This is a genomic window from Streptomyces sp. NPDC093795 (genome assembly GCF_044764665.1).
Classification (GTDB): Bacteria; Actinomycetota; Actinomycetes; order Streptomycetales; family Streptomycetaceae; genus Streptomyces.
In genome coordinates this window covers 115,343-171,829 of record NZ_JBIWIO010000007.1, presented here as the reverse complement: position 1 = coordinate 171,829, position 56,487 = coordinate 115,343, and the positions used below count along the sequence as shown (strand labels likewise).

At 72.0% G+C, this 56,487-nt stretch carries 54 protein-coding genes and 2 tRNA genes (2 of these 56 only partly in view); 45 read left to right on the top strand and 11 right to left on the bottom strand.

The window, feature by feature from the left end:
- Positions 1–97, top strand: partial view of a GNAT family N-acetyltransferase gene (locus tag ACIRB7_RS20405; RefSeq protein ID WP_403600354.1) — the end only. It extends 743 nt beyond the left edge of the window; 97 of the gene's 840 nt are visible here — the last part of the coding sequence; its start codon lies off the left edge, out of view; the stop codon is at positions 95–97.
- Between the two features lie 12 nt (positions 98–109).
- Here the strand turns inward: ACIRB7_RS20405 and ACIRB7_RS20400 are convergent, their stop codons facing one another.
- Entirely contained in the window at positions 110–625 is a 516-nt protein-coding gene (locus ACIRB7_RS20400; RefSeq protein WP_403600351.1) for a DsbA family protein, read from the bottom strand.
- Between the two features lie 148 nt (positions 626–773).
- Between ACIRB7_RS20400 and ACIRB7_RS20395 the strand changes: the two genes are divergently transcribed.
- Both ACIRB7_RS20395 and ACIRB7_RS20390 read left to right on the top strand, forming a co-directional pair.
- Positions 774–1,205: a hypothetical protein gene (locus ACIRB7_RS20395; RefSeq protein WP_403600348.1), complete on the top strand. Its 432-nt coding sequence runs from the start codon at positions 774–776 to the stop codon at positions 1,203–1,205.
- Between the two features lie 109 nt (positions 1,206–1,314).
- Complete coding sequence (locus ACIRB7_RS20390) at positions 1,315–1,479, top strand: hypothetical protein (protein WP_403600345.1); 165 nt, start codon at positions 1,315–1,317, stop codon at positions 1,477–1,479.
- An 85-nt stretch (positions 1,480–1,564) separates the two neighbouring features.
- Here the strand turns inward: ACIRB7_RS20390 and ACIRB7_RS20385 are convergent, their stop codons facing one another.
- On the bottom strand, positions 1,565–2,122 hold the full coding sequence (locus ACIRB7_RS20385) for a CGNR zinc finger domain-containing protein (RefSeq protein WP_403600342.1): 558 nt from the start codon (positions 2,120–2,122) through the stop codon (positions 1,565–1,567).
- Positions 2,123–2,314: 192 nt separating this feature from the next.
- Entirely contained in the window at positions 2,315–2,728 is a 414-nt protein-coding gene (locus tag ACIRB7_RS20380; protein ID WP_015032345.1) for an SsgA family sporulation/cell division regulator, read from the bottom strand.
- 190 nt (positions 2,729–2,918) lie between these two features.
- Here ACIRB7_RS20380 and ACIRB7_RS20375 point away from each other — a divergent pair, with 190 nt between their 5' ends.
- Both ACIRB7_RS20375 and ACIRB7_RS20370 read left to right on the top strand, forming a co-directional pair.
- Positions 2,919–3,341: a TIGR02611 family protein gene (locus tag ACIRB7_RS20375; protein WP_403600339.1), complete on the top strand. Its 423-nt coding sequence runs from the start codon at positions 2,919–2,921 to the stop codon at positions 3,339–3,341.
- A gap of 54 nt (positions 3,342–3,395) precedes the next feature.
- Positions 3,396–3,470, top strand: a tRNA-Val gene (locus ACIRB7_RS20370).
- 49 nt (positions 3,471–3,519) lie between these two features.
- On the opposite strand, the gene ACIRB7_RS20365 is transcribed toward ACIRB7_RS20370, so the two are convergent.
- Positions 3,520–6,309 (bottom strand): SCO7613 C-terminal domain-containing membrane protein, encoded by a 2,790-nt coding sequence (locus ACIRB7_RS20365; RefSeq protein WP_403600336.1) that lies wholly within the window; start codon positions 6,307–6,309, stop codon positions 3,520–3,522.
- Positions 6,310–6,400: 91 nt separating this feature from the next.
- Here ACIRB7_RS20365 and ACIRB7_RS20360 point away from each other — a divergent pair, with 91 nt between their 5' ends.
- Together ACIRB7_RS20360 and ACIRB7_RS20355 are read left to right on the top strand one after the other, a co-directional pair.
- A complete protein-coding gene (locus ACIRB7_RS20360; protein ID WP_403600333.1) occupies positions 6,401–6,847 on the top strand; it encodes an SRPBCC family protein in 447 nt (148 codons plus the stop codon).
- Between the two features lie 39 nt (positions 6,848–6,886).
- A tRNA-Val gene (locus tag ACIRB7_RS20355) sits at positions 6,887–6,958 on the top strand.
- Positions 6,959–7,006: 48 nt separating this feature from the next.
- Here the strand turns inward: ACIRB7_RS20355 and ACIRB7_RS20350 are convergent.
- Positions 7,007–7,735, bottom strand: coding sequence for a 3'-5' exonuclease (locus ACIRB7_RS20350; RefSeq protein WP_403600330.1), 729 nt, complete (start codon positions 7,733–7,735; stop codon positions 7,007–7,009).
- Positions 7,736–7,856: 121 nt separating this feature from the next.
- On the opposite strand from ACIRB7_RS20350, the gene ACIRB7_RS20345 reads away from it, so the two are divergent.
- The 3 genes from ACIRB7_RS20345 to thrS all read left to right on the top strand — a co-directional run bounded on the left by ACIRB7_RS20345 (position 7,857) and on the right by thrS (position 11,915).
- Entirely contained in the window at positions 7,857–8,432 is a 576-nt protein-coding gene (locus ACIRB7_RS20345; protein WP_403600328.1) for a DUF4365 domain-containing protein, read from the top strand.
- The gene (locus ACIRB7_RS20340; RefSeq protein ID WP_403600325.1) at positions 8,432–9,793 is read left to right on the top strand and encodes a hypothetical protein; all 1,362 of its coding nucleotides are present in this window, start codon (positions 8,432–8,434) and stop codon (positions 9,791–9,793) included. Before ACIRB7_RS20345 ends, ACIRB7_RS20340 begins: the two co-directional genes overlap by 1 nt.
- A 145-nt stretch (positions 9,794–9,938) precedes the next feature.
- Positions 9,939–11,915, top strand: coding sequence for a threonine--tRNA ligase (thrS, locus tag ACIRB7_RS20335; protein WP_351216256.1), 1,977 nt, complete (start codon positions 9,939–9,941; stop codon positions 11,913–11,915).
- Between the two features lie 13 nt (positions 11,916–11,928).
- Here the strand turns inward: thrS and ACIRB7_RS20330 are convergent, their stop codons facing one another.
- Positions 11,929–12,618 carry a potassium channel family protein gene (locus ACIRB7_RS20330; RefSeq protein WP_403600322.1) on the bottom strand — a complete coding sequence of 230 codons (690 nt, stop codon included), beginning with the start codon at positions 12,616–12,618 and terminating at the stop codon, positions 11,929–11,931.
- A gap of 65 nt (positions 12,619–12,683) precedes the next feature.
- Here ACIRB7_RS20330 and ACIRB7_RS20325 point away from each other — a divergent pair, with 65 nt between their 5' ends.
- Complete coding sequence (locus tag ACIRB7_RS20325; RefSeq protein ID WP_403600319.1) at positions 12,684–13,247, top strand: HIT family protein; 564 nt, start codon at positions 12,684–12,686, stop codon at positions 13,245–13,247.
- A 66-nt stretch (positions 13,248–13,313) separates the two neighbouring features.
- Here ACIRB7_RS20325 and ACIRB7_RS20320 read toward each other — a convergent pair whose 3' ends face one another.
- Both ACIRB7_RS20320 and ACIRB7_RS20315 read right to left on the bottom strand, forming a co-directional pair.
- The gene (locus ACIRB7_RS20320; RefSeq protein WP_403600316.1) at positions 13,314–14,972 is read right to left on the bottom strand and encodes a hypothetical protein; all 1,659 of its coding nucleotides are present in this window, start codon (positions 14,970–14,972) and stop codon (positions 13,314–13,316) included.
- 175 nt (positions 14,973–15,147) lie between these two features.
- On the bottom strand, positions 15,148–17,364 hold the full coding sequence (locus ACIRB7_RS20315; RefSeq protein ID WP_403600314.1) for an elongation factor G-like protein EF-G2: 2,217 nt from the start codon (positions 17,362–17,364) through the stop codon (positions 15,148–15,150).
- Between the two features lie 334 nt (positions 17,365–17,698).
- Here ACIRB7_RS20315 and pgsA point away from each other — a divergent pair, with 334 nt between their 5' ends.
- From pgsA to ACIRB7_RS20235, 16 genes are all read left to right on the top strand, one after another.
- A complete protein-coding gene (pgsA, locus tag ACIRB7_RS20310) occupies positions 17,699–18,361 on the top strand; it encodes a phosphatidylinositol phosphate synthase (protein ID WP_403600311.1) in 663 nt (220 codons plus the stop codon).
- A 5-nt stretch (positions 18,362–18,366) separates the two neighbouring features.
- Positions 18,367–19,278 (top strand): phosphatidylinositol mannoside acyltransferase, encoded by a 912-nt coding sequence (locus tag ACIRB7_RS20305; RefSeq protein ID WP_403601025.1) that lies wholly within the window; start codon positions 18,367–18,369, stop codon positions 19,276–19,278.
- A complete protein-coding gene (locus ACIRB7_RS20300) occupies positions 19,275–20,426 on the top strand; it encodes a glycosyltransferase family 4 protein (protein WP_403600308.1) in 1,152 nt (383 codons plus the stop codon). The genes ACIRB7_RS20305 and ACIRB7_RS20300 overlap by 4 nt, the downstream gene beginning before the upstream one ends.
- A 523-nt stretch (positions 20,427–20,949) precedes the next feature.
- Positions 20,950–21,492, top strand: a complete 543-nt coding sequence (locus ACIRB7_RS20295; protein ID WP_403600305.1) for a hypothetical protein — start codon at positions 20,950–20,952, stop codon at positions 21,490–21,492.
- A gap of 116 nt (positions 21,493–21,608) precedes the next feature.
- Positions 21,609–22,523: a pyridoxal 5'-phosphate synthase lyase subunit PdxS gene (pdxS, locus tag ACIRB7_RS20290; RefSeq protein WP_030204560.1), complete on the top strand. Its 915-nt coding sequence runs from the start codon at positions 21,609–21,611 to the stop codon at positions 22,521–22,523.
- A 6-nt stretch (positions 22,524–22,529) separates the two neighbouring features.
- Positions 22,530–23,123 (top strand): pyridoxal 5'-phosphate synthase glutaminase subunit PdxT, encoded by a 594-nt coding sequence (gene pdxT / locus ACIRB7_RS20285; protein WP_403600302.1) that lies wholly within the window; start codon positions 22,530–22,532, stop codon positions 23,121–23,123.
- A gap of 62 nt (positions 23,124–23,185) precedes the next feature.
- Entirely contained in the window at positions 23,186–23,938 is a 753-nt protein-coding gene (locus ACIRB7_RS20280) for a YebC/PmpR family DNA-binding transcriptional regulator (protein WP_403600299.1), read from the top strand.
- A 129-nt stretch (positions 23,939–24,067) separates the two neighbouring features.
- A complete protein-coding gene (ruvC, locus tag ACIRB7_RS20275) occupies positions 24,068–24,631 on the top strand; it encodes a crossover junction endodeoxyribonuclease RuvC (RefSeq protein ID WP_351216230.1) in 564 nt (187 codons plus the stop codon).
- On the top strand, positions 24,628–25,260 hold the full coding sequence (gene ruvA, locus ACIRB7_RS20270) for a Holliday junction branch migration protein RuvA (protein ID WP_351216228.1): 633 nt from the start codon (positions 24,628–24,630) through the stop codon (positions 25,258–25,260). The genes ruvC and ruvA overlap by 4 nt, the downstream gene beginning before the upstream one ends.
- 38 nt (positions 25,261–25,298) lie before the next feature.
- Positions 25,299–26,387, top strand: a complete 1,089-nt coding sequence (gene ruvB / locus ACIRB7_RS20265; RefSeq protein ID WP_403600296.1) for a Holliday junction branch migration DNA helicase RuvB — start codon at positions 25,299–25,301, stop codon at positions 26,385–26,387.
- Positions 26,388–26,552: 165 nt separating this feature from the next.
- Entirely contained in the window at positions 26,553–27,032 is a 480-nt protein-coding gene (gene yajC / locus ACIRB7_RS20260) for a preprotein translocase subunit YajC (protein WP_403600294.1), read from the top strand.
- A gap of 144 nt (positions 27,033–27,176) precedes the next feature.
- Positions 27,177–28,964 carry a protein translocase subunit SecD gene (gene secD / locus ACIRB7_RS20255; RefSeq protein ID WP_403600291.1) on the top strand — a complete coding sequence of 596 codons (1,788 nt, stop codon included), beginning with the start codon at positions 27,177–27,179 and terminating at the stop codon, positions 28,962–28,964.
- A gap of 1 nt (position 28,965) precedes the next feature.
- Complete coding sequence (gene secF, locus ACIRB7_RS20250; protein WP_403600288.1) at positions 28,966–30,039, top strand: protein translocase subunit SecF; 1,074 nt, start codon at positions 28,966–28,968, stop codon at positions 30,037–30,039.
- Positions 30,036–30,587 carry an adenine phosphoribosyltransferase gene (locus ACIRB7_RS20245; protein ID WP_403600285.1) on the top strand — a complete coding sequence of 184 codons (552 nt, stop codon included), beginning with the start codon at positions 30,036–30,038 and terminating at the stop codon, positions 30,585–30,587. The genes secF and ACIRB7_RS20245 overlap by 4 nt, the downstream gene beginning before the upstream one ends.
- A 120-nt stretch (positions 30,588–30,707) precedes the next feature.
- Entirely contained in the window at positions 30,708–31,130 is a 423-nt protein-coding gene (locus tag ACIRB7_RS20240) for a hypothetical protein (protein ID WP_403600282.1), read from the top strand.
- A gap of 158 nt (positions 31,131–31,288) precedes the next feature.
- Positions 31,289–33,769, top strand: a complete 2,481-nt coding sequence (locus ACIRB7_RS20235; RefSeq protein WP_403600278.1) for a RelA/SpoT family protein — start codon at positions 31,289–31,291, stop codon at positions 33,767–33,769.
- 86 nt (positions 33,770–33,855) lie between these two features.
- On the opposite strand, the gene ACIRB7_RS20230 is transcribed toward ACIRB7_RS20235, so the two are convergent.
- Both ACIRB7_RS20230 and ACIRB7_RS20225 read right to left on the bottom strand, forming a co-directional pair.
- Positions 33,856–35,085 (bottom strand): DUF349 domain-containing protein, encoded by a 1,230-nt coding sequence (locus tag ACIRB7_RS20230; protein WP_403600275.1) that lies wholly within the window; start codon positions 35,083–35,085, stop codon positions 33,856–33,858.
- A 200-nt stretch (positions 35,086–35,285) separates the two neighbouring features.
- Positions 35,286–36,083 carry a peptidylprolyl isomerase gene (locus ACIRB7_RS20225; protein ID WP_403600272.1) on the bottom strand — a complete coding sequence of 266 codons (798 nt, stop codon included), beginning with the start codon at positions 36,081–36,083 and terminating at the stop codon, positions 35,286–35,288.
- Positions 36,084–36,247: 164 nt separating this feature from the next.
- Between ACIRB7_RS20225 and ACIRB7_RS20220 the strand changes: the two genes are divergently transcribed.
- The 5 genes from ACIRB7_RS20220 to rpsD all read left to right on the top strand — a co-directional run bounded on the left by ACIRB7_RS20220 (position 36,248) and on the right by rpsD (position 41,383).
- Complete coding sequence (locus tag ACIRB7_RS20220) at positions 36,248–36,955, top strand: MBL fold metallo-hydrolase (RefSeq protein WP_403600270.1); 708 nt, start codon at positions 36,248–36,250, stop codon at positions 36,953–36,955.
- Between the two features lie 10 nt (positions 36,956–36,965).
- Positions 36,966–38,228 (top strand): histidine--tRNA ligase, encoded by a 1,263-nt coding sequence (gene hisS / locus ACIRB7_RS20215; RefSeq protein ID WP_403600267.1) that lies wholly within the window; start codon positions 36,966–36,968, stop codon positions 38,226–38,228.
- A 160-nt stretch (positions 38,229–38,388) separates the two neighbouring features.
- Positions 38,389–39,015 (top strand): vitamin K epoxide reductase family protein, encoded by a 627-nt coding sequence (locus ACIRB7_RS20210; protein WP_403600264.1) that lies wholly within the window; start codon positions 38,389–38,391, stop codon positions 39,013–39,015.
- Positions 39,016–39,057: 42 nt separating this feature from the next.
- Positions 39,058–40,410 (top strand): replication-associated recombination protein A, encoded by a 1,353-nt coding sequence (locus tag ACIRB7_RS20205; RefSeq protein WP_403600261.1) that lies wholly within the window; start codon positions 39,058–39,060, stop codon positions 40,408–40,410.
- A 358-nt stretch (positions 40,411–40,768) separates the two neighbouring features.
- A complete protein-coding gene (rpsD, locus tag ACIRB7_RS20200; protein WP_024758279.1) occupies positions 40,769–41,383 on the top strand; it encodes a 30S ribosomal protein S4 in 615 nt (204 codons plus the stop codon).
- Between the two features lie 10 nt (positions 41,384–41,393).
- On the opposite strand, the gene ACIRB7_RS20195 is transcribed toward rpsD, so the two are convergent.
- The gene (locus tag ACIRB7_RS20195) at positions 41,394–43,688 is read right to left on the bottom strand and encodes an ATP-binding protein (protein WP_403600259.1); all 2,295 of its coding nucleotides are present in this window, start codon (positions 43,686–43,688) and stop codon (positions 41,394–41,396) included.
- A 158-nt stretch (positions 43,689–43,846) separates the two neighbouring features.
- On the opposite strand from ACIRB7_RS20195, the gene ACIRB7_RS20190 reads away from it, so the two are divergent.
- From ACIRB7_RS20190 to ACIRB7_RS20130, 13 genes are all read left to right on the top strand, one after another.
- Positions 43,847–44,284, top strand: coding sequence for a DUF948 domain-containing protein (locus tag ACIRB7_RS20190; RefSeq protein ID WP_403600256.1), 438 nt, complete (start codon positions 43,847–43,849; stop codon positions 44,282–44,284).
- Between the two features lie 6 nt (positions 44,285–44,290).
- Positions 44,291–44,638: a DUF6167 family protein gene (locus tag ACIRB7_RS20185; RefSeq protein WP_403600253.1), complete on the top strand. Its 348-nt coding sequence runs from the start codon at positions 44,291–44,293 to the stop codon at positions 44,636–44,638.
- Entirely contained in the window at positions 44,638–47,307 is a 2,670-nt protein-coding gene (gene alaS, locus ACIRB7_RS20180) for an alanine--tRNA ligase (RefSeq protein ID WP_403600251.1), read from the top strand. Before ACIRB7_RS20185 ends, alaS begins: the two co-directional genes overlap by 1 nt.
- 2 nt (positions 47,308–47,309) lie before the next feature.
- Positions 47,310–47,774 (top strand): Holliday junction resolvase RuvX, encoded by a 465-nt coding sequence (ruvX, locus tag ACIRB7_RS20175; RefSeq protein ID WP_030204525.1) that lies wholly within the window; start codon positions 47,310–47,312, stop codon positions 47,772–47,774.
- A 102-nt stretch (positions 47,775–47,876) separates the two neighbouring features.
- The gene (mltG, locus tag ACIRB7_RS20170; protein ID WP_403600248.1) at positions 47,877–49,637 is read left to right on the top strand and encodes an endolytic transglycosylase MltG; all 1,761 of its coding nucleotides are present in this window, start codon (positions 47,877–47,879) and stop codon (positions 49,635–49,637) included.
- On the top strand, positions 49,618–50,460 hold the full coding sequence (locus ACIRB7_RS20165) for a shikimate dehydrogenase (RefSeq protein ID WP_403600245.1): 843 nt from the start codon (positions 49,618–49,620) through the stop codon (positions 50,458–50,460). The genes mltG and ACIRB7_RS20165 overlap by 20 nt, the downstream gene beginning before the upstream one ends.
- Positions 50,461–50,513: 53 nt before the next feature.
- Complete coding sequence (locus ACIRB7_RS20160; protein WP_403600241.1) at positions 50,514–50,741, top strand: hypothetical protein; 228 nt, start codon at positions 50,514–50,516, stop codon at positions 50,739–50,741.
- Between the two features lie 114 nt (positions 50,742–50,855).
- On the top strand, positions 50,856–52,040 hold the full coding sequence (aroC, locus tag ACIRB7_RS20155; RefSeq protein ID WP_403600238.1) for a chorismate synthase: 1,185 nt from the start codon (positions 50,856–50,858) through the stop codon (positions 52,038–52,040).
- Positions 52,037–52,558 carry a shikimate kinase gene (locus ACIRB7_RS20150; protein WP_403600235.1) on the top strand — a complete coding sequence of 174 codons (522 nt, stop codon included), beginning with the start codon at positions 52,037–52,039 and terminating at the stop codon, positions 52,556–52,558. The genes aroC and ACIRB7_RS20150 overlap by 4 nt, the downstream gene beginning before the upstream one ends.
- Complete coding sequence (gene aroB, locus ACIRB7_RS20145) at positions 52,555–53,652, top strand: 3-dehydroquinate synthase (RefSeq protein WP_403600232.1); 1,098 nt, start codon at positions 52,555–52,557, stop codon at positions 53,650–53,652. Before ACIRB7_RS20150 ends, aroB begins: the two co-directional genes overlap by 4 nt.
- Positions 53,649–54,095: a type II 3-dehydroquinate dehydratase gene (aroQ, locus tag ACIRB7_RS20140; RefSeq protein ID WP_403600229.1), complete on the top strand. Its 447-nt coding sequence runs from the start codon at positions 53,649–53,651 to the stop codon at positions 54,093–54,095. Before aroB ends, aroQ begins: the two co-directional genes overlap by 4 nt.
- A 452-nt stretch (positions 54,096–54,547) precedes the next feature.
- A complete protein-coding gene (locus ACIRB7_RS20135) occupies positions 54,548–55,426 on the top strand; it encodes an AAA family ATPase (RefSeq protein ID WP_403600226.1) in 879 nt (292 codons plus the stop codon).
- Positions 55,427–55,493: 67 nt separating this feature from the next.
- A protein-coding gene (locus ACIRB7_RS20130) for an aminopeptidase P family protein (protein ID WP_403600223.1) crosses the window boundary here: on the top strand, positions 55,494–56,487 show its 5' portion. Its footprint extends 119 nt past the window's final position; 994 of the gene's 1,113 nt are visible here — the first part of the coding sequence; its start codon is at positions 55,494–55,496; its stop codon lies off the right edge, out of view.

The window sequence follows — 56,487 nt, the reverse complement described above, 5'->3', positions numbered from 1 at the left end:
ACTGCACGTCTTCGCGGGCAACACCCCGGCGATCCGGCTCTACGAGTCGCTGGGCTTTCGCACGACGTACGTCAACAGCGCCAAGGATCTGCGGTAGGGGAGGGGTTTCTCAGCCCTCGAGAAGGCGGTCGGCGATCTCCTCGATGCGCTCGCGGAGGCCGTCCTGGCTCTGGCCGCCGTCCAGGCGCTCGCCGCCGATCACATAGGTCGGCGTGCCGGTGACCTTGATGGCCTTGCCCTCGGCCTCGTCCGCGTCGACGGTCAGCAGATGCCGGCCGTCGATCAGTGCGGTGTCGAACTCCTCGGCGTCCAGGCCCAGTTCGGTCGCGACCTCCATCAGTACCTGCTCGCCCCGCTCGCCGAGCTCGGCGGTCCTGGCGAGCAGTGCCTCCGCGTAGGGCCAGCCCTTGCCCTGCTCGACGGCCTCCTCGGCGGCCTGCGCGGCGGCGTACGCGTGCTTGTGCTTCGCCAGGGGGAAGTGACGCAGCTGTACGTCGAGCCGGTCGCCGTACTTCTCGCGGAGCGCGCGGACGTCGTCGAGGGCCTGGAGGCAGTCGGGGCACTGGAGGTCGAACCACGCCTCGAGGACGACGGGGGAGACGGGCGCGGTGGTGGAGTCACTCATGACAGCAGTCTCCCTCACCGGGACCTGGGGAGGAGATCCGGCGGGGTCGACCCGGAGATCTCCCTGAGACCGGCCGCCGGGCATGGCCCCGGACGGTCGGGCCGGTGCAGGATGGAAGGGACGTATCACCCGGGACCTGGAGGACCGCATGCTGGCCGAGACCATCTGTTCCGCGGTGTCCGCGGCGGGCCTGGGCATCGCCGCGATCGCGGCGTACCGGAAGCGCTTCCTGACCGCCGCCCGGATGGCGGCCTACGCACTCGTGCCGCTGGGGCTGGTGATGACGGGCGCCGTCGAGTGGATCGCGGGCACGGCGTTCAGCCCGGTCGCCTGGGCCGGGTTCGGCGTGCTGGGCGTCGCATGGCTGCTCTTCCTGTCCACCCGGGCCGTCGAGCGGCGCAGGGGTGGCCGTGAGGAGGCCGCCGGCGGCGCCGGGACGAGAGCGGTGGCCCCGGGGGCGTCCGCGCCCTCGCGCGCCGTGACGGCGAAGCCGCGGGGAGGCCAGGCAGGGCAGGCAGGCCAGGCCGCCGGGGACGACTTCAGCGACATCGAGGCGATTCTGAAGAAGCACGGAATCTGATCGCTTCTGGCGATTCCCGTTCCCATGATCCACGGGAAGGGGTGAACGGCCCCTGCGGTGGGGCGTGTTGCGGGATCCCGGGCCCCGGGTGCGCCATCATCCGTCGGAGATGCCGGATACCTCGCGGGAGACCCTCCCCGCCGCCCCCGACGCCCCTGCCGAAGAGCCGCGCGGCTGCCTGTTCGCGCTCTCCCAGCCTCCACTGATGATCTTCCTCGGGGTGATCGGCTGTCTGCTGCTGATGGCCGCCGTGCACGATCTCTTCGTGCTGTGACGGATCGCGCGGTGCGGGACCGCACTGCGACGGCCGCGCCGTGACGGGCCGCGCTGTGGCAGGTCACGCCGTGAGGGCTCCGGGCTCAGCCCGCCGCTTCCTTGCGGCGCGCCCGGTACGCGGCCACGTGCAGACGGTTGCCGCAGGTGCGGCTGTCGCAGTAGCGGCGCGAGCGGTTGCGTGAGAGGTCGACGAAGGCCCGGCCGCAGTCCGGCGCCTCGCAGCGCCTCAGCCGCTCCTGCTCGCCCGCCACCACGATGAACGCGAGCGCCATGCCGCAGTCGGCCGCGAGGTGGTCCGCCACCGACGCGCCCGGCGCGAAGTAGTGCACGTGCCAGTCGTAGCCGTCGTGGTCGGTGAGCTGGGGGGTGGTGCCCGCACCCGCCACCAGCTGGTTGATCAGGGGGGCCGCGATCCGCGCCTCGGGCGCGGAGAAGACGGCGGCGAACTTCTCGCGGACCTCGCGGACGGCCCGCAGGTCGTCGCCGCCGAGCTCACCCACGCCGCTGATCTTGTGCGCGCGCACGAAGGCCCGCAGCCCGGGGATGTCCGCGAGCTCGTCGGCCCGCTCGCCCTGGGGCGCGGTGTTCATCAGATCGACGACGGTGTCGAGGGCGATCCGGGTGTCGTGGGGGATCAGCACGATTCGCTCCCTGGCCGGCCGCGGGCGGGTGCCCGCGGAATGGCGCTGACTTTAGCGCGACAGGGAAAAGGACAGCGGCGCCCACCACCGCGCCGGCTGCGCGGTGGTGGGCGCCGGATGTCGTGCCTATGTGACTGCCCGCGCGGCGCCGTCGCCCCGAGTCGGACGGCGCCGTGCGGCTCTCGGCCTGGCTCAGCTGTCGGCCAGGATGTGGGAGAGCTCCGTATCCAGGTCGAAGTGCCGGTGCTCGGTGCCAGGTGGCACGGCGGCGTCGGTCCTCTTCAGGAACGACTCCAGGGCCCTCGCCGGGGCCTCGAGCAGGGCTTCTCCCTCGGGGGAGCTCAACGCGATGCAGACGACTCCCTGACCGTGACTACGCGACGGCCAGACGCGGACGTCGCCCGTGCCGGTGGGCCGGTGCAGCCCCTCGGCGAGAAGGTCGCGGGCGAAGACCCACTCGACCGTCTCCTCGGCTCCGGTGTGGAAGGTGGCGTGCACGGCATAGGGATCGGCCGTGTCATACCGCAGGCCCGCGGGTACAGGCAGTGAGGACTCGCTCGACACAACGAGGCGCAGGTGCAGCTCGCAGCTGACCGTGGTGTTCATAAGCGCCAGGGCCTTTCGCTCAGTGTGCGCTCGGGGATTCGCACGTCGGCGAAATCGACATGCCACCTCCGGTGCCGTTGTAAACCCCTCTGTCGGTTTTGTGAGTGTTCAGGTAGCTCGTATGGGCGCCTGTGACCTGCGGTAATACCGCCATTCCGGCGACGGCTCCCCGTCCGGTAAGTTGGGGACCATGAATGCGGAGAGTGACGAGCGCGCCGGGGAGTCCGCAGACGGCCAGGACGCCGAACTGGGATCCCGTGCGCCGGAGTTCATCAAGTCCCGCCGAGGCCTGCATCTGAGCTGGCAGGTCGGCGTCTTCATCGTGGGACTCGCCGTGGTCGGCGCCGGAGTGGTGATGCTGCCGCTGCCCGGACCCGGCTGGCTGGTCATCTTCGGCGGCATGGCGATCTGGGCGACCGAGTTCGTCTGGGCGCAGCTCGTGCTCCGCTGGACCAAGCGCAAGGTCACCGAGGCCGCCCAGCGGGCGCTCGACCCCAAGGTCCGCCGCAGGAACATCATCCTCACCACCGTCGGCCTGGTGATCATCGCCGTCCTGCTCGGCATCTACCTGTGGAAGTTCGGCTTCGTCATGCCGTGGAAGATCGAACAGTGACCGTCGGATGGTTCGGGAGCCCCGCTGACATGCGGTAATGTTTGCGGTGCACCGGGGCGATTAGCTCAGTGGGAGAGCACTTCGTTCACACCGAAGGGGTCACTGGTTCGAACCCAGTATCGCCCACCACCCGGCCCGAAGGCCCGAAGACGGAACACCGTCTTCGGGCCTTCGGCGTTCACCGCATCCGCGCGACCCGGTCCCGGAGCCTCCTGGCGTCCCGCAGCCGCTGCTCGTACGTGGCGCCCACCGCGAGCAGCAGCAGCCCGGCGAGGGCCGGCGGCAGCCAGCGCGGCAGCGCGCCCACCACCTGGACCACGTACGGGGCCAGCTCGTGAAGCCCGTCCAGGGCGAGCACCGCACCACCGAGGACCAGCAGGGCCTGGAGCCGGAACCGCGCGCCGATCAGCGTCACCGCCAGGGCCGCGACCCCCAGGGCCAGTGGGCGGACCCACTCCGGGTCCGTCCAGGCCGCGAGGAGGCTCGGCAGCAGCGTCGCCGCGAGACCGGGGCCGTACGCCGTCCAGGACGAGGCCTCGGGGTCCCGGCGCCGCCGCAGGAACCCGAAGACGAGCGCGGGCACGGTCACCGGGAGCGTGTACGCCTCCGGGGTCGTCACCTCCCAGTCCGCGAGCCGTACCCAGGTGGCCAGCAGGAACAGCACCGCCGCCGTCCAGGAGGCGAACCGTCGCCGCTCCGGCCTTACCGCCGTCGCCGCCGCGATCACCCCGCCGAGGGCCAGGGCCAGTGCCAGGAACGCCGGCCGGGACACGGCGAGGCCGAACGCGGGAAGCGCCACGGCCGCGCCGGTGATCTCCACCGCCAGGGCCACCGCACGCGGGCGCGTCCTGGCCCCCACGGCCGCGGTGGCCGCCGGGACGAGCAGCAGGGCGAGAGCCGTCCAGTGGTCCTCGAACCCGCCGGCGGCCGCCACCGCGCACACCAGGCCGGTCGCGGTGAGGACCGCGCCGATGGCCGCGACCACGCGGCGCGCGTCCGTACCGAGCACCGCCACGCCCGTGAGGAGACCCAGCACCACCCCGAGCACGGCGAACGTCGCTCCCCGCACGTCCAGGGCCAGGGCGAGGGCGCTCACGGCGGACGCGAGTCCGGCGGCATAGGCGAACCAGCCGAGGACGGTCCCGGGCTCCAGGAGGGGGGACCGTGTCCCGGGCCGCTGGGGCGCCCAGGAGGCCCACGGTGCCGCCGGCCCGGCCGACGCCTCCGCCGCGGGCCCGTCGGCCGCGCGCGGGCCGTGAGCGGGGTGCCCGGCCGCGCGCGGGTCGTGAGCCGGGCCCCCGGCCGCGCGCGGGTCGTGAGCGGGGTCTCCGGCCGCGCGCGGGTCGTGAGCCGGGTCCCCGGCCGCGCCCGGGCCGCGCCCCGGGCCGTCGGCCGCCCGCAGGCCGTGGGCCAGCGGGTCCGGGCGGACGACGATCCACAGGGCCGCCGCGGTCGTCAGGAGCTGGAGGGCGAGCGTCGCCGCGTACGGCAGGCCGAGGGAGACCGGCAGGGCGGTGAGCAGCGCCCAGGCCAGGGCGAGGGCCCCGCACCGGGCCCACAGCCGGGGGACCGCCGCGAGAGCCGCGACGGCCACCGCCAGGACCAGGGCCGCCGTCGCCGGGTACGACGTCAGGGCGCGCCCGGCGTGCTCACCGGACCACACGGCCGTCGTCCGGGCCATCGGCCCGAGGAGCCCGGCCATCACCGGCGGCAGCGCCCACGCGACCCCGAGCCCCGCCACACCGGCCCCGGCCCCGGCCAGCCCGAGCCGGACGCCACGCGGCAGCCGGAACCCACCGGCCGCCGTCCCGCGGCCCGCGCCGGACCACCCACGGCCGGGCACCCCGGCGCGGCCCGTGCCTTGGGACACGCCGTGTGCCGAGGCCGCGAACGCCCCGGCTCCGGGCGCCGCCGCGTCGGCCTGGCCCGGGCCCCTGCCCGGCGTCACGCCGGTCTCCGGGGCCGCCGTCGATCCGGTTCCTGCTCCGGTGACCGTCACCGTGCCCGCGACGCGCCACGCCGACGCCAGGGCGAGCCCGCACAGCACGTACCCCGGCACCGCCCAGTCCGCCGGGAGCGCGGTGCGCAGCAGACCGCCCAGGGCCGCCACCGTCGCCAGGCCCGTGACCGTCGAGGCCGCCACCGCGAGGGCGGGCGTGCGCCAGGACACGTACAGCGTCACCGCGGCGCCCGCAAGGAGCAGGGCCGCGCCGCTCCACGGCGTGGTGAGCGACAGCCAGCCGCCCGTCAGGAGCGCCCACCCGCCGAGCAGCACCGCACCGGTGACCGCCGTGATCCGGACCGACGCCGGCCGTGCCCACAGCACCACCGCCCCGTCCGCCGCGGCCGTCACCAGGGCCGCCCACGCGAAGGCCGTCGACCCGCCGCCGACCGCGAGCACGCCCAGAGGCAGCGGCAGCTGGGCCGCGACCACGGCCACCGGCAGCGGGATCCGCAGCCGGGACAGCGCCGATCCGTACGCGGTCCACGCGCCCGCGAGGACCGCCGCGGCCACCGCCGTGTACCCGAGGCCGTCCGTCTCCGGCAGCGCCACCCGATGCAGCGCGTACGCATCGAGCACCATCAGGACCAGGCCGAGCGCCGCCACCGACTCGGCCGTCGACACCAGGCTCCTGCGCAGCAGCGCCACCGGCACCACCAGAGCCGCCGAGGTCACCACGGACAGGACCGCGGCGCGGCCGCCGATGCCCATCGAGCCCCAGCTCACTAGCGTGAAGGCGACCGCCGCGACCGTCAGCAGGGTGCCGCCGAGCGTCAGCAGAACGTTCTGCGCGCTGCGGGGGGTCGCGTCCGCCACCGGCGGCCGGGGCCGCGGCGCCGCCGGCGCGTACAACACCTGGAGCAGCCAGGCCCGCCGGGCCAGCAACTGGGACCGGCGTGCGTCGAGTTGCGCCAGCTCGCGGTCGACGAGCACCAGCTCGTCGGCGGGCGGCAGTGAGTTGTCCATATCCGGAGTGTGGCCCCGGCCACACCTGGCGGGAATACGTCCCCGTACTCATCTTCCGGCCCCCCACCTGAGTACCGGCACACTGGGGGGCATGGACTGGTGCCGGTACCGATTCCGCAGCGTCTGGCGGCTTGCCGCCCCGCCCGACGCCGTCTACGCCGTCCTCGAACGCGCCGAGGAGTACCCCCGCTGGTGGCCCCAGGTCCGCGAGGTCGCCTCCGTCGACGACACGACCGGCACCGCCCGCTTCCGGTCCCTCCTCCCGTACGAGCTCGTCGTCACCGTCCGCGCCCAGCGCCAGGACCCGGCCGCCCGGGTCCTGGAGGCCGACCTGAGCGGCGACCTGGAGGGCTGGGTCCGCTGGACCGTCACCGCGGAAGGGTCCGGCACGCGCGCCGTGTACGAGCAGGAGGTCGAGGTCCGCGCCCGCCTCCTGCGGGCCCTCGCCGTCCCCGGGCGGCCCGTCTTCCGCGTCAACCACGCCCTGATGATGCGCGGGGGACGCCGGGGACTCGCGGCCCGCCTCCTATCGGTTTGAACCCAGGGCGCGAGGGCCTGTATGGTTCAACCCGTTCCCGGGCGATTAGCTCAGCGGGAGAGCACTTCGTTCACACCGAAGGGGTCACTGGTTCGATCCCAGTATCGCCCACCGGGTAGAGGCCGGTCCGTCGAAAGACGGACCGGCCTCTGTCATGTGTCACGCCGCCGTGCGCAGTTCCGGCCGCAGCGGCCACGCCGGGTCCACGGTCTCCGGCGTGCCCTGCCGGGTGAACCACGCCTGGAGGCCCCGCGCCTGCGCCGCGTGCCACACCGACTGCAGCGTGTGCAGCTCCGCCGGCGTCAGCCGTTCGAGCCGGGACGAGAAGCGCCGCGCCACCGCCCGTACGACATCGAGCGCCGCCGTCGCGTCCGCCGCCGCGTCGTGCGCACCCGTCAGCTCCACCTCGTAGTGCGCGCAGAGGTCCGTGAGCGTCCGGCGGCCCTTGCGGTAGCGGTCCAGGTGCTTGTCGAGGACCCGCGGGTCGAGCACGCACAGCGGGGTGCCCGGCAGGTAGTCGCCGAGCGTGGACGCCTGGTGCCTGCGCAGCTCGCGGTCGAGGATCGTCAGATCGAACGGCGCGTTCATCACGACCAGCGGACGCCCCGCCGCGACCTGATCGGCCAGCGCCCGCCCCAGCTCCTCCATCACCGGGGCCGGCCAGCGGCCGTACCGCTGGAGGTGATCGTCCGTCAGTCCGTGCACGGCGGTCGCCCCTTCGGGCACCGGTATGCCCGGATTGACCAGCCAGCGCGTCACCCGCGGACGTGCCCCCGCGGTGTCCTGCACGACCAGAGCCGCCGACACGATCCGGTCGCCCTCGACGTCGACTCCTGTGGTCTCCGTGTCGAAAGCGGCCAGGGGCCCTTCGTACCAGTGCATCGTCATCCCTGAACTCCCTGCACACGTGCGGCAGATGGCCAACCCCCTGCCCCGAAACGGTGATACCCGGACTGTTTGCGCCGTACGCGGACCGGTCACAACACAAGGGACGGGGAAGGAAATCGACATGGCGCTCGCCCAGCCCGAGTCGGGAGGGCTGCCGCCCCAGCGGCTGGCACCGACGCGCGGCTCACTCGCCACCACCGCCTGCATGGAGACCCTTCAGGTGGGATACCTGCACGCCGTCGCCGCCGCGGCCGGCTGCTCGCTGTCCCAGCCCTTTCCGGACAACGGCATCGACTGGCACGTGAGCCACGGCTCCCCGGACCACACCGTCGACGACGAGGTGACCATCAAGGTGCAGCTCAAGTGCACCTACCAGATACCGCCGCACCTGCCCGGGGGCACGTCCACGACGTTCTCGTTCACTCTCGACAACGACCACCTGGTGAAGCTCGCCAGAACCCCGGTGTCCGTGCACAAGATCCTCGTCGTGATGCTCGTCCCGAGGTCACAGGAGGACTGGCTGAGAGCGAGCCACGACCGGCTCGACCTGCGGCACTGCTGCTACTGGATCAACCTGGCCGGACACCCGGTCACGGGACGGCGCAGGACCACCGTGCGCATTCCGACGGCGCGGATCTTCGACGACCGGGCGCTCTGCGAGATCATGACCCGGGTCGGCGTGGGAGGGAGACCTTGATGCACCGACCGATCGACGAACCGAGGTTCGGGGACGAAGGGTTCGGGGACGAAGGGGCCGGCGACGGACGGTCCGGGAACGGAGACGGGGCCGGAGGCGGCCCCGTCTCCCTTCCCCCGCCCTACCGGCCCCACCCCGCGCCCGGCGACGCCCCCGGCTCCTGGACCGGCGTCCCGGCCCCGCCCGCAGGCCCCTGGGCCGAAGGCCACGGCGCACCCGACCCCGGCAGGGTCGACCCGCGCGTCCTCGGCGCCCTCCTGGCCCGCCACGGCTGGCGGCGGCGCGGCGGCGCGCCCGGCCGCTACAGCCGCTGGACCCCGCCGGGCACCGGCACCGGCACCAGCCTCCTCGTCCCCGAGAGCCGGGCCTTCCCGGACTGCGAGGACCTGCTCGGCGAGGCGCTCACCGCCCTCGCTCGCAGCGCCACGCCCTCCGCCCGCGAGGTCCTCACCGGCCTCGCCGTGCCCAGCGACGAGATCCGCTGGTGGCGCGACGTGCCCCCGGGCCCCGCCGGCACCGTCCCCTGGACCGTGCAGGAGCAGCTCAGGTCCGCCGCCCGCCAGCTGCTCCTGGCCGGTGCCCTCGCCGTGCGCGGCCGGGCCGGCTACTACGGGGCCCGGCATCGGCGCCAGGCCCAGGCCTCCCTCGAGACCGTCGTCGTCGGCGCGGCGCCCGGCGGCCGCGGCCTCACCGCCTTCCTGCCGGTGGAACCGGGCCGCCCCGTCGCCGTCCGGCTCTACCACGCGCTCCACGCGGCCCGCGAGGCCACCGACTACCAGCGGGCCACCGGCGGCATGGAAGCCTTCGACGCCGCCGTCGGCGCGGGCGTCAGCCGCGAACTCACCGAGGCCCTCGTCGCCCTCGTCCGCGGCACCGAGGGCGCCCGTATCGCCCTGGCGTGGGCCCCGTCCGCCGGGGCGCCCGAGGGCTGCGCCCCCCGGCCCGAACCGGTCGAGTTCTCCCCGGGCGACCTGCCCGCCCTGCGGGAGGCGAGCGCCCGCTACCTCACCGACGAGCCGTCCGTGCCGGTCCGGCTCACCGGCGCCGTCGTCCGCATGCGCCGCTCCGGGCCGCGCGGCGACGGCACCGTACGCCTCCGGGTGCTCGCCGGGGCGGAGGTCCCGCACGTCCGCGTCACCCTCGACGAGGAGTCGTACCGCACGGCCGGCCACGCGCATCTCGTCGGGCTCCCGATCCGGGTGGTGGGCCGCCTGGAGAGCCGGGGCGGCTTCCGTCGCCTCACCGACGCGTCCGGGGTCGTCCCCGTGCAGGTGGACGAGACGGAACGGGACCGGCTGATGAAGGCCCTCCAGGAGAACCTCGACTTCTTCGAGGAGGCGTGCGGCCCGGACGAGGGGTGAGGGACGGGTCAGGGGCGGGGGAATCCGTTTCGCGGCGGTGGGGGCCACCTCGGTAGGATCGGTGGCGGCGCGGCACCTCGTACCTGTCGCGTACCGACGGCGCAGGCACCTCGTGTCTGCCCGCGCCCCTATGTATGGAGTACCCGTGTCTGATGTCCGTGTGACCGTCCAGTCCGCCTCGGAAGCAGAGGAGAGGGCGGTGAGCGCGGGCACCACCGCCGGCGCCCTGTTCGCCGACGACCGCACCATCATCGCCGCCCGCGTCGGCGGCGAGCTGAAGGACCTGTCGTACGAGCTCTCCGACGGCGATGTCGTCGAGGGCGTCGAGATCTCCTCCCCCGACGGTCTCGACATCCTGCGTCACTCGACCGCGCACGTCATGGCGCAGGCCGTGCAGGAGCTCTTCCCCGAGGCCAAGCTGGGCATCGGCCCGCCGGTCCGGGACGGCTTCTACTACGACTTCGACGTCGAGAAGCCCTTCACTCCCGAGGACCTCAAGGTCATCGAGAAGAAGATGCAGGAGATCCAGAAGCGCGGCCAGCGGTTCGCCCGCCGCGTGGTGACCGACGAGGACGCCCGCGCCGAGCTGGCGGACGAGCCGTACAAGCTGGAACTCATCGGCATCAAGGGTTCCGCTTCGACCGACGACGGGGCGAACGTCGAGGTGGGCGGCGGCGAGCTGACCATCTACGACAACCTCGACGCCAAGACCGGCGACCTGTGCTGGAAGGACCTCTGCCGCGGTCCGCACCTGCCGACCACCCGGAACATCCCCGCGTTCAAGCTGATGCGCAACGCCGCCGCCTACTGGCGCGGCAGCGAGAAGAACCCGATGCTCCAGCGCATCTACGGCACCGCCTGGCCGTCGAAGGAGGAGCTGAAGGCCCACCTCGACTTCCTCGCCGAGGCGGAGAAGCGCGACCACCGCAAGCTGGGCAACGAGCTCGACCTCTTCTCCGTCCCCGACGAGATCGGCTCCGGCCTCGCCGTCTTCCACCCCAAGGGCGGCATCATCCGCCGGGTCATGGAGGACTACTCGCGCAAGCGGCACGAGGAGGAGGGCTACGAGTTCGTCTACTCGCCGCACGCCACCAAGGGCAAGCTGTTCGAGAAGTCGGGCCACCTCGACTGGTACGCCGAGGGCATGTACCCCCCCATGCAGCTCGACGAGGGCGTGGACTACTACCTCAAGCCCATGAACTGCCCGATGCACAACCTGATCTTCGACGCGCGCGGCCGTTCGTACCGTGAACTGCCGCTGCGCCTCTTCGAGTTCGGCACCGTGTACCGGTACGAGAAGTCCGGCGTCGTGCACGGACTGACCAGGGCCCGCGGCTTCACCCAGGACGACGCGCACATCTACTGCACCAAGGAGCAGATGGCGGAGGAGCTCGACAAGACCCTCACCTTCGTCCTCAACCTGCTCCGCGACTACGGTCTGACCGACTTCTACCTGGAGCTGTCCACCAAGGACCCGGAGAAGTTCGTCGGCTCCGACGAGGTGTGGGAGGAGGCCACCGCGGTCCTCCAGCAGGTCGCCGAGAAGCAGGGCCTCCCGCTGACCCCCGACCCGGGCGGCGCCGCGTTCTACGGCCCGAAGATCTCCGTGCAGGCGCGCGACGCCATCGGCCGCACCTGGCAGATGTCGACCGTGCAGCTCGACTTCAACCTGCCGGAGCGCTTCGACCTGGAGTACACCTCCCCGGACGGCACCAAGCAGCGCCCGGTCATGATCCACCGCGCGCTGTTCGGCTCCATCGAGCGCTTCTTCGCGGTGCTCCTCGAGCACTACGCGGGCGCGATGCCGCCGTGGCTGGCGCCCGTCCAGGCGACCGGCATCCCGATCGGTGACGCGCACGTCGACTACCTGCACGAGTTCGCCGCCAAGGCGAAGAAGCAGGGTCTGCGGGTGGAGGTCGACTCCTCGTCGGACCGGATGCAGAAGAAGATCCGGAACGCGCAGAAGCAGAAGGTCCCGTTCATGGTCATCGCGGGTGACGAGGACATGGCCGCCGGCGCCGTCTCCTTCCGCTACCGCGACGGTTCGCAGGAGAACGGCATCCCCGTCGACGAGGCCATCGCCAAGCTCGCCAAGGTCGTCGAGGACCGCGTCCAGGTGTGATGACCTGAGCGGTTCAGGAGGCCCCCGGGGAATCCCCCGGGGGCCTCTTCTCGTCCTCCCGGGTGAACGCCTGGATCAGCCAGGAGGAGAACGAACCCGTCACCGCGCCCAGGAGCGCCAGACCGCAGGCCATCACGCCCACCGCCGTCAGCCTGCCGATCGGTGTCACCGGCGCCACGTCCCCGTACCCGACGGTCGCGAGCGTGGCGCAGGTCCACCACACCGCGTCGCCGAAGGTACGGATCGTGGCGCCGGGAGCGTCCACCTCGTGGCGGTAGACCGTGAGCGCGCCCGCGAAGCCGAGCAGGGCCGTGCTCAGGCCGGCGTAGACCATCACGCGCACGTAGAGGCTGAGGCGTGGTGTGCCGTGGCGGCGCTGGACCCGGTCGTAGAGGCTCACCATGCGCACCGGCCGCAGCAGCGGCAGCAGCAGGACCACCGTGTCGAGGACGTGGGTGCGGACGAAGCGGAGCGGCCCCGTGCCGCTCAGGCGGAGCCGTACCGCGTAGTCCACGACGAACATGGCCCAGGCGGCGACCATGACGGCGAGGCAGGCGTCGAGCCAGGCCTGGGGGAGGTGGTGGCGGGCGAGGACGCGGACCGCGTAGCCGGTCAGGAAGGCGAGGGAGGCCACGGCGAGCGGGATCTCCATGCGGCGGTCCCAGCGTTCCTGGCGTGGCGGTTTCGGGGGCCTGTCGCTCATCGGAACAGCATGGCCGCCCCATGGATCCTCCGCCCCGGCGACACGTTCCGAACGGGCGACGCAATATGCTGCACAGCATGACGACTGAGCCGGAACAGCAGATCGGAGTGGGGACGCGGGACGCGTTCCAGCGCCTGTGGACGCCTCACCGGATGGCGTACATCCAGGGCGAGAACAAGCCGACCGGGCCGGGGGCCGAGGACGGCTGCCCGTTCTGCTCGATCCCGGCGAAGTCGGACGAGGACGGCCTGGTCATCGCGCGCGGCGCGAGCGTGTACGCGGTCCTCAACCTGTATCCGTACAACGGCGGGCACCTCATGGTCGTCCCCTACCGTCATGTCGCCGACTACACGGATCTGGACGTCGCGGAGACGGCGGAGCTCGCCGACTTCACCAAGCGCGCGATGGTCGCGCTGCGGGCGGCGTCCGGGGCGCACGGCTTCAACATCGGCATGAACCAGGGCGCCGTCGCGGGCGCGGGCATCGCCGCCCATCTGCACCAGCACGTGGTGCCGCGCTGGGGCGGCGACACGAACTTCATGCCGGTCGTCGGTCACACCAAGGTGCTGCCGCAGCTGCTCGCCGACACCCGGAAGATGCTGGCCGACGCCTGGCCGGCCACCATCTGATCCGTTCGGGGCCCGCCATCCGGTCCGTACGGGCGGCCCCCACGCGTCGATCCGTACGGGCGGCCCTCACGCGTCGTAGACGTCGGCCTTCTTCGGGCCGGGGTCCTGGACGCCGCCGCCGAGGATGAGCGAGCGGTTGGTGAAGCGCTCCGTGTCCACGCCGTGTTCGTCGAGCATCTTGATGGTCGCGGCGTGGACCGCCCGCAGCACCGGCGTCGCCATGCGGATGGCGTCGTCGGCCATGAACCGGTTCTTCCAGGGCGGGCCGGCCCAGATGTGCCGCAGCCCGAAGGGCTCGGGCAGCACGAGCTTGCCGCCGAGGTAGTCAAGGACCGGCGGGTACCAGGTGAGCGGGGCGCGGACCGCGAGCCGGACGACCTCGTCGGTCGTCATCAGCGGCTGCTGGATCTCCTTGGTCTCCCAGAAGCGGACGGTCTTGGAGACCTCCTTGGTCTTCGCCTTCGGCTTCGTGGTGAACAGGCCGTGGACGGGACCGAGGGCGTGTCCGGTGACCTCGATCCGCAGGGTGTGGAGCAGCGACGTCACCGTGACCATCATGGTGAGCACCAGGTTCCCGTCCCAGAGCGTGAACTGCACGCCGAGGTAGTGGCGGTTGCCGGCGCCGAACTGCTGGTCGTTGCAGACACGCTGTATCTCGTGCGGCTTGACCTGGTAGTGGACGATGCTGTCGCCCTCGGGGCGGGCGACCTCGTCGGCGCCCTCGCCCACCGGGGAGACGATCCAGTGCTTGACGGTCGGCTTGGGGAAGCCGGTCTTGAGGGAGCCGCGCTCCAGCAGCGTGAGCTGGTCGTGGATCTTGCGGACGACGTCCCAGGCACGGAAGTCGTGGATCTCGCGGCCGGGCTGCGGGATCAGCTCCTCTGCGAGCGTCCAGCTGCCCCAGCGCGTGCCGAGGCCGAGGACGCCCTTCGCGCCCGCGTAGAACACGATGTTGGACTGCTGCTCCGCGGAGAGCTTCTCCAGGTTCTGCCGCAGTTCCTCGGCGGCCTTCTCGCTCGGGTCACGGGGAGCCGCCTCGGGGATCTTGGCACCGATGCCGCCACCGCTGAGCAGGGCCGTCCAGCGCTCCCGCAGATCGACGGCGGTCCTCTCGCAGATCCGGCGGGCGAGGAACCAGCCCACGACCGGAGCCACGAGCATGGCGCGCAGATAGGCCGACAGGATCCCGTCGAAGGGCAGCTTGAGCAGGACGAGCAGGGCGAGGAACCCGGCCGCGACGAGGAGGGCCGTGCCGATGGCGCTGGTGCGCTTCTTGTCCGAACCCGCGGCCATCCGGCGGAGCTGGATGACGCCGAGCCAGAGCAGCAGGCCGGGCAGGAAGAGCACCCCGCAGACCAGGGTGACCAGGCTCAGCTTGATGTCACGCTGCCTACGCAGGCGGGAGGCGGCGAGACAGTGCTCGACGACCGGCTGCGGTTCGGCACCGAACGACTGGATGAGGGCCTTGCGGGCGCCGCCGAGCATACGGACCTGGACGGCACGCGAGAACGCCTCGCCGAGGTCGGGGCGGAAGAGCTTGTGCCACTTCCCCTCCTTGACCGTCGACTTGTAGAGGTCGTTGTCGGCTTCCTTGATCGTGTCCAGCGGACTGTCCCGGTACGCGGCGGACGCCAGGGCGTTCGTCGCCCCCGTACCGCCGCCGGAGCCCTGGAGGGGGATCTGTGCCCCGGGTCCGAAACCGTCCATCGCCACTGCCGCCCCCATCGCGCGCGAGTCCCTGTGCGGGCTGTTCCCAACTGCCGCGCCCCGCACACCTTCTGAGCTGGGCACCCCAGCGTAACCGGGTACCGCCTGATGCGTCACCGGAGTAGGACGGCTCGGCCGAATGCCGCCCGCTCCACGGGTCGGACACGGGCGGCCCCGGCTGTCACACCGTCAGTCAGGCGCCCTTCCCGGCCCGTTCGCGTACCTTCTCCGCGAGGTGCGGCGGCATCGGCTCGTGCCGGACGTACGCACGGTCGAACCGGCCGGTGCCGTGCGACACGGACCGCAGGTCGATCGCGTACCGCCCGATCTCGATCTCCGGCACCTCGGCGCGGACCACCGTCCGCCCGGGCCCCGCCTGGTCGGTGCCGACGACCCGGCCGCGCCGCCCCGACAGGTCGCTCATCACGGGGCCGACGTACTCGTCCGGCACGAGGACCTGGACCTCGGCGACCGGCTCCAGGAGCTGGACGGCGACCTCGGCGGCCGCCTCGCGCAGCGCGAGCGCCCCGGCCGTCTGGAACGCGGCGTCGGAGGAGTCCACCGAGTGCGCCTTGCCGTCCCGCAGGGTGACCCGGATGTCGACGAGCGGATGGCCGGCGGCGACGCCCCGCGCGGCCTGGGCCCGTACCCCCTTCTCGACGGAGGGGATGAACTGGCGCGGCACCGCCCCGCCGACCACCTTGTCGACGAACTCGATGCCGCTGCCCGGCGGGAGCGGCTCCACCTCGATCTCGCAGATCGCGTACTGGCCGTGGCCGCCGGACTGTTTGACGTGCCGGCCCCGGCCCGCGGCGGCGCCGCCGAAGGTCTCGCGCAGCGCCACCTTGTACGGCACGGCGTCGACCCGCACCCCGAAGCGGCCCCTGAGGCGTTCGAGGGCGACGTCCTGGTGGGCCTCGCCCAGGCACCACAGCACCACCTGCCGGGTGTCCTGGTTCTGTTCGAGGCGCAGGGTCGGGTCCTCGGCGACAAGACGGGCGAGGCCCTGCGAAAGACGGTCCTCGTCGGCCTTGCTGTGGGCCTCGACGGCGAGCGGCAGCAGGGGCTCCGGCATGCTCCAGGGCTCCATCAGGAGCGGATCGTCCTTCGCGGAGATCGTGTCGCCGGTCTCGGCCCGGCCGAGCCGGGCCACACAGGCCAGGTCCCCGGCGACGCACTCCGCCATGGGCCGCTGCTGCTTCCCGAAGGGCGAGGTGAGCCCGCCGATCCGCTCCTCCGCCTCGTGCGGCTCCCGCCCCTCGTGGCCCCGGTCGGCCAGGCCGTGACCGGAGATGTGGACGGTCTCGTCGGGGCGCAGGGTGCCGGAGAAGACCCGGACGAGGGAGACCCGGCCGACGTACGGGTCGGCGGCCGTCTTGACGACCTCGGCGACCAGGGGGCCCTCGGGGTCGCAGGCGATCGGGGGCCGGGGGCGGCCGTCGGGGGTGGTGACGGCGGGCGGCTCGTGCTCGACGGGGGAGGGGAAGCCGCCGGTGATCAGCTCGAGGAGTTCGAGGGTGCCCAGGCCCTGTGTGCCGCCGTCGGCGGCGGGGGCGGCCGCGAGCACCGGGTGGAAGGCGCCCCGGGCGACGGCCTTCTCCAGGTCGTCGACGAGGGTCTGCACGTCGATCTGTTCCCCGCCGAGGTAGCGGTCCATGAGGGTCTCGTCCTCGCTCTCGGCGATGATTCCCTCGATCAGCCGGGCGCGGGCCTCCGCGACGACCTCCCGTCGGCCCTCGTCGGGCGGGCTCTCCCGCCGTACCCCCGTGGAGTAGTCGTGGAGCCGCTCCGAGAGCAGGCCGATCAGGCCGGTCGCGGGCGCGTGCCCGTCGGGTCCCTCGTCGCCGAGCACCGGAAGGTAGAGGGGGAGGACGGCGTCCGGGTCGTCGCGGCCGAAGAGGGAGCCGCAGACGGCGGTGAGCTCGTCGAAGCCGGTGCGGGCGGTGTCGAGGTGGGTGACGACGATGGCGCGGGGCATGCCGACGGCGGCGCACTCCTCCCAGATCATCCGGGTGGAGGCGGCGACGGCGTCGGCCTCCTGGGCGGCCGAGACGACGAAGAGGGCCGCGTCCGCGGCGCGCAGACCGGCCCTCAGCTCCCCGACGAAGTCGGCGTACCCGGGGGTGTCGAGGAGGTTGATCTTGTACCCGTCCCAGCCGATCGGGACGAGGGAGAGCTGTACGGAACGGTGCTGGCGGTGCTCGATCTCGTCGTAGTCGGAGACGGTGGCGCCGTCCTCGACCCGGCCGGCCCGGTTGAGCGCCCCCGCGGCCTGCGCGAGCGCCTCCACCAGGGTCGTCTTGCCGGATCCGCTGTGGCCGACCAGCACCACGTTCCGCACGGCCGTGGGCCGGTCGGCCGTCGGAGCCCTGCCGGCGGCCCCGGCGGCGGTGTTCGCCTTGTCACCCATGATGTGTTCCTCCCGACTGCTCGCACGTGCGGCGGGATGCGGGCGCGGGGGAGTGGTGTGACGCGGTACGGCTCCTGCGGTGCCCGCGGTGGTCCTTCGAGCTTTGCACCGACGCCAGGAGGCGTCCATACGTCGCGCCGGCGCCAGGACATCGCGCCCGTACGACGCACCGCCGGCGCCAGGTCCGCGCCCGTACGTCGTCCCCGGGAGAGCCCCACGGGGGACGCCGACGCGGCGGGGGCGGGTGCCCGCCCGTACGCCGGGGCGCGCGTGGCTACGATGGGTGAGCCGGTGGTCGTAGGGGCCGCGCGGCCCACCGAACGTCGGGAAGGCCATGCTGAACAAGTACGCGCGTGCATTTTTTACGCGTGTCCTCACACCGTTCGCCGCGTTTCTGCTCCGCCGGGGCGTCAGTCCCGACGCGGTCACGCTCATCGGCACGGCGGGAGTGATGGCCGGTGCGCTGGTCTTCTTCCCCCGCGGAGAGTTCTTCTGGGGCACCATCGTCATCACCCTCTTCGTCTTCTCCGACCTCGTCGACGGCAACATGGCCCGGCAGGCGGGGATCTCCAGCCGCTGGGGAGCCTTCCTCGACTCGACGCTCGACCGGGTCGCCGACGGCGCGATCTTCGGCGGCTTCGCGCTGTGGTACGCGGGCAAGGGCGACGACAACGTGCTGTGCGCCGTGGCGATCTTCTGCCTGGCGAGCGGCCAGGTCGTCTCGTACACCAAGGCGCGCGGCGAATCGATCGGCCTGCCCGTCGCCGTCAACGGCCTGATCGAGCGCGCCGAACGCCTGGTGATCTCCCTGGTCGCCGCGGGCCTCGCAGGACTGAGCACGTTCGGCGTGCCCGGCGTCGAGGTCCTGCTCCCGATCGCCCTGTGGATCGTGGCCGTCGGCAGCGCCGTGACCCTGGGCCAGCGGGTCGTGACCGTACGGCGGGAATCGGCCGAGGCGGACGCCGCCGCGGCCGGTGGGAGCGGGGCGGCGTCGTGAGCGCGCTGAAGGACCGACTGAGCGACGGGCTGTACGGCGCCGGCTGGGCGACCGTCAAGAAACTGCCCGAGCCGGTGGCCGCGGGCCTCGGCCGGCGGATCGCCGACCTCGCGTGGAAGCGGCGTGGAAAGAGCGTCCTGCGGCTTGAGGCCAACCTCGCGCGCGTGGTGCCCGACGCCACCCCCGAGCGCCTCGCCGAGCTGTCGAAGGCCGGCATGCGCTCGTACATGCGGTACTGGATGGAGTCCTTCCGGCTGCCGGTCTGGAGCAAGGAGCGGGTCGAACGCGGGGTCGACATGAAGGGCGCCCACCATCTGGAGGAAGGCCTCGCCGCCGGGCGCGGGGTCGTCGTCGCCCTGCCGCACCTGGCGAACTGGGACCTGGCCGGCGCGTGGGCGACCCGTGCGCTCGGCGTGCCCTTCACGACCGTCGCGGAGCGGCTGAAGCCGGAGACGCTCTTCGACCGGTTCGTCGCCTACCGCGAGTCCCTCGGCATGGAGGTCCTCCCGCACACCGGGGGCTCCGCCTTCGGCACGCTCGCGCGGCGCCTGCGGGCGGGCGGCCTGGTCTGCCTGGTCGCCGACCGCGACCTGTCGGCCGCCGGCACCGAGGTCACCTTCTTCGGCGCCACCGCGCGGATGCCGGCGGGGCCCGCGATGCTCGCCCAGCAGACGGGCGCGCTGCTGCTGCCGGCGACGCTCTGGTACGACGGGCCGGTCATGAAGGGGCGGATCCACCCGCCCGTCGAGGTCCCCGACACGGGCACGCGGGCCGAGAAGACGTCCGTGATGACCCAGGCGGTGGCCGACGTCTTCGCCGCCGGCATCGCGGAGCACCCGGAGGACTGGCACATGCTGCAACGACTGTGGCTCGCGGACCTGGAAGAACGTCCGGAGCGGGAGGGCGGGACGGCGTGAGGATCGGCATCGTCTGCCCGTACTCCTGGGACGTGCCGGGCGGCGTCCAGTTCCACATCCGCGACCTCGCCGAGCACCTGATCCGGCTCGGTCACGAGGTCTCCGTCCTCGCCCCCGCCGACGACGAGACCCCGCTGCCGCCGTACGTGGTCTCGGCCGGCCGGGCCGTCCCCGTGTCGTACAACGGCTCGGTGGCACGGCTCAGCTTCGGCTTCCTGTCCGCCGCGCGGGTGCGGCGCTGGCTGCACGACGGCACCTTCGACGTCGTCCACATCCACGAGCCGACCTCGCCCTCGCTCGGGCTGCTCACCTGCTGGGCGGCGCAGGGGCCGATCGTGGCCACCTTCCACACGTCGAACCCGCGCTCGCGGGCGATGATCGCGGCGTATCCGATCCTCCAGCCCGCCCTGGAGAAGATCAGCGCCCGCATCGCGGTGAGCGAGTACGCGCGGCGGACGCTCGTCGAGCACCTCGGCGGTGACGCCGTCGTCATCCCCAACGGGGTCGATGTCGACTTCTTCGCCCGCGCCGAACCGAAGAAGGAGTGGCAGGGCGAGACCCTCGGCTTCATCGGACGCATCGACGAGCCGCGGAAGGGCCTGCCGGTCCTCATGCGGGCCCTGCCCAGGATCCTCACCGAGCGGCCCGGCGCGCGGCTCCTCGTCGCCGGGCGCGGGGACGAGGAGGAGGCGGTGGCCTCGCTGCCGCGCGAGCTGCGGTCCCGGGTGGAGTTCCTCGGCATGGTCAGCGACGAGGACAAGGCGCGGCTGCTGCGCAGTGTCGACGTGTACGTGGCGCCCAACACCGGCGGGGAGAGCTTCGGGATCATCCTCGTCGAGGCCCTGTCGGCAGGCGCGCCGGTCCTCGCCTCCGACCTCGACGCCTTCGCCCAGGTCCTCGACCAGGGCGCGGCGGGCGACCTCTTCACCAACGAGGACGCGGACGCCCTCGCGACCGCGGCGATCCGGCTCCTGGGCGACGAGAAGCGCCGTGCGGGGCTGAGCGTCCGGGGCTCGGCCCATGTACGCCGCTTCGACTGGACGACGGTCGGCGCGGACATCCTCTCGGTGTACGAGACGGTGACGGACGGCGCGGCGGCAGTGGACACAGACGAACGCGTAAGCCTCCGAACCCGCCTGGGCCTGTAGCCCCCACCCACGACGAACCTGTCCGGCGCCAAGGCGCTGCCAGCCCGCGGCGCGGCCGTGCGGCCCCCGTACGGGCCCCCGTGCGGGGCGCCCCCGTATGGGCTCCGCCCCCGGTGAAGGCGCCTCCCCCGTGAGAGCGCCCCCGCGCGGGCAACCGCCCGCACCCCAGCCCACCGCCGTGTGGGCAATCGTCCCGCAGGGCGGGACGGGTGGGCACACGGGACGGCGCCCTCGGCGGCGCCTCCGCCCCTGGTGCCCGGACCCGCGCCACCAGGCGCGGCGCACACGGGGTGCGGGTTTCAGGCGCGGAAGCCTAGGCCCGGCAAGCGGCGCCGTCCGTTGTGCCCACCCTCCCCCAGACTCCGTCCGGGGGGACCCCCAAGCCCCAGCGGAACGAATGCCCACAACGGGGGGCGGGAGGCCACACGAGCGGGCGCCCACCCGTTCCGCCCCAGCGGGAACGAACGCCCACCACAGGGCGGGTTCGCCGGGTGCTCCCACCGCCCCGGTAGCCTGTGCGCCCGTGACCGAAACCCTGATCTGGACCGTCGTCGCGCTGATCCTCATCGGCGTCTATCTCAGCTGGACCGCCGGACGCCTCGACCGGCTGCACTCCCGTATCGACGCGGCCCGCGCGGCCCTGGACGCGCAGTTGCTGCGCCGGGCCTCGGTCACCCAGGAGCTGGCCACCTCCGGCGTTCTCGATCCGGCCGCCTCGATGGTGCTGTACGAGGCCGCGCACGCCGCCCGGCAGGCCGAGGAGGACCAACGAGAGGTCGCCGAGAGCGAGCTCAGCCAGGCTCTGCGGGCCGTGTTCGGCGAGCCCGAGCAGGTGGAGGTCGTCCGGCAGGCCTCCGGCGGCGAGGAGGCCGCGGGCGAACTCGCCCAGGCCGTCCGCCGGGTGCCGATGGCCCGCCGTTTCCACAACGACGCCGTGCGCGCCGCCCGCGCCCTGCGCCGCCACCGCAAGGTCCGCTGGTTCCGGCTCGCGGGCCACGCGCCCTTCCCGCTGGCCTTCGAAATGGACGACGAGCCGCCGGTGGCCCTTGCCGATCGCCCGGCCTGACACCCGTAACCTGCGAAAACGATCCACCGGGTCCACATTGGCCCTTGCTGTGGACCCCAGGTGGACTGTTTCCTCGTCCTAGTCGTCAACCCCTGTTGTCACGAGTGAGGTACCCCGTGTCCACCACGCCTTCCGTTTCCCCCCAGTCCCCCGAGACCGGCACCGCCCGTGTGAAGCGCGGCATGGCCGAGCAGCTCAAGGGCGGCGTGATCATGGACGTGGTCAACGCCGAGCAGGCGAAGATCGCCGAGGACGCCGGCGCCGTGGCCGTCATGGCCCTGGAGCGGGTCCCCGCGGACATCCGCAAGGACGGCGGCGTGGCCCGTATGTCCGACCCGAACATGATCGAAGAGATCATCGGCGCGGTGTCCATCCCGGTCATGGCCAAGTCCCGCATCGGCCACTTCGTCGAGGCCCAGGTCCTGCAGTCCCTCGGCGTCGACTACATCGACGAGTCCGAGGTCCTCACCCCGGCCGACGAGGTCAACCACTCCGACAAGTGGGCCTTCACGACCCCCTTCGTCTGTGGCGCCACCAACCTGGGCGAGGCCCTGCGCCGTATCGCCGAGGGCGCGGCCATGATCCGCTCCAAGGGCGAGGCCGGCACCGGCAACGTCGTCGAGGCCGTCCGTCACCTGCGCCAGATCAAGAACGAGATCGCCCGCCTGCGCGGCTTCGACAACAACGAGCTGTTCGCCGCCGCCAAGGACCTGCGCGCCCCGTACGAGCTCGTCAAGGAGGTCGCCGAGCTCGGCAAGCTCCCGGTCGTGCTGTTCTCCGCCGGTGGCGTCGCCACCCCGGCCGACGCCGCGCTCATGCGTCAGCTCGGCGCCGAGGGCGTCTTCGTCGGCTCCGGCATCTTCAAGTCGGGCGACCCGGCCAAGCGCGCCGCCGCCATCGTGAAGGCCACCACCTTCTACGACGACCCGAAGATCATCGCGGACGCCTCCCGCAACCTGGGCGAGGCCATGGTCGGCATCAACTGCGACACCCTCCCCGAGTCCGAGCGCTACGCCAACCGTGGCTGGTAAGAACCGATGAACCCCTCTCCCGTGATTGGTGTCCTGGCCCTTCAGGGCGACGTACGGGAGCACCTGATCGCCCTGGCCGCGGCGGACGCCGTGGCCAGGCCGGTGAGGCGCCCCGAGGAACTCGCCGAGATCGACGGCCTGGTCATCCCCGGTGGTGAGTCCACCACCATCTCCAAGCTGGCCGACCTGTTCGGCATGGCGGAGCCGCTCCGCGAGCGCATCGCGGCCGGCCTGCCGGTCTACGGCACCTGCGCCGGTCTGATCATGCTCGCGGACAAGATCCTCGACCCGCGCTCGGGTCAGGAGACCTTCGGCGGCATCGACATGATCGTCCGCCGCAACGCCTTCGGGCGGCAGAACGAGTCCTTCGAGGCCGGCGTCACCGTCACGGGCATCGAGGACGGACCCGTCGAGGGCGTCTTCATCCGGGCCCCCTGGGTGGAGTCCGTCGGCGCCGAGGTCGAGATCCTCGCCGAGCACGAGGGCCATGTCGTCGCCGTACGGCAGGGCCGCGCGCTCGCGACCTCGTTCCACCCCGAACTCACCGGGGACCACCGCATCCACGCCCTGTTCGTCGACATGGTGCGCGCGGCACGCTGATCCGATCCCGGTAGGATCTCTCGGGTTCGTGCAGTACTGGGTTACGCGAAGGAGACAGGCAGATGTCCGGCCACTCTAAATGGGCTACGACGAAGCACAAGAAGGCCGTGATCGATGCCAAGCGCGGCAAGCTCTTCGCGAAGCTGATCAAGAACATCGAGGTCGCGGCCCGCACGGGCGGCGCCGACCTGGACGGTAACCCGACGCTGTTCGACGCCGTCCAGAAGGCGAAGAAGCAGTCGGTCCCCAACAAGAACATCGACTCCGCGCTCAAGCGCGGTGCGGGTCTTGAGGCCGGCGGCGCCGACTACGCCACGATCATGTACGAGGGCTACGGCCCGAACGGTGTCGCGGTGCTCATCGAGTGCCTCACCGACAACCGCAACCGCGCCGCCTCCGACGTGCGCGTGGCCATGACCCGCAACGGCGGCTCCATGGCCGACCCGGGCTCGGTCTCGTACCTGTTCAACCGCAAGGGCGTCGTCGTGCTCCCCAAGGGCGAGCTGTCCGAGGACGACATCCTGGAGACGGTGCTCGAAGCGGGTGCCGAGGAGGTCAACGACCTCGGTGAGTCGTTCGAGATCATCAGCGAGGCCACCGACCTGGTCGCGGTCCGCACCGCCCTCCAGGAGGCCGGTATCGACTACGACTCCGCCGAGTCCAGCTTCGTCCCGACCATGCAGGTCGAACTCGACGAAGAGGGCGCGCGCAAGATGTTCAAGCTGATCGACGCGCTCGAGGACAGCGACGACGTGCAGAACGTCTTCGCCAACTTCGACGTCAGCGACGAGGTCATGGCGAAGGTCGACGCCTGATCGCGGCCGTTCCGCAGCGGGCCGACGGGGACACACCCCCGTCGGCCCGCTGTCGTTCGTGCGGTGTTGTCAGTGCCAGCGGATAGCCTGCACAAACAGTTGAGCGACAGCGGTCCAGGGAGGGGCACAGTGCGCGTTCTCGGGGTGGACCCCGGCCTGACCCGGTGCGGCGTCGGCGTCGTCGAAGGCGTCGCAGGACGGCCCCTGACCATGCTCGGCGTCGGCGTGGTGCGGACCGCGGCGGACGACGACATCGGTGTACGCCTTGTCGGCATCGAGCGCGGCATAGAGGAGTGGCTCGACCGCTTCTCGCCCGAACTCGTCGCCGTGGAGCGGGTGTTCAGCCAGCACAACGTGCGTACGGTGATGGGCACGGCCCAGGCCAGCGCCGTCGCCATGCTCTGCGCCTCACGCCGCGGCATCCCCGTCGCCCTGCACACCCCCAGCGAGGTCAAGGCCGCCGTCACCGGCAGCGGCCGCGCCGACAAGGCCCAGGTCGGCGCCATGGTGACCCGGCTGCTCCGGCTCGCCGCCCCGCCCAAGCCGGCCGACGCCGCCGACGCCCTCGCCCTCGCCATCTGCCACATCTGGCGGGCCCCCGCCCAGAACCGCCTCCAGCAGGCCGTCGCCCAGAACCGTCTCCAGCAGGCGGTCGCCCAGCAGGCGTCCGCAGTGAAAGGCCGAACCCGATGATCGCCTTCGTCAGCGGCCCGGTCGCCGCCCTCGCCCCCACCACGGCCGTCATCGAGGTCGGCGGCGTGGGCATGGCCGTCCAGTGCACCCCGGGCACCCTGGCGGGACTGCGGATCGGGCAGGACGCCCGGCTCGCCACCTCCCTCGTCGTCCGCGAGGACTCCCTCACCCTGTACGGCTTCGCCGACGACGACGAGCGGCAGGTCTTCGAACTCCTCCAGACCGCCAGCGGCGTCGGCCCCCGTCTCGCGCAGGCCATGCTCGGGGTCCACAGCCCCGACGCGCTGCGCCTCGCCGTGTCCACCGGAGACGAGAAGGCCCTCATGGCCGTCCCCGGCATCGGCAAGAAGGGCGCGCAGAAACTACTCCTCGAACTGAAGGACAAGCTCGGCTCCCCCCTCGGCAGCAGCGGCCTGGTCGGCGCCCAGCGCGCCGCCGCATCCGGCCCCGCCCCCTGGACCGAGCAGCTGACCGCCGCCCTGATCGGCCTCGGCTACGCGAGCCGCGAGGCGGAGGAGGCCGTCGGCGCGGTCGCCCCCCAGGCCGAGGCCGCCATCGCCGAGACCGGCACCGCCCCAGTACCGCAGCTGCTCCGCGCCGCCCTGCAGACCCTCAACCGCGCCCGCTGACCCGCGGGCCACCACGTACGAACGAGAAGGCATCCACCGTGAACTGGGACGACGACACCGCCGCCGAGGCCCCCGACGCCGAGGCGCGTATCGTCGGCGCCTCCGCCGAGGGCGACGACCAGGCCGTCGAAGCGGCCCTGCGGCCCAAGGACCTCAGCGAGTTCGTCGGCCAGGAGAAGGTCCGCCAGCAGCTCGACCTGGTCCTCAAGGCCGCCCGGCAGCGCGGCGCCACCGCCGACCACGTGCTGCTCTCCGGCGCCCCCGGCCTCGGCAAGACCACCCTGTCGATGATCATCGCCGCCGAGATGAACGCGCCGATCCGCATCACCTCCGGCCCCGCCATCCAGCACGCGGGAGACCTCGCCGCGATCCTCTCCTCCCTCCAGGAGGGAGAGATCCTCTTCCTCGACGAGATCCACCGCATGTCCCGGCCCGCCGAGGAGATGCTCTACATGGCGATGGAGGACTTCCGCGTCGACGTCATCGTCGGCAAGGGCCCCGGCGCCACCGCCATCCCCCTCGAACTCCCGCCCTTCACCCTGGTCGGCGCCACCACCCGGGCCGGACTCCTGCCGCCCCCGCTGCGCGACCGCTTCGGCTTCACCGGCCACATGGAGTTCTACGACCCCGCCGAGCTCCAGCGCGTGATCCACCGCTCCGCCGGGCTCCTCGACGTCGAGATCGACGCGGCCGGCGCCGCCGAGATCGCCGGGCGCTCCCGTGGCACCCCTCGCATCGCCAACCGCCTGCTGCGCCGCGTCCGGGACTACGCGCAGGTCAGGGCCGACGGCGTCATCACCCGCGAGATCGCGGAGGCGGCCCTCAAGGTGTACGAGGTCGACGGCCGCGGCCTCGACCGGCTCGACCGCGCCGTCCTCGAAGCCCTCCTGAAGCTCTTCGGCGGCGGACCGGTCGGGCTCTCCACCCTCGCGGTCGCGGTGGGGGAGGAGCGCGAGACCGTCGAGGAGGTCGCCGAACCCTTCCTCGTACGCGAAGGCCTGCTCGCGCGCACACCCCGTGGCCGGGTCGCCACTCCCGCGGCCTGGGCGCACCTCGGGCTCGTTCCACCGCAGGCAGCGGGCCCGGCGGTGCCAGGAAGCGGACAACCGGGGCTCTTCGGGGCGTGACGGTGCTGACACTCGCCCGGACCGGAACCGGGGTGCGATGCTGGACGTTGTTCCATCGATGTGGACTCGCCTAGACTCCGCCGATGCCGACCTTTCTGGTCGGCGCGCCCACCCCCGAAGATCAGGCCGCGGGTTCTCCGCGACCGTGCGAAGGAAACCCGTCCCGTGAGCATCCTGACTCTCCTCCCCTTCATCGTCCTCATCGGGGCCATGTTCCTCATGACCCGCTCTGCCAAGAAGAAGCAGCAGGCGGCGGCTCAGATGCGTGACGAGATGCAGCCCGGCACCGGCGTACGCACGATCGGGGGGATGTACGCCACCGTCAAGGAGATCGGCGACGAGACCGTCCTCCTCGAGGTCGCGCCCGGCGTGCACGCCGTCTACGCGAAGAACGCCATCGGCGCGGTCCTCCCGGACTCCGAGTACAACCGCATCGTCCACGGCGACGACGACGAGTCGGACACCGACACCGTCGTCCCGGACGACGCCTCGTCGCTCACCGGGACCACCGAGGCCACCGAGGGCACGGAGACCGCCGAGGACGCGGAGCCCAAGGCCGACCTGACGAAGAAGTCGGACACGGCCGAGGCCGCCACCGAAGGCCAGAAGGACGGCAAGGCCGACGGCGAGACCGACGCGAAGTAGTCGCGGCCGGGGACACCGCGCGCGCCCACCGGCGCGCGCGGTCCCCGAAACGGTTCCACGTCTGCGGGGGAAGGTCCCCACACACACTTCGTGGCCGTCTCACGCATACCCGGCGGAAGACGGTTGGACAGGGAGATACGACAGGTGGCAGCACCGAAGAAGGGCCGAAGGCCGGCGGGGGGACAGAGCCGGCCGGGCCGCGCCCTGGCACTCATCCTGATCGCCATGGTCGCGCTCACCGGCGGCATGTTCTGGTCGGGGCACACCACCCCGCGTCTGGGCATCGACCTCGCCGGCGGTACGTCGATCACGCTCAAGGCCAAGGCTGATCCGGGCCAGGAGTCGGCGGTCAACGAGACCAACATGAACACCGCCGTCGGGATCATCGAGCGCCGTGTCAACGGCCTCGGTGTCTCCGAGGCCGAGGTCCAGACGCAGGGCCGCGAGAACATCATCGTCAACATCCCTCGCGGGACGGACGAGAAGCAGGCCCGGAAGCAGGTCGGTACCACCGCCCAGCTCTACTTCCGGCCCGTGCTCGCCGTCGCGGCCGCCGCGCCGCAGCCGGTGCCCAGCGCCGGCACCACCGGCTCCCCTTCGGCCCCGCCGAAGCCGTCCGCCTCCGCCTCCGGCGCGACGGTGGGCGAGAAGTCGGCGACCCCGACGGCCACCGCGTCCACGCAGGGCCGTGCGCTGACCGAGGCCCTCAAGGCCCCGAGCCCCACGCCCACGGGCAGCGCGTCGTCGCCCTCTTCGCCCTCCGCGACCCCCAAGGCCCCGGAGACCCCGCCGGCGACCCAGACGCCCGACGCCTCCAGCGCGGCGCTCGAGAAGAAGTTCAGCACCCTGAACTGCCTCGACCCGAAGCAGCGGACGACCGTCGGCCAGGGCGTCCTGCCCACCGAGCCGACCGTGGCCTGTGGCAAGAACGCGATCGACCAGTGGGAGAAGTACCTCCTCGGCCCGGCCGAGGTCGACGGCAAGGACGTCGACGACGCCCAGGCCGCGATCGACCAGCGGACCGGCCAGTGGATCGTGGACATGGAGTTCACGTCCGCCGGCTCGAAGAAGTTCCAGTCGATCACCAGCAAGCTCTCGCAGCAGACCGAGCCGCAGAACCAGTTCGCGATCGTCCTGGACGGCGAGGTCGTCTCCGCGCCCCGCGTCCAGACCACGCTGAGCGCCAGCGCCCAGATCTCCGGCAGCTTCAACCAGCAGTCGGCCCAGGACCTCGGCAACATCCTGTCCTACGGCGCCCTGCCGCTCACCTTCGAGACGCAGAGCGTCGACACCGTCACCGCCGCCCTCGGTGGTGACCAGCTGGAAGCCGGTCTGATCGCCGGCGCCATCGGTCTCGCACTGGTCATCATCTACCTGGTCGCGTACTACCGCGGCCTGTCGCTGGTGGCCATCCTCAGCCTCGGCGTCTCCGCGCTCCTCACCTACGTGATCATGGCCCTGCTCGGCCCGGCCATCGGCTTCGCGCTGAACCTGCCGGCCGTCTGTGGAGCCATCGTCGCCATCGGTATCACCGCGGACTCGTTCATCGTCTACTTCGAGCGCATCCGCGACGAGCTCCGCGAGGGCCGCACGCTCCGCCCGGCCGTCGAGCGCGCCTGGCCGCGCGCCCGCCGCACGATCATGGTCTCCGACTTCGTGTCGTTCCTGGCCGCGGCCGTGCTCTTCATCGTCACCGTCGGCAAGGTCCAGGGCTTCGCGTTCACGCTCGGCCTGACCACCCTGCTCGACGTCGTCGTGGTGTTCCTCTTCACCAAGCCGCTCATGACGCTCCTCGCGCGGACCAAGTTCTTCGGTGAGGGCCACGCCTGGTCCGGCCTCGACCCGAAGCGACTCGGCGCCAAGCCGCCGCTGCGCAGCTCCCGCCGTGCCACCGCCTCTGCCGCTGGCCCTGTCGACCCGAAGGAGGCGTGAGATGTCGAAGCTCGGCGATCTCGGAGCCCGGCTCCACCGCGGTGAGGTCGGCTACGACTTCATCGGCAACCGCAAGATCTGGTATGGCCTGTCCATCCTGATCACCATCACCGCCATCGTCGCCCTCGCCGTCCGCGGCCTCAACATGGGCATCGAGTTCCAGGGCGGCGCGGTCTTCACCACCCCGAAGTCGGACGTCTCCGTCAGCCAGGCGCAGGAGTACGCGGAAGAGGCCTCCGGCCACGACGCGATCGTCCAGCAGCTCGGCAACGGCTCCCTGCGCATCCAGGTCGGCGGCCTCGACACCGCGCAGTCCGACCAGGTCCGCTCGGAGCTCGCCAAGGACCTGAAGGTCCCCGAGGACAAGATCGCGGCGGAGCTCGTCGGCCCCAGCTGGGGTGAGCAGATCGCCAACAAGGCCTGGACCGGTCTGGGGATCTTCATGATCCTCGTGGTGATCTACCTGGCCATCGCCTTCGAGTGGAGAATGGCGGTCGCGGCACTCATCGCCCTCATCCACGACCTCACGATCACGGTGGGCATCTACTCGCTGGTCGGCTTCGAGGTCACGGTCGGTACGGTGATCGGTCTGCTGACCATTCTCGGTTATTCGCTGTACGACACGGTCGTCGTCTTCGACTCCCTCAAGGAACAGACGAAGGACATCACGAAGCAGACCCGCTTCACGTACAGCGAGATGGCGAACCGTTCGATCAACGGCACCCTGGTCCGTTCGATCAACACCACCGTCGTCGCGCTGCTGCCGGTCGCCGGCCTGCTCTTCATCGGTGGTGGCGTCCTCGGCGCCGGCATGCTCAACGACATCTCGCTGTCGCTGTTCGTGGGTCTCGCCGCCGGTGCGTACTCCTCGATCTTCATCGCCACCCCGCTCGTCGCCGACCTCAAGGAACGCGAGCCGGCGATCAAGGCCCTCACGAAGCGCATCGCCGTCAAGCGGGCCGGCGCCGCCGCCAAGGGCGAGGCGGAGGACGGGTCGTACGCCGACGAGGCGGAGGCCGCCGTCGTGGGTCCGCGCGCGAGCCGTCGTGGCCGCGCGCAGGAGCGCCGAGGATGACCGCCGAGGCCCAGGACGTCACCGCACTCCTGCTCAGCCGCATCCGTGACGTCCCCGACTACCCGAAGCCGGGCGTACTGTTCAAGGACATCACGCCGCTGCTCGCGGACCCCGAGGCGTTCACGGCGCTCACCGACGCCCTCGCCGCGCTGTGCTCCGCGCACGGCGCGACGAAGATCGTCGGACTCGAGGCGCGCGGCTTCATCCTGGCCGCCCCGGTGGCCGTCCGCGCCGGACTGGGCTTCATTCCGGTCCGCAAGGCCGGCAAGCTCCCCGGGGCCACGCTTCGCCAGGCGTACGAGCTGGAGTACGGCACCGCCGAGATCGAGGTGCACGCCGAGGACCTGGCAGCGGGCGACCGCGTCATGGTCATCGACGACGTCCTCGCCACCGGCGGTACGGCCGAGGCCTCGATCGAGCTCATCCGCCGCGCGGGCGCCGAGGTGGCGGGCGTCGCGGTCCTGATGGAGCTCGGCTTCCTCCCGGGCCGCGCCCGGCTGGAGCCCGCCCTGGACGGGGCGCCGCTCACCGCACTCATCCGAGTGTGATCGTTCAAGTCCGACGATCTCCCGCCCGATAACGGTCGAGGGATACGGCAGCGGGCGCCCGGGACCTCCCGGGCGCCCGTCGTCGTTCCCGACCGTTACGCGCCGCCAGGAGGAAGTCGTATGAACATGTCGCGGAAGACCGTCGCGGGAGTCGTCTCCCTGATCGCGCTCGCCGCCCTCGGAACCACCGCGAACCCCGCGAGCGCGGGCCGGCCCGCCCAGGCCCCCGAGGCGGCCCCCGGCGCCACGGCGAGCGTGTGCACCGGCTGGAAGAACGCCGGAAGCGTGCCGCTGAAGTGGACCAAGGCAGGCGACGGCTGCGGCCACTTCGGCGCCAACGGCATGAAGATGGGCTACGCCTGGAAGGTCTACAAGGGCGGCAGCATCTGCGTCCGCGCCAAGGGCTACGACGCCCGGCGCAAGGAGTTCTGGTCCAGCCCGCTGTGCGGGAAGAGCGGCTCCCTCAAGGTCCACTGGGGCAACGTCGCCGCCACCAAGGAGATCCAGGTGAAGGGCGGGCCCTCCCTGCTCCGCTGGAACTGACGAACCGGCCGGTGAGGGGGCCACGCGGTTGCGCCGCCCCCTCACCGCGCGGAGCCCGCCGCAGGTGAGGACCACCGCGTGCGCATCGGCACTCCCGGCTCGATACCATGGGCTTTCCGGGCCTGTCCGGGGGACCCGGCCACGCACGAGGAGCGCTCTTGCCAGACGAGGCCCAGCCACTCTCCGCCGCGCAGCCCGACCCGAAGGCCGACCAGGCCGCGCCGGGGACCGGCACGCCCCAGAACAAGCCCGCGGAGACCGGGCCCACGCCTGCCGCGCCCGCGCCGCCCGCCCCCGAGGCCCCCGCCCCCGCGCGGCCCGCCCCGGCCGCGCCCGCCCGCTCGGGCGGCTCCTCCAACCGGGTCCGCGCCCGCCTCGCCCGGCTCGGCGTCCAGCGCTCCTCCCCGTACAACCCGGTCCTCGAACCGCTGCTGCGGATCGTCCGCTCCAACGACCCCAAGATCGAGACGGCCACGCTCCGCCAGGTCGAGCGGGCCTACCAGGTCGCGGAGCGCTGGCACCGGGGCCAGAAGCGCAAGAGCGGCGACCCGTACATCACGCACCCGCTCGCCGTCACCACCATCCTCGCCGAGCTCGGCATGGACCCGGCGACGTTGATGGCCGGGCTCCTCCACGACACCGTCGAGGACACCGAGTACGGCCTCGACACCCTCCGCCGGGACTTCGGCGACCAGGTCGCGCTCCTCGTCGACGGCGTCACCAAGCTCGACAAGGTCAAGTTCGGCGAGGCCGCCCAGGCCGAGACCGTGCGCAAGATGGTCGTGGCCATGGCCAAGGACCCGCGCGTCCTGGTCATCAAGCTCGCCGACCGCCTGCACAACATGCGCACCATGCGCTACCTCAAGCGGGAGAAGCAGGAGAAGAAGGCCCGCGAGACGCTCGAGATCTACGCGCCCCTGGCCCACCGCCTGGGCATGAACACCATCAAGTGGGAACTGGAGGACCTCGCCTTCGCGATCCTCTACCCCAAGATGTACGACGAGATCGTCCGGCTCGTCGCCGAGCGCGCCCCCAAGCGGGACGAATACCTCGCCATAGTGACCGACGAGGTCCAGACGGACCTCCGCGCGGCCCGTATCAAGGCCACCGTCACCGGCCGGCCCAAGCACTACTACAGCGTCTACCAGAAGATGATCGTCCGCGGCCGTGACTTCGCGGAGATCTACGACCTGGTCGGCATCCGCGTCCTCGTGGACACCGTCCGCGACTGCTACGCGGCCCTCGGCACCGTCCACGCGCGATGGAACCCGGTCCCCGGCCGGTTCAAGGACTACATCGCGATGCCGAAGTTCAACATGTACCAGTCGCTGCACACGACGGTCATCGGACCCAACGGCAAGCCCGTCGAACTGCAGATCCGCACCTTCGACATGCACCGGCGCGCCGAGTACGGCATCGCCGCGCACTGGAAGTACAAGCAGGAGGCCGTCGCCGGCGCCTCCAAGGTGCGCGCCGACGTGCCGAAGAGGACCGGCAAGGACGACCACCTCAACGACATGGCGTGGCTGCGGCAGCTCCTCGACTGGCAGAAGGAGACCGAGGACCCCAGCGAGTTCCTGGAGTCCCTGCGCTTCGACCTCTCCCGCAACGAGGTCTTCGTCTTCACGCCCAAGGGCGACGTCATCGCGCTGCCCGCGGGCGCCACCCCCGTCGACTTCTCCTACGCCGTCCACACCGAGGTCGGTCACCGCACCATAGGCGCGCGGGTCAACGGGCGGCTCGTGCCGCTCGAATCGACCCTCGACAACGGCGACCTGGTCGAGGTCTTCACCTCCAAGGCGGCCGGCGCCGGGCCGTCCCGCGACTGGCTGGGCTTCGTCAAGTCCCCGCGCGCCCGCAACAAGATCCGCGCCTGGTTCTCCAAGGAGCGCCGGGACGAGGCCATCGAGCAGGGCAAGGACGCCATCGCGCGGGCCATGCGCAAGCAGAACCTGCCGATCCAGCGGATCCTCACCGGCGACTCCCTCGTCACCCTCGCCCACGAGCTGCGCTACACCGACATCTCCTCGCTGTACGCGGCGATCGGCGAGGGCCATGTCACCGCCCAGTCCATCGTGCAGAAGCTGGTCCAGGCGCTCGGCGGCGAGGAGGCCGCCACCGAGGACGTCGACGAAGCCACCATGCCGACGCGCGGCCGCTCCAAGCGCCGCTCCAGCGCCGACCCGGGCGTCGTCGTCAAGGGCGTCGAGGACGTCTGGGTGAAGCTGGCCCGCTGCTGCACCCCCGTGCCCGGCGACCCGATCATCGGTTTCGTCACCCGCGGCAGTGGCGTATCGGTTCACCGCAGCGACTGCGTCAACGTGGAGTCGCTGTCCCGCGAGCCGGAGCGGATCCTCGAGGTCGAGTGGGCCCCCACCCAGTCCTCGGTGTTCCTCGTCGCCATCCAGGTCGAGGCGCTCGACCGGTCCCGACTGCTCTCGGACGTGACCCGGGTCCTCTCGGACCAGCACGTCAACATCCTCTCGGCGGCCGTCCAGACCTCCCGCGACCGGGTGGCCACCTCCCGCTTCACCTTCGAGATGGGCGACCCGAAGCACCTGGGGCACGTCCTCAAGGCCGTACGGGGCGTGGAGGGCGTCTACGACGTCTACCGGGTGACCTCGGCCCGCAGGCCGTGACGAGGGCCATGCCGTAACCCGGATCACGAGGAAGGCCCCCCGGCTCGCTGCCGGGGGGCCTTCCTCGTACGGTCACGGCTCGCGTATCAGCCGCCGAACTCCTCCAGGCCCTTCATGGCCTGGTCGAGCAGGGCCTGGCGGCCCTCCAGCTCGCGCGAGAGCTTGTCGGCCTTGGCGTCGTTGCCGGAGGCGCGGGCCGCGTCGATCTGCTTGCGCAGCTTCTCGACCGCGTCCTGGAGCTGACCGGTCAGACCCGCGGCACGCGCGCGTGCCTCCGGGTTCGTCCGGCGCCACTCCGCCTCCTCGGCCTCCTGGATCGCCCGCTCCACCGTGTGCATCCGGCCCTCGACCTTGGGCCGGGCGTCCCGCGGCACGTGGCCGACGGCCTCCCACCGCTCGTTGAGGGAACGGAAGGCAGCGCGCGCCGCCTTCAGATCCCCCACCGGCAGCAGCTTCTCGGCCTCGGTCGCGAGCTCCTCCTTCAGCTTGAGGTTCTCGGTCTGCTCCGCGTCCCGCTCGGCGAAGACCTCACCGCGCGCCGCGAAGAAGACGTCCTGGGCGCCGCGGAAGCGGTTCCACAGATCGTCCTCGTGCTCGCGCTGGGCGCGGCCGGCCGCCTTCCACTCCGCCATCAGGTCGCGGTAGCGGGCCGCCGTGGTGCCCCAGTCGGTGGAGTTCGACAGCGACTCCGCCTCGGTGACCAGACGCTCCTTGACCTTGCGGGCGTCCTCACGCTGGGCGTCCAGCGAGGCGAAGTGGGTCTTGCGGCGCTTGGAGAACGCCGAGCGGGCGTGCGAGAAGCGGTGCCACAGCTCGTCGTCGGACTTGCGGTCGAGCCGGGGGAGGCCCTTCCAGATGTCCACGAGGGCCCGCAGCCGCTCGCCCGCGGAGCGCCACTGCTCGCTCTGGGCCAGCTCCTCGGCCTCCGTGACCAGCTTCTCCTTGGCGGCGCGGGCCTCGTCGGTCTGCTTGGCCTTCTGGACCTTCCGCTCCTCGCGGCGCGAGTCGACCGTCTCGACGAGCTTGTCGAGACGGGTCGCGAGCGCGGCCAGGTCACCGACGGCGTGGTGCTCGTCGACCTGCTGCCGGATGTGCTCGATCGCCGCGGTGGCGTCCTTCGCCGAGAGGTCGGTGGTCCTCACCCGCTTCTCGAGGAGGCCGATCTCGACAACCAAGCCCTCGTACTTGCGCTCGAAGTAGGCCAGAGCCTCCTCAGGGGTGCCGGCCTGCCACGATCCGACGACCTTCTCACCCTCGGCCGTCCGCACGTACACGGTGCCCGTCTCGTCGACGCGGCCCCACGGGTCGCTGCTCACAGCGCCTCCTCACCATGATGCCGTCGCGGGGTCGTACCCCCCGGGCATCGTCCACAGTTTCCCGGCGGGCCTCGCCCGCCATCCGCAGCGCGGCCGACGGCCCAACGCTGCACAACGTCAATCTAGGCGAACCGCGGCCCGGCTGTCCGCACTCAGCGCGACCGAGATTCGACGGTCACGCGCGGGTGCGGACGCCCGGCTCACTTCTTCGCGACGGTCGCCTTCTCGATGGTGACGGCCTTCTTCGGGGCGCCGTCCGTGGCGCCGCCCGTGACACCCGCCGCGGCCACCTTCTCGACCACCTTCAGGCCGGCCGCGTCGATCTTCCCGAAGGGGGTGTAGGTCGGCGGCAGCTTGGTGTCCTTGTAGACGAGGAAGTACTGCGAGCCGCCCGTCCCCGGCTTCCCGGTGTTGGCCATGGCCACGGTGCCGGCCGGGAAGGTCACCCTGCCGTCCGCGCCCGCCTTGCCGAGGGCGCCCAGGTTCTCGTCCGGGATGTTGTAGCCGGGGCCGCCGGTGCCGTCGCCCTTGGGGTCACCGCACTGGAGCACGAAGATGCCGTCGGTGGTGAGCCGGTGGCACTTCGTCCCGTCGAAGTACTTCTTGTCGGCGAGGCTCTTGAAGGAGTTCACCGTGCGCGGGGTCTTCGCCGCGTCCATGGTGATCGTGACGTCGCCCTCGTTGGTCTTCAGAGCCATGGTGTACGTGGCCTTCGGGTCCACGGCCATCTTCGGCTCCGCGTTCGCCGACTCGCTCCCCGTGGGCGCCGGAGTGGTGGGCGCGTCGCTCGCCGCGTTGTCCGAGTCCTTCGGGGAGTCGTCGCCGGTCAGCGCCACGGAGGCGTAGACGGCGCCGCCGGCCGCGAGGACGACCGCGAGCGCGGCCGCGACGACGGTGTTGCGGCGCTTCGTCTTGAGCCGGTTCTCCTCCCGCCGCTGCTGCTGCCGCGCGTACTTCTCCCTGGCAAGCTGCCGCCGCCGCTGATCGCTGGTGACCACCGGTTCCGCTCCTGTCGCTCGTCTGTTCCTGTCCTGGCCGGATGTGCCCGTACCGTATACGGGTTGGCTGTGGAAGCGGCACCGCCGGTAGGCTCTGATCTGCCGAATCCCGTGATTCCCGAGATTTCCGCGCCCCCGTGCCGGACGACAAGCAAGGACAAGACGTGCTGATTGCCGGGTTCCCCGCCGGGGCCTGGGGGACCAACTGCTATCTGGTCGCCCCCGCCGCAGGCGAGGAGTGCGTGATCATCGACCCGGGCCACCAGGCCGCCCAGGGAGTCGAGGAGACGCTGAGGAAGCATCGGCTCAAGCCCGTCGCCGTCGTCCTCACCCATGGACACATCGACCACGTCGCCTCCGTCGTGCCGGTCTGCGGCGCCCATGACGTCCCCGCGTGGATCCACCCGTCCGACCGCTACATGATGAGCGACCCGGAGAAGGCCCTCGGCCGCTCCATCGGGATGCCCCTCATGGGCGAGCTGACCGTGGGAGAACCCGACGACGTGCGGGAACTCACCGACGGCGCCGAGCTGAAGCTCGCCGGTCTCGACTTCTCCGTCGCCCACGCGCCCGGTCATACCAAGGGGTCGGTGACCTTCAGGATGCCGGAGACCACGGAGATCCCGTCCGTGTTCTTCTCCGGGGACCTGCTGTTCGCCGGCTCCATCGGACGCACCGACCTTCCCGGCGGTGACATGGACGAGATGCTCGCCTCGCTGGCACGTGTGTGCCTGCCGCTCGACAACTCGACCGTGGTGCTGTCGGGACACGGTCCCCAGACGACCATCGGCCAGGAGCGCGCCACCAACCCCTATCTGCGGGACGTGGCCTCCGGCATCGGGAGCACGGACGCTCCCCGACGAGGAATGTGACGAGACTTTCGTGAGCACCTTTCAGGCCCCCAAGGGCACGTACGACCTGATCCCGCCCCGCTCCGCCACGTTCCTGGCGGTCCGGGACGCGATCTCCACGCCGCTGAGGAACTCCGGCTACGGCTACATCGAGACCCCCGGTTTCGAGAACGTCGAGCTGTTCTCCCGCGGTGTCGGTGAGTCCACCGACATCGTGACCAAGGAGATGTACACCCTCACCACGAAGGGCAACGACCACCTCGCCCTCCGTCCCGAGGGCACCGCGTCCGTCCTGCGCGCGGCGCTCCAGGCCAACCTGCACAAGCAGGGCAACCTGCCGGTGAAGCTCTGGTACTCCGGCTCGTACTACCGCTACGAGCGGGCCCAGGCGGGCCGCTACCGCCACTTCTCCCAGGTCGGTGCCGAGGCGATCGGCTCCGAGGACCCGGCACTCGACGCCGAGCTGATCATCCTGGCCGACCAGGCGTACCGCTCCCTCGGCCTGCGGAACTTCCGCATCCTGCTCAACTCGCTGGGCGACAAGGAGTGCCGTCCCGTCTACCGCGAGGCGCTCCAGGGCTTCCTGCGCGGGCTCGACCTCGACGAGGAGACCCTGCGCCGCGCCGAGATCAACCCGCTGCGCGTCCTCGACGACAAGCGCGAGTCCGTGCAGAAGCAGCTCGTCGGCGCGCCGCTCCTGCGCGACTACCTGTGCGACGCGTGCAAGGCGTACCACGAGGAGGTGCGCGCCCTCGTCACCGCGGCCGGCGTGGTCTTCGAGGACGACGCCAAGCTGGTGCGCGGCCTGGACTACTACACCCGCACGACCTTCGAGTTCGTCCACGGCGGTCTCGGCTCGCAGTCGGCGGTCGGCGGCGGCGGTCGCTACGACGGCCTCTCCGAGATGATCGGCGGCCCCGCGCTGCCGTCCGTCGGCTGGGCGCTCGGGGTGGACCGTACGGTCCTCGCCCTGGAGGCGGAGGGCATCGAGCTCGACCTCCCCGCCGTCACCAGCGTCTTCGCGGTGGCCATCGGCGAGGAGGCGCGCCGGATCCTCTTCGGCAAGGTCACCGAGCTGCGCAGGGAGGGCGTCTCCGCGGACTTCTCCTTCGGCGGCAAGGGCCTCAAGGGCGCCATGAAGGACGCCAACCGCTCGGGCGCCCGCCTCGCCGTCGTCGCCGGTGAGCGCGACCTCGCCGAGGGTGTCGTCCAGCTCAAGGACATGGAGTCCGGCGAGCAGCAGGCGATCGCCGTGGACGGTCTCCTGGACGCGGTACGGGCCAAGCTGGCCTGACGGAACGGCCCTACGGACGGAAGGGGCCCGGCCCACGCACGCGCGTGGACCGGGCCCCTTCCGCGTCCTCTCTCCTTATCCCCGGCGAACGGCGGACGGGGGGCGCGGTGCGGCAGAATGACCGTGCCCGACAAGGCGGACGATCGAGGGACAAGGCGACATGACGAAGGCAGCGGTGGAAGAGGCCGCGTCCGGCCGGGACGGCGGCGGCACGATCGGTGCGAGCAGGGCCTTCGCCTGGCTCCTCGTGATCACCGGAGCGGCCGGTGTGCTCGCCGCCTGGGTCATCACGATCGACAAGTTCAAGCTCCTCGAGGACCCCGGCTTCACCCCGGGGTGCAGCCTCAATCCGATCGTCTCCTGCGGCAACATCATGAAGAGCGACCAGGCATCGGTCTTCGGCTTCCCGAACCCCATGCTCGGCCTGGTCACGTACGCCATGGTGATCGCGATCGGTCTGGGGCTGCTCGCCGGTGCCCGCCACCGCCGCTGGTACTGGCTCGGCCTCAACGCCGGGACGCTGTTCGGCGTCGGTTTCTGCACCTGGCTGATGTACCAGTCGCTGTACGAGATCAACTCGCTCTGCCTGTGGTGCTGCCTGGCCTGGGTCGCCACCATCGTCATGTTCTGGTACGTGACCTCGCACAACGTCCGCCACGGCGTCCTCCCCGCCCCCCGCGGCCTCAGGACCTTCTTCGACGAGTTCACCTGGATCCTGCCCGTCCTGCACATCGGGATCATCGGCATGCTCATCCTGACCCGCTGGTGGGACTTCTGGACCAGCTGACGGAAACCCGCGCTGTCAGTGCCGTGACCTAGGCTTCATGACGTGGAGCCCGACCTCTTTACGGCAGCAGCCGAAGACCGCCAGGAGAAGGACCCGGCCAGCAGCCCGCTGGCCGTCCGGATGCGCCCGCGCACCCTCGACGAGGTGGTGGGCCAGAAGCACCTGCTCAAGCCCGGCTCGCCGCTGCGCCGACTGGTGGGGGAGGGGGACGGCGGCCCCGCCGGCGCCTCCTCGGTGATCCTCTGGGGCCCGCCGGGCATCGGGAAGACCACCCTGGCGTACGTCGTCTCGAAGGCGACGAACAAGCGGTTCGTGGAGCTCTCGGCGATCACCGCGGGCGTCAAGGAGGTCCGTGCGGTCATCGACGGCGCCCGGCGCGCGGTGGGTGGCTACGGCAAGGAGACCGTCCTCTTCCTCGACGAGATCCACCGCTTCTCCAAGGCACAGCAGGACTCGCTCCTGCCCGCCGTGGAGAACCGCTGGGTGACGCTGATCGCCGCCACCACCGAGAACCCGTACTTCTCGATCATCTCCCCGCTCCTCTCCCGCTCGCTGCTGCTCACCCTGGAGCCGCTGACCGACGACGACCTGCGCGGTCTGATGGCGAGGGCCCTCACCGGCGAGCGCGGCCTCGGCGGGGCCGTGACCCTGCCGGAGGACGCCGAGGCCCATCTCCTCCGCATCGCCGGCGGCGACGCACGGCGCGCCCTGACCGCCCTGGAGGCGGCGGCGGGAGCCGCCCTCGCCAAGGGTGAGCCGGAGATCACCCTCCAGACGGTCGAGGAGACCGTCGACCGCGCGGCCGTGAGGTACGACCGGGACGGCGACCAGCACTACGACGTGGCCAGCGCGCTCATCAAGTCGATCCGCGGCTCGGACGTGGACGCGGCCCTGCACTACCTGGCGCGCATGATCGAGGCGGGGGAGGACCCGCGGTTCATCGCCCGTCGGCTGATGATCTCCGCGAGCGAGGACATCGGACTCGCCGACCCGAACGCGCTGCCGATCGCCGTCGCCGCCGCGCAGGCCGTCGCCATGATCGGTTTCCCGGAGGCGGCGCTCACCCTGAGCCACGCCACCATCGCCCTGGCCCTGGCCCCCAAGTCGAACGCCGCGACGACCGCGATCGGCGCGGCCCTCGCGGACGTACGGAACGGCCACGCGGGATCGGTCCCGCCGCACCTGCGCGACGGCCACTACAAGGGCGCGGCCAAACTCGGTCACGCCCAGGGCTATGTCTACCCGCACGACGTCCCGGGCGGCATCGCCGCCCAGCAGTACGCGCCGGACACCATCCACGGCAAGCACTACTACGAACCGACCCGCTACGGCGCCGAGGCGAGATACGCGGATGTGGTGGAGCGCGTGCGGGCCCGCCTCAAGGGCGAGGAGTAGGGCCGTCCCGCGGTGGGCGTGCGAGGGCGCCCCGCGGACCCGGTACACTGGTCCGGATTGCTGCGTCCCGTGCCCGGCTCCGGTCGGCACCACCAGAACGGGACAGTCAGCCGGAGACCCGGCCCTCGGGCGGGGTTTCCAGGAGCGTCGCGCACCTTCGAAGGTGTCGCGTGCCACCCACCACCCCCCGGTTCCCGGGAACGGCGGTGGGTCGTTCGCGTGCTGCACGTATGTGCCCAGACCTGGGAGCGGCTGCCCAACAGGTCCGTCCCGTACGGACCCGACGGGTTTCCCGGCTGCGGATGCGACCTCCCCTAACCCTGGTGAAGCCGTTTCGTACCATTAGAGAGGTTGGTTCATGCCGAACCAGTCCCGTCCCAAGGTCAAGAAGTCGCGTGCCCTCGGCATCGCGCTGACCCCGAAGGCTGTCAAGTACTTCGAGGCCCGCCCCTACCCGCCGGGCGAGCACGGCCGTGGCCGCAAGCAGAACTCGGACTACAAGGTCCGTCTGCTCGAGAAGCAGCGTCTGCGCGCCCAGTACGACATCAGCGAGCGCCAGATGGCGCGCGCCTACGACCGCGCCAAGAAGGCCGAAGGCAAGACGGGCGAGGCGCTGGTCGTCGAGCTCGAGCGTCGCCTCGACGCCCTGGTCCTGCGTTCGGGCATCGCCCGCACCATCTACCAGGCCCGCCAGATGGTCGTCCACGGCCACATCCAGGTCAACGGTGGCAAGGTCGACAAGCCGTCGTTCCGTGTCCGTCCCGACGACGTCGTGATGGTCCGCGAGCGCAGCCGCACCAAGCCGCTGTTCGAGGTCGCCCGTGAGGGTGGCTTCGCCGCCGACGGTGAGACCCCGCGCTACCTGCAGGTCAACCTGAAGGCCCTGGCCTTCCGCCTCGACCGCGACCCGAACCGCAAGGAAATCCCGGTCATCTGCGACGAGCAGCTGGTCGTCGAGTACTACGCCCGCTGATCCAGGCGTATTACCGCGGTTCCCGGCCCGCCGCTTCCCCGCCCTTTCCGGTGGGGGAGCCGGCGGGCTTCCGCGTTCCCGGGACCGCCGAGGACCCCGCCGTACGGAAGGGTCGCGGGGCGGACGGCTCCGCCGCGCCGCCGACGGCCGGATTCCGGCCGCCCGCGAGCGCGCGCTCCACCGCCTCCGCCGCCGAAAGGGCCTGGCCCTCACGGAACGCGGCGCCGTACGCCTCCACCCCCAGCGCCTCCTCCGCCCGCTGCGCGCACAGCGACCTCGGGCCGTGGAACGCCTCGGAGCCGAAGAGCCGGGCACCCACCGTGTCCCACACCGCCACCGTCGCCCCCTGGAGGACCGCCGCCTCCACCGGATCGCCCTCGCTCACGGTCACCAGGGCCAGCACCTCGATCGCCAGGACGAGCCCGACCAGGTCACGGAAGGCGTGGTTGATCGAGACGCACTCGGTGAGCAGCTCCCGCGCCTCCCCGAACGCGCCCCGCGTCCACGCCGAGTACCCCAGGACGTAGAGGGCGTACGCCCGGGTCCAGAGTTCGCCCCGCTCCTCACAGATCTCCCGGACCTCCCGGCAGAGGACGACCGCCCCCTCCAGGTCGCCCCGGAAGGCCCGCGCCATCGCCACCTCGACCTGCCCCATCAGCACGTTGCTGTTCAGCTCGCCGAGCTCCCGGTACGCGTCGAGCGCCCGCCCGATCAGCTCCTCGGCCCGCACCATGTCGTCCGTGAGCAGCGCGAGACAGCCCATCCGGTGCGTCGCGTACGCCTCCGCCAGCGGGTTCCGCGAGGACCGGGCCCGCTCACCGCACTCGTGGAGCGCCGCCACCGCCGCCGTACCGTCCCCCTGGAGCACCGCCACGTACCCGAGCACCCACAGCGCCTTGAGTCGTGCCTCCTCGTGCCCCGACTCCAGCGCCAGCGCCCGCTCCAGCCAGTGCCGGCCCTCAGAGAGCCGCCCGCACCCCACCCACGCGAACCAGAGCGTGCCCGCCAGGTGCTGGGCGAGATGCGCGTCCTCCGGGAGTTCGAGACACAGCTCCAGAGCCGCCCGCAGATGCGGCAGGGCCGCCTCCGTGAGGGCCGCCACCTCCCTCTGGCGCGGGCTGAACCACTCCAGCTCGCACCAGGTGGCCAGGCCCATGTACCAGTCGCGGTGCCGCCGCCGCATCCGCTCCGTGTCGCCGAGCGCCGCCAGCCACTCCGCCCCGTACGCGGCGACCGTGTCGAGCATCCGGTAGGCGGGACCGGAGGGGGTGTCCTCCCGGGTGAGCAGCGACTGCGCGAGCAGCCCGCCGAGCAGATCCAGGATCCGCTCCGGCGGCAGCTCCCGGCCCCCGCACACGTACTCCACCGCCTCCAGGTCGAAGGCCCCAGGGAACACCGAGAGCCGCGCCCAGAGGAGCCGCTCCTCCGGGGCGCACAGCTCATGGCTCCAGCCGATGGCCGTCCGCAGCGTCTGGTGGCGGGGGAGCTCCCCGCGCGCGCCGTCGGTGAGCAGCCGGAAACGGTCGTCGAGCCGCAGCAGCATCTGTTCGACGGAGAGCAGCGGGAGCCGCCCGGCCGCCAGTTCCAGGGCGAGCGGGATCCCGTCGAGCCGCCGACACAGTTCGTACGCGGCGTCCGCACCGGCCGGCAGAGCGCGTACGCCCGCCTCAGCCGCCCGCCCCGCGAGCAGCGGGGGCACGCCCACGTCCGCCGTCCGCCCCGCGAGCAGCGGGGGCCCGCCCGCCGCCTCCGCCGCCCGTTCCACGAACAGCGGCGGTGCGCCCGCCTCCGCCGCCCGTTCCGCGAGGAGCGTCACCGCGTCCGCCTCGCCCAGCGGCGCCAGCGGGAACACCGTCTCGCCCGCCACCCGCAGGGGCCGGCGGCCGACCGCGAGGACGGTGAGCCCGGGAGCGTGCGCGAGGGCCTCCCGTACCAGCGGCGCGCAGTGCTCCACGAGGTGCTCGAAACCGTCCACGACGAGCAGCAGCCGTCGCTCCGCGAGATGGTCGAGGAGCACCTCGCGCGGGGCCCTCGGGGTGTGGTCGGTCAGGCCGAGCGCCTCGACCAGGGCGTACTCGATCAGATCCGGGTCCCGCAGCGGCGCGAGCTCGGCGAGCCGCACCCCGTCGCCGTAGCGTTTCTGCACCGCCGTGGCAGCCCGCAGCGCGAGCCGGGTCTTGCCGACCCCGCCCACGCCCACGACCGTGACCAGGCGGGACCCTTCGAGGAGCGCCGTCAGTGCGGCCTGCTCGGCGGTCCGGCCGACGAACCGGTTCAGCTCCGCCGGGAGATTGCTGCGTCGCATGGGACACGGAGCGTACTCACCGGCGCGCTCTCCGTACAATCGGTTCCGGTAACTCCCGTCCCACGGGCGGTAATGCGGTACGGCAGGACAGCCCGGGCGCGATAGGGTCGAGGAACGACTTTTCGCAAGGGCCCGACGACAGCAGAGAGCGGTGCAGAGTGACCGGTGGAGAGGTTGCCGGGATCCTGGTGGCCGTCTTCTGGGCGATCCTGGTCTCCTTCCTCGCCGTGGTGCTGGTGAGGCTGGCGCAGACGCTCAGGGCGACCACCAAGCTGGTGGCGGACGTGACCGAGCAGGCCGTCCCCCTCCTCGCGGACGCCTCCGCGACCGTGCGCTCGGCACAGACCCAGCTCGACCGGGTCGACGCCATCGCCTCGGACGTCCAGGAGGTCACCTCCAACGCCTCCGCGCTCTCCTCCACCGTCGCCACCGCCTTCGGCGGCCCGCTCGTCAAGGTGGCCGCCTTCGGGTACGGCGTGCGCAAGGCGCTCGGCCGGGGCGGCGACGGCGAGGACGTGCCGCGCGCCTCCTCGCGACGTACCGTGCTCGTCGGCCGTACCGTGCCGTCCTCGCGACGCCGGAAGCAGAAGGGCTGAGCCGCGATGTTCCGCCGCACGTTCTGGTTCACGGCCGGCGCAGCCGCCGGCGTCTGGGCCACCACCAAGGTCAACCGGAAGCTGAAGCAGCTGACGCCCGAGAGCCTCGCGGCCCAGGCCGCGGACAAGGCGATCGAGACCGGCCACCGCCTCAAGGACTTCGCCCTCGACGTGAGGGCGGGCATGGTCCAGCGGGAGGCCGAACTGGGCGAGGCACTCGGCCTGGACGCGGCCGCCGACCAGGACCCCGGGCTTCCGCCGCCCCGCCGCAGGACCGCGCTCGATCCCACCGCGCGCCCGACCACGACGCGTTCAATCCCCACGATCACGTACAACCGGAATGAGGACCACTGATGGAGTCGGCTGAAATCCGCCGCCGCTGGCTGAGCTTCTTCGAGGAGCGCGGGCACACCGTCGTCCCTTCGGCGTCGCTCATCGCGGACGACCCGACTCTGCTGCTCGTCCCCGCCGGCATGGTGCCCTTCAAGCCCTACTTCCTGGGCGAGGTCAAGCCGCCGTTCTCGCGCGCCTCCAGCGTGCAGAAGTGCGTGCGTACGCCGGACATCGAAGAGGTCGGCAAGACCACCCGCCACGGCACGTTCTTCCAGATGTGCGGCAACTTCTCCTTCGGCGACTACTTCAAGGAAGGCGCCATCAAGCTCGCCTGGGAGCTGCTGACCTCCTCGGTGGAGCACGGCGGCTACGGGCTCGAGCCGGAGAAGCTCTGGATCACCGTCTACCAGGAGGACGACGAGGCCGAGCAGATCTGGCGTGACGTCGTCGGTGTCCCCGCCGAGCGCATCCAGCGCCTCGGCAAGAAGGACAACTACTGGTCGATGGGCGTCCCCGGCCCCTGCGGCCCGTGCTCCGAGATCAACTACGACCGTGGCCCCGACTTCGGCGTCGAGGGCGGCCCCGCCGTCAACGACGAGCGGTACGTGGAGATCTGGAACCTGGTCTTCATGCAGTACGAGCGCGGTGAGGGCTCCGGCAAGGACGACTTCCCGATCCTCGGCGAGCTGCCGTCGAAGAACATCGACACGGGCCTCGGCCTGGAGCGCCTGGCGATGATCCTCCAGGGCGTCCAGAACATGTACGAGACGGACACCCTCAAGGTCGTCATCGACAAGGCCACCGAGCTCACCGGCGTCGACTACGGCACGTCCCAGGAGAGCGACGTATCCCTGCGCGTGGTCGCCGACCACATGCGCACCTCCGTCATGCTCATCGGCGACGGAGTCACCCCCGGCAACGAGGGCCGCGGCTACGTGCTGCGCCGCATCATGCGCCGCGCCGTCCGCAACATGCGTCTGCTCGGCGCCACCGGCCCGGTCGTCCAGGAGCTCGTGGACACCGTGATCAACACGATGGGCGAGCAGTACCCGGAGCTCGTCACCGACCGCAAGCGCGTCGAGACCGTCGCCCTCGCCGAAGAGGCCGCCTTCCTCAAGGCCCTCAAGGGCGGCACCAACATCCTCGACACCGCCGTCACCGAGACCAAGGCCTCCGGCGGCACGGTCCTCTCCGGCGACAAGGCGTTCCTGCTCCACGACACCTGGGGCTTCCCGATCGACCTCACCCTGGAGATGGCCTCCGAGCAGGGCCTCTCGGTGGACGAGGACGGCTTCCGCCGCCTGATGAAGGAGCAGCGGGAGCGCGCCAAGGCCGACGCCAAGGCCAAGAAGACCGGCCACGCCGACATGACGGCGTACCGGGAGATCGCCGACGGCAACGGCGCCACCGAGTTCACCGGCTACACCAACACCGAGGGCGAGAGCACCGTCGTCGGACTCCTCGTCAACGGCGTCCCCTCGCCGGCGGCCTCCGAGGGCGACGAGGTCGAGGTCGTCCTCGACCGCACCCCCTTCTACGCCGAGGGCGGCGGCCAGATCGCCGACCAGGGTCGGATCAAGCTGCACAGCGGCGCGGTCATCGAGATCCGCGACGTCCAGCAGCCGGTCCCCGGTGTCTCCGTGCACAAGGGTTCCGTGCAGGTCGGCGAGGTGACCGTGGGCGCCACGGCCTACGCCGCCATCGACGTGCGCCGCCGCCGGGCCATCGCCCGCGCCCACTCGGCCACCCACCTCACCCACCAGGCGCTGCGCGACGCCCTCGGCCCGACGGCCGCCCAGGCCGGTTCCGAGAACCAGCCGGGCCGTTTCCGCTTCGACTTCGGTTCGCCGAACGCCGTCCCCGGCGCGGTCCTCACCGACGTCGAGCAGAAGATCAACGAGGTCCTCACGCGCGAGCTGGAGGTCCACGCCGAGGTCATGCCGATCGACGAGGCCAAGCGCCAGGGCGCCATCGCCGAGTTCGGCGAGAAGTACGGCGAGAAGGTGCGCGTCGTCACCATCGGCGACTTCTCCAAGGAGCTGTGCGGCGGTACGCACGTCCACAACACCGCCCAGCTGGGCCTGGTGAAGCTGCTCGGCGAGTCCTCCATCGGCTCCGGCGTGCGCCGTATCGAGGCCCTCGTCGGCGTCGACGCGTACAACTTCCTCGCCAAGGAGCACACGGTCGTCGCCCAGCTCCAGGAGCTGGTCAAGGGCCGTCCGGAGGAGCTGCCGGAGAAGATCTCCGCCATGCTCGGCAAGCTGAAGGACGCCGAGAAGGAGATCGAGAAGTTCCGTGCGGAGAAGGTCCTCCAGGCCGCCGCCGGTCTCGTCGACTCCGCCCAGGACATCCGCGGTGTCGCCGTCGTCACCGGCCAGGTCCCGGACGGCACCGGCGCCGACGACCTGCGCAGGCTGGTCCTCGACGTGCGGGGCCGCATCTCGGGCGGCCGTCCGGCCGTCGTCGCCCTGTTCACCACGGCCAACGGCAAGCCGCTGACGGTCATCGCCACCAACGAGGCCGCCCGCGAGCGCGGTCTCAAGGCCGGCGAGCTGGTCCGCACCGCCGCCAAGACCCTCGGTGGCGGTGGCGGCGGCAAGCCGGACGTCGCCCAGGGCGGCGGCCAGAACCCGGAGGCCGTCGGCGAGGCCATCGCCGCCGTCGAGCGCCTCGTGACGGAGACGGCGTGACGATGCGCCGCGGCCGCCGTCTCGCGGTGGACGTCGGGGACGCCCGGATCGGGGTCGCCTCGTGCGACCCCGACGGGGTCCTCGCCACGCCGGTGGAGACCGTGCCGGGACGTGACGTCCGGGCCGCCCACCGGCGGCTCCGCCAGATCGTCGAGGAGTACGAGCCGATCGAGGTCGTCGTGGGCCTGCCCCGCTCGCTCAGCGGGCGGGAGGGCCCGGCCGCGACCAAGGTCCGTGCCTTCGCCGTGGAGATGGCGCGCGGGATCGCCCCCGTGCCCGTCCGCCTGGTCGACGAGCGCATGACGACCGTGACGGCCACGCAGGGCCTGCGCGCCTCGGGCGTGAAGGCGAAGAAGGGCCGGTCCGTCATCGACCAGGCCGCCGCTGTGATCATCCTGCAGAACGCTCTTGAGTCCGAACGGGTATCAGGTAATCCGCCCGGTGAGGGCGTCGAAGTGGTCATCTGATCGCGATACGGTAACGTTCCGCGCGATGCGGCGGTGTTCGAACAGCTGCCGCACTACGTAGAGGCGGATCGTCCGGAAGCCTCGCGGCTGTTTTGGGGATCGATGACTGAGTATGGCCGGAGCCCCGGCTCCGAACCGTGGCACCCCGGGGACCCGCTCTACGGGGACCAGGGGTGGGAGGGCCAGCAGCAGTACTACCCGGATCCGCAGCAGGCGAGCCAGTACGGGCACGGCGGACAGGGCTACGAGGACCCGTACGGCCAGGGAACTCAAGGCGGCCAGGGGTACGAGGGCGACCCGTACCAGCAGCAGCACGCGCAGCAGTACGAGCAGCAGCAGCCGCAGGAATACGCCGATCCGCAGTACCAGCAGCAGGCGCACCAGTACCAGCAGTCGTACGAACAGCAGCAGTACGCGACGGGGTACCCGGGCGGTTACGACACGCCCGGGCACCTCGGACAGCAGTACGACGGCAGCTGGGAGACGAGCCAGGCGGCGATGGCCTACGGCACGCCCCCGGCCGATCCGTACGGCGGCCACAACCCCGATCTCTACGGCACCCCCGAGGCGTACCCGCCGCCCCAGCCTCCCGGCCACCGGCAGAACCCGCCGGAGCCGGTGATCGACTGGGCGCCTGAGGAAGAGACCCGCCCGGAGCCGGAGGAGGAGAAGCACCCCTTCTTCACCGGCGAGGACGACCCGGACGACGAGTACGACGACGAGCCGGCCTCCGGCCGTGGCTCGCGCGGCGACGACCGCGAACGCCGGAGCAAAGCGAAGAAACGCAAAGGCAAGAACGGCGTCGCCTGCCTGGTCGTCGCGCTCGTCCTGGCCGGCGGCGTCGGCGGCGTCGGCTACTTCGGCTACCAGTTCTGGCAGGGTCAGTTCGGTGAGGCCCCGGACTTCGCGGGCGGCGGCACCGGCGAGGTCCAGGTCGAGATCCCGAGGGGCGCCCTCGGGACCCAGATCGGCAACATCCTCAAGCAGGCCGGCGTGGTGAAGAGCGTCGACGCCTTCGTCTCGGCTCAGCAGAAGAACCCCAAGGGCAACTCCATCCAGGAGGGCGTCTTCACGCTGAAGAAGGAGATGTCGGCGGAGAGCGCGGTCGCGCTGATGCTCAACCCGGTGAGCCAGGCCAACCTCGTCATCCCCGAGGGCAAGCGCAACGTCTGGGTGTACGACACCCTCGACAAGCGCCTCGGCCTCAAGCCGGGCACCACGAAGGACATCGCCCGCACGAAGGCGGACTCGCTCGGCCTGCCCGACTGGGCCAAGGGGCACCAGGACGTCAAGGACCCGCTGGAAGGATTCCTCTTCCCGGCCAGGTACCCCGTGGCGAAGAACAGCAAGCCCGAGGACGCGCTCCGCAAGATGGTCTCGCGCGCGAACCAGGAGTACATGAAGCTCGACCTGGAGGCGAAGGCGAAGGAGCACGGCCTGAAGGGGCCCTGGGACCTCGTCACGGTCGCGAGCCTGGTGCAGGCGGAGGGCAAGACGCACGACGACTTCCGCAAGATGGCGGAGGTCGTCTACAACCGCCTTCAGCCCGACAACCAGGAGACGTTCCAGCTGCTTCAGTTCGACTCGACCCTCAACTACCTGAAGGGTCAGAGCGAGATCAAGATCTCCGAGAAGGAGACCCAGACCAACACCGACCCGTACAACACGTACAAGTACAAGGGTCTGCCGCCGGGACCGATCAGCAACCCCGGCAACGAGGCGCTCGCCGCCATGCTCAATCCCACGAACGACGGCTGGATCTACTTCGTGGCCACGGACGGCATGAACAAGACCGAGTTCGCCAAGACGCTGACGGAGCACAACAAGCTGAGGGACAAGTTCAATGCCAACACGAACCAGTGAGGCCGGTCGCCGCGCGGCCGTCCTCGGTTCGCCGATCGCCCACTCGCTCTCCCCGGTCCTGCACCGGGCCGCGTACGCCGAGCTGGGCCTCGACGACTGGTCGTACGACCGCTTCGAGGTCGACGAGGCCGGGCTGCCCGGCTTCGTCGGCGAGCTGGACGACAGCTGGGCAGGGCTCTCGCTGACCATGCCGCTCAAGCGGGCGATCATCCCGTTGCTCGACGAGATCAGCGACACGGCGGCCTCGGTCGAGGCGGTGAACACCGTCGTCCTCCGTGAGGACGGCCGGCGCGTCGGCGACAACACCGACATCCCCGGCATGATCGCCGCCCTGCGCGAGCGGAACGTCGAGAAGGTGGAGTCGGCGGCGATCCTCGGCGCCGGCGCCACCGCCTCCTCCGCGCTCGCCGCGCTCGCCCGGATCTGCGCGGGCCCCGTCACCGCGTACGTACGGAGCGAGGCGCGCGCCGAGGAGATGCGCGGCTGGGGCGAGCGGCTCGGCGTGGACGTCCGTACCGCCGACTGGGACGACGCGGCGGAGGCCTTCGCCGCCCCGCTGATCATCGCGACCACCCCGGCCGGCACCACGAACGCCCTGGCGGCCGGCGTCCCCGACACCGTCGGCACCCTCTTCGACGTCCTGTACGACCCCTGGCCGACCGCGCTCGCCGCGGCCTGGTCCGACCGCGGCGGGAAGGTGGTCGGCGGCCTCGACCTCCTCGTCCACCAGGCCGTCCTCCAGGTCGAGCAGATGACGGGCGTACCGCGGGCGCCGCTCGCCGCGATGCGGGCGGCGGGGGAGCGGGCGCTGGCCGCCCGGTAGGCTGCGACCGGCGCCGGGGACCGACCGGCGCCGCAGGGGGAAGTACGGGGGACATGAGCGGGGAACTGGTGCTGGCGTCCAAGTGGGACGCGGCCTTCGACGTGGTGCGCTTTCTGTACGTGGGGTTCTTCAGCGACCTGCCCGCCTGGGTGCGGTACACCGTCCTCGCCCTCTTCGGTTCGACCGTGGCGTACGGCTTCCTCTCCTGGCTGCGGAAACGCTCCACCGCCACCCCGGAGGCCGAGGAGACCGTCCAGGAGGACGAGACCCGCGTCCGATAGCTGGACCGGCGACCAGGTGGACGCCCCGGACGTGGGAGGATCGGGGGTGGCGGGCCAGGGCCGCGCACCCGGCCGCGTCGTCGCAGTGCCCAGGCGCGAGCATGAGGAGCATCGTTGAGCAGGTTGCGTTGGCTGACCGCTGGGGAATCCCACGGACCCGCGCTGGTCGCGACGCTGGAGGGTCTTCCCGCCGGCGTCCCGGTCACCACTGAGCTGGTGGCGGACCACCTCGCGCGGCGGCGTCTCGGCTATGGGCGCGGCGCCCGGATGAAGTTCGAGCAGGACGAGATCACCTTCCTCGGTGGCGTCCGGCACGGCCTCTCCCTCGGCTCCCCGATCGCCGTCATGGTGGGCAACACGGAGTGGCCGAAGTGGGAGAAGGTCATGTCGGCCGACCCCGTCGACCCCTCCGAGCTCAAGGAGACCGGCCGTAACGCGCCGCTGACCCGGCCGCGTCCCGGGCACGCAGACCTCGCCGGCATGCAGAAGTACGGCTTCGACGAGGCCCGGCCGATCCTGGAGCGCGCCAGCGCCCGGGAGACCGCCGCCCGCGTCGCCCTCGGCGCCGTCGCCCGCTCCTTCATCAAGGAGGCCGCCGGCATCGAGATCGTCTCCCACGTCGTCGAGCTGGCCGCCGCCAAGGCGCCCTACGGCGTCTACCCGACCCCCGCCGACGTCGAGAAGCTCGACGCCGACCCGGTCCGCTGCCTCGACGCCGACGCGTCGAAGGCGATGGTCGCCGAGATCGACCAGGCCCACAAGGACGGCGACACCCTCGGCGGCGTCGTCGAGGTCCTCGCGTACGGCGTGCCCGTCGGCCTCGGCTCGCACGTCCACTGGGACCGGCGCCTCGACGCCCGGCTCGCCGCCGCCCTCATGGGCATCCAGGCCATCAAGGGCGTCGAGGTCGGCGACGGCTTCGACCTCGCCCGCGTGCCCGGCTCCCAGGCCCACGACGAGATCGTGAAGACCGACGAAGGCCTCAGGCGCACCTCCGGCCGCTCCGGCGGCACCGAGGGCGGTCTGACCACCGGTGAGCTGCTGCGCGTCCGCGCCGCGATGAAGCCGATCGCGACCGTCCCGCGCGCCCTCGCCACCGTCGACGTCGCCACCGGCGAGGCCACCGCGGCCCACCACCAGCGCTCCGACGTGTGCGCCGTCCCCGCCGCCGGCATCGTCGCCGAGGCCATGGTCGCGCTCGTCCTCGCGGACGCCGTCGTCGAGAAGTTCGGCGGCGACAGCGTCCCCGAGACCCGCCGCAACGTGCGGTCGTACCTCGAGAACCTGCGCATCCGGTGACCGCCGGCCCCCTGGTCGTCCTCGTCGGGCCCATGGGCTCCGGCAAGTCCACGGTGGGCGCGCTCCTGGCCGAACGGCTCGGCGCGCCCTACCGGGACACCGACGCCGACATCGTCGCCGCCGAGGGACGCGAGATCTCCGACATCTTCGTCGAGGACGGCGAGGACCACTTCCGCGCCCTGGAACGGGCCGCGGTCGCCACGGCCGTCGCCGAACACGAGGGCGTCCTCGCCCTCGGCGGCGGCGCGGTCCTCGACGCCGGGACCCGCTCCCTGCTCGCCGGGCTGCCCGTCGCGTACCTCTCGATGGACGTCGACGAGGCGGTCCGGCGCGTCGGCCTCAACACCGCGCGGCCGCTGCTCGCCGTCAACCCGCGCCGCCAGTGGCGCGAGCTGATGGAGGCACGCCGCCACCTGTACACCGAAGTCGCGCGGACCGTCGTCACCACCGACGACCGCACCCCCGAAGAGGTCGCGGACGCGGTCCTCGCGGCACTGGATCTGAAGAAGGACGCATGACGACGGACCAGGCAGTGACCCGTATCCAGGTCGCGGGCAGCGCGGGCACGGATCCGTACGAGGTGCTGGTCGGCCGGCAGCTGCTCGGTGAGCTCCCCGGGCTGATCGGCACCCAGGCCAAGCGGGTCGCCGTGATCCACCCGGAGGCGCTCGCCGACACGGGTGAGGCGCTCCGCGCGGACCTCGCCGACCAGGGCTACGAGACGGTCGCCATCCAGGTGCCGAACGCCGAGGAGGCCAAGACCATCGAGGTCGCCGCCTACTGCTGGAAGGCGCTGGGCCAGACCGGCTTCACCCGCAGCGACGTCATCGTGGGCGTCGGCGGCGGCGCCACCACCGACCTGGCCGGCTTCGTGGCCGCGACCTGGCTGCGGGGTGTGCGCTGGATCGCCGTACCCACCACGGTCCTGGCGATGGTCGACGCCGCCGTCGGCGGCAAGACGGGCATCAACACCGCCGAGGGCAAGAACCTCGTCGGCTCCTTCCACCCGCCGGCCGGCGTCCTCTGCGACCTGGCGGCGCTCGACTCGCTGCCGGTGCACGACTACGTCAGCGGTCTCGCGGAGATCATCAAGGCCGGCTTCATCGTCGACCCGGTCATCCTCGACCTCATCGAGGAGGACCCGCAGGCCGCCCGCACCCCGGCCGGCCCCCACACCGCCGAGCTGCTCGTCCGCTCGATCAAGGTGAAGGCGGAGGTCGTCTCCGGCGATCTCAAGGAGTCCGGCCGCCGCGAGATCCTCAACTACGGCCACACGCTCGCCCACGCCATCGAGAAGAACGAGCGGTACAAGTGGCGCCACGGCGCCGCCGTCTCCGTCGGCATGGTCTTCGCCGCCGAGCTCGGCCGGCTCGCCGGGCGGCTCGACGACGCGACCGCCGACCGGCACCGCGCGATCCTGGAGTCCGTCGGACTGCCGCTCACCTACCGCGGTGACCAGTGGCCCAAGCTCCTGGAGACCATGCGGGTCGACAAGAAGTCCCGCGGCGACCTGCTGCGCTTCATCGTCCTCGACGGGATCGGCAAGCCGACCGTCCTGGAGGGCCCGGACCCGGCGGTCCTGATCGCTGCGTACGGCGAGGTGTCCGCGTGAGCGAGCCCCGTCCGGTTCTGGTGCTCAACGGCCCCAACCTGGGGCGGCTCGGCTCGCGCGAGCCCGACATCTACGGCGCCACCTCCTACAAGGGGCTCGTCGAGTCCTGCCGCACCCTCGGCGCGGAACTCGGTTTCGACGTCGAGGTACGGGAGACGAACGACGAGGGCGAGATGATCCGCTGGCTCCACGAGGCGGCGGACGGCTCGGTCCCGGTGGTCATCAACCCCGGGGCGTTCACGCACTACTCGTACGGGATGAGGGACGCCGCCGCCCAGCGGACCGCCCCGCTGATCGAGGTCCACATCTCGAACCCGTACGCCCGGGAGGAGTTCCGGCACACCTCGGTCGTCGCGGCCGTGGCGACCGGGACGGTCGCGGGGTTCGGCATCGGTTCCTACCGGCTCGCCCTGCGGGCGCTCGCCGAGGAACTGGCCGGCTGACAGGGCACCAGGGGGCGTCCCCGGCCGTTCCCCTTGTGGGGGCCGGGGGCGGTAACGTTCCGGCGCACCGGATACATCAGGCGTACGAGACGGAGTGGCACCGGATGCAGCACGCAGTGGGGGGTCCGCTGCCACCGCCCGAACAACCGGGCCAGGCACCCGGCCAGGGTTCCCTGTCGGGCCAGGGCCAGGGTCAGGGACCCCAGGGCTCCGGCCTCGGCCAGGGCCCCGGCCCCGGCATCGGGATCGGCCAAGGCCCCGGCCCCGGCCAGGGCATAGGGCTCGGTCAGGGCCCCGGCCCCGGCCAAGGCCCCGGCCAAGGCCCCGGCCAAGGCCCCGGCCAGGGCCCCGGCCCCAGCCAAGGCCCCGGCCAGGGCCCCGGCCCCGGCCAAGGCCCTGGCCAAGCACCCGTCTCCGGGGCAGGGGCCTCCGCCCCGGGCGCGCGTCCGCACGTGCCGCCGCCTCCGGCGGGTGCCCCGCATCAGGGCCCGTCGGCCGGGCCCCGGCTCGGGGTGCACCCGACCGTGCAGCCCGGCGGGCCCAGGCCTCCGCACGGGGCGCCGTCCCCGCAGTCCGCGCCACCCGCCCAGCCGGGAGCGCCCGGCTGGGGCGCCCCCGGAGCCGTTCCGCCGCCCTCCGACGGGTCGCGGTACCCGGGCGGCTCACCGCATCCCGGCGGAGGCCCCCACCGCGCGGACCTCACCGGCCATGTGCCGCTGCCGCCCGTGAGCGCGCCGCTCGCGCCCCCCGGGGAGCACGGCGTCGGTACGGGCGGGGCGACCCTCGCCGTCCTGCTCATCGGGCCCGCAGGCGCCGGCAAGACGACCGTCGCCCGCCACTGGGCGCAGCGCCGCCGCGTGCCCACCGCGCACATCAGCCTCGACGACGTACGCGAGTGGGTCTGCTCCGGCTTCGCCGACCCCCAGTCCGGCTGGAACGAGCACTCCGAGGCGCAGTACCGGCTCGCCCGCCGCACCTGCGGCTTCGCCGCGCGCAACTTCCTCGCCAACGGCATCTCCTGCATCGTCGACGACGCCGTCTTCCCCGACCGGCCCGTCGTCGGCCTCGGCGGCTGGAAGCGCCATGTCGGCCCCGGCCTGCTCCCCGTCGTGCTCCTGCCCGGCCTTGAGGTCGTCCTGGAGCGCAACGCCGAGCGCAGCGGCAACCGGCGCCTCTCGGACGAGGAGGTCGCCGCCATCCACGGCCGGATGGCCGGCTGGTACGGCTCGGGCCTGCCGATCATCGACAACTCCACGTACGACGTCGAGACCACCGCCCGCGTCCTCGACGACGTCCTGGCCCGCGCGATCGCAAGCCCGCCCACCTGGTGACCCCCGGCGGTGCCCGGTCGGCCGTCCAGAACAGGCCACCGCGGCCCGCTCCTCGTACGCTCGGAGCATGTCAGAGGTGTATGCGGACCGCCGTGTACGGCTGCGCGATCGGTGCGCGGCCGCGGGCAGCCCGGCGGCCCTGGTCTCCCGCCCCGCCAACGTCCGCTACCTGGCGGGCGGTTCGCCTCCCGGCGCCGTCCTCCTCGTCGGTCCCGAGCCGGACGCGGACGTCCTGCTCTGCCCCGTCGCTCCCGGCGTCGAGCCGGCCGACGGACGGCTCGACGAACTGCTCCGCCGGCAGGTCCTGCCCACGGGCGGCGGCGATCCGGCCGTCGCCGCCGTCGACCACGCCCGCCGGGCCGGCGCCGACGCGCTCGCCGTCGAGGAACACGACCTGACCGTGGCCCGGCACCGGGCCATGGGCGCCGTCACGCCGGGACTGCGCCTCGCCGACCTCGCCTGCGCCGTCGAGCAGCTCAGGATCGTCAAGGACGAGGACGAGATCGCCTGTCTCCGGATCGCCGCCGAGATCGCCGACCAGGCCCTCGGGGAGCTCCTGGAGTCGATCCTGGTGGGCCGGACCGAACGCCACCTCGCCCTGGAGCTGGAGCGGCGGCTCGTCGACCACGGCGCCGACGGCGCCGCCTTCCCGACCTCGGTGGCGACCGGCCCGCACTCCGGACGGCGTGGCCACCGGCCCACCGACCGCCGGGTCGAGGAGGGGGATTTCCTCTCCGTCTGCCTCGGCGCCGACTACCGGGGCTACCGCTGCGAGATCGGCCGTACCTTCGTCATCGGCACGACCCCCGCCGACTGGCAGATCGAGCTGTACGAGCTCGTCTTCGCCGCTCAGCGGGCCGGCCGGGAGTCGCTCGTACCGGGCGCCGGATACCGCGACGTGGACCGGGCGGCCCGCCAGATCCTGGACGCGGCGGGGCACGCGGAGGCCGCCGTACCCCTCACCGGGCACGGGGTGGGGCTCGAAATCGACGAGGACCCGCAGCTCTCACCCTCGGCCATGGGTAAACTGGACGCTTGTGTGCCGGTCACCGTCGAACCGG

What these genes read in the sequence shown, in the direction of transcription:
- ACIRB7_RS20245 (WP_403600285.1), top strand. Translation starts at nt 30,036, where the DNA reads ATGACCGCCGAGGCCCAGGACGTCACCGCACTCCTGCTCAGCCGCATC.
- ACIRB7_RS20400 (WP_403600351.1), bottom strand. Translation starts at nt 625, where the DNA reads ATGAGTGACTCCACCACCGCGCCCGTCTCCCCCGTCGTCCTCGAGGCG.
- secF (WP_403600288.1), top strand. Translation starts at nt 28,966, where the DNA reads ATGTCGAAGCTCGGCGATCTCGGAGCCCGGCTCCACCGCGGTGAGGTC.
- aroB (WP_403600232.1), top strand. Translation starts at nt 52,555, where the DNA reads ATGACGACGGACCAGGCAGTGACCCGTATCCAGGTCGCGGGCAGCGCG.
- ACIRB7_RS20320 (WP_403600316.1), bottom strand. Translation starts at nt 14,972, where the DNA reads ATGGGGGCGGCAGTGGCGATGGACGGTTTCGGACCCGGGGCACAGATC.
- ACIRB7_RS20330 (WP_403600322.1), bottom strand. Translation starts at nt 12,618, where the DNA reads ATGAGCGACAGGCCCCCGAAACCGCCACGCCAGGAACGCTGGGACCGC.
- pgsA (WP_403600311.1), top strand. Translation starts at nt 17,699, where the DNA reads ATGCTGAACAAGTACGCGCGTGCATTTTTTACGCGTGTCCTCACACCG.
- ACIRB7_RS20210 (WP_403600264.1), top strand. Translation starts at nt 38,389, where the DNA reads ATGACGAAGGCAGCGGTGGAAGAGGCCGCGTCCGGCCGGGACGGCGGC.
- ACIRB7_RS20380 (WP_015032345.1), bottom strand. Translation starts at nt 2,728, where the DNA reads ATGAACACCACGGTCAGCTGCGAGCTGCACCTGCGCCTCGTTGTGTCG.
- ACIRB7_RS20365 (WP_403600336.1), bottom strand. Translation starts at nt 6,309, where the DNA reads ATGGACAACTCACTGCCGCCCGCCGACGAGCTGGTGCTCGTCGACCGC.
- pdxT (WP_403600302.1), top strand. Translation starts at nt 22,530, where the DNA reads ATGAACCCCTCTCCCGTGATTGGTGTCCTGGCCCTTCAGGGCGACGTA.
- ACIRB7_RS20350 (WP_403600330.1), bottom strand. Translation starts at nt 7,735, where the DNA reads ATGACGATGCACTGGTACGAAGGGCCCCTGGCCGCTTTCGACACGGAG.
- ACIRB7_RS20390 (WP_403600345.1), top strand. Translation starts at nt 1,315, where the DNA reads ATGCCGGATACCTCGCGGGAGACCCTCCCCGCCGCCCCCGACGCCCCT.
- alaS (WP_403600251.1), top strand. Translation starts at nt 44,638, where the DNA reads ATGGAGTCGGCTGAAATCCGCCGCCGCTGGCTGAGCTTCTTCGAGGAG.
- ruvX (WP_030204525.1), top strand. Translation starts at nt 47,310, where the DNA reads ATGCGCCGCGGCCGCCGTCTCGCGGTGGACGTCGGGGACGCCCGGATC.
- rpsD (WP_024758279.1), top strand. Translation starts at nt 40,769, where the DNA reads ATGCCGAACCAGTCCCGTCCCAAGGTCAAGAAGTCGCGTGCCCTCGGC.
- ACIRB7_RS20165 (WP_403600245.1), top strand. Translation starts at nt 49,618, where the DNA reads ATGCCAACACGAACCAGTGAGGCCGGTCGCCGCGCGGCCGTCCTCGGT.
- ACIRB7_RS20280 (WP_403600299.1), top strand. Translation starts at nt 23,186, where the DNA reads ATGTCCGGCCACTCTAAATGGGCTACGACGAAGCACAAGAAGGCCGTG.
- mltG (WP_403600248.1), top strand. Translation starts at nt 47,877, where the DNA reads ATGACTGAGTATGGCCGGAGCCCCGGCTCCGAACCGTGGCACCCCGGG.
- ACIRB7_RS20345 (WP_403600328.1), top strand. Translation starts at nt 7,857, where the DNA reads ATGGCGCTCGCCCAGCCCGAGTCGGGAGGGCTGCCGCCCCAGCGGCTG.
- ACIRB7_RS20325 (WP_403600319.1), top strand. Translation starts at nt 12,684, where the DNA reads ATGCTGCACAGCATGACGACTGAGCCGGAACAGCAGATCGGAGTGGGG.
- ACIRB7_RS20395 (WP_403600348.1), top strand. Translation starts at nt 774, where the DNA reads ATGCTGGCCGAGACCATCTGTTCCGCGGTGTCCGCGGCGGGCCTGGGC.
- ruvA (WP_351216228.1), top strand. Translation starts at nt 24,628, where the DNA reads ATGATCGCCTTCGTCAGCGGCCCGGTCGCCGCCCTCGCCCCCACCACG.
- ACIRB7_RS20195 (WP_403600259.1), bottom strand. Translation starts at nt 43,688, where the DNA reads ATGCGACGCAGCAATCTCCCGGCGGAGCTGAACCGGTTCGTCGGCCGG.
- ACIRB7_RS20340 (WP_403600325.1), top strand. Translation starts at nt 8,432, where the DNA reads ATGCACCGACCGATCGACGAACCGAGGTTCGGGGACGAAGGGTTCGGG.
- ACIRB7_RS20240 (WP_403600282.1), top strand. Translation starts at nt 30,708, where the DNA reads ATGAACATGTCGCGGAAGACCGTCGCGGGAGTCGTCTCCCTGATCGCG.
- ACIRB7_RS20360 (WP_403600333.1), top strand. Translation starts at nt 6,401, where the DNA reads ATGGACTGGTGCCGGTACCGATTCCGCAGCGTCTGGCGGCTTGCCGCC.
- ACIRB7_RS20375 (WP_403600339.1), top strand. Translation starts at nt 2,919, where the DNA reads ATGAATGCGGAGAGTGACGAGCGCGCCGGGGAGTCCGCAGACGGCCAG.
- ACIRB7_RS20315 (WP_403600314.1), bottom strand. Translation starts at nt 17,364, where the DNA reads ATGGGTGACAAGGCGAACACCGCCGCCGGGGCCGCCGGCAGGGCTCCG.
- ACIRB7_RS20160 (WP_403600241.1), top strand. Translation starts at nt 50,514, where the DNA reads ATGAGCGGGGAACTGGTGCTGGCGTCCAAGTGGGACGCGGCCTTCGAC.
- ACIRB7_RS20185 (WP_403600253.1), top strand. Translation starts at nt 44,291, where the DNA reads ATGTTCCGCCGCACGTTCTGGTTCACGGCCGGCGCAGCCGCCGGCGTC.